Below are 55987 nucleotides of genomic sequence, written 5' to 3' on the forward strand. Positions count from 1 at the left end.
CATGGCTCTTTGCGATGCCGCCGACATCCCGGTCATCGAGGACGCGGCGCATTCGCTGGGCACCACATGGCACGGGCGCAATATCGGCACGATCGGCAAGATCGGGTGTTTCTCGTTCCAGTCCTACAAGCTGATCAATGCCGGCGAAGGCGGGATCATGGTCACGGACGATGCCGACCTCGTGGCGCGCGCCGTGATCATGTCCGGCGCCTATGAACACAGCTGGATGAAACATGACGTGCCCGCAGAGGCGATGCAGGCCTGGCAGAACAAGCTGCCGCTTTACAACCTGCGCCTGTCGAACCTGTCGGCCGCGATCATCCGGCCGCAGCTACCGGAACTGGCCCGCCGGGTCCGCGACGGGCGGCGCAACCATGACCACGTCGCCGATCGGCTCAACGCCAGCCCATGGCTGACCGTGCCCGAAAAGCTGGCCCCGGAACAGCGCGCCCCGGATTCCATCCAGTTCAACCTCGTGGGCATGACCGAAGACCAGATCGGCGCCTTTGCCAAGGCCGCCGCCGCGCGTGGCGTCAAGGTTCAGATATTCGGGCGCAGCACCGACAATGCCCGCGCCTTCTGGAACTGGCAGTTCCTTGGCCGCGACTGGGACCTGCCCCAAACCCGCGCCATGTTGATGGCCGCCTGCGACGTGCGCCTGCCCGCCCGCCTGAGCGTCGATGAATGCAGCATTGTCGCGGGGGAACTCGTGGCCGCAGCCCAGGACGCGATGACCGCGCCCGGCACCGCGGTCGCCGCGGAATAGCCTAGCCGAGCACGCGCAGCTGCCCTGCCAGCCAGGGCAGTTTCTGCGTCGCTGGGTCCACGATCATCTCGGACAGCAGCCCGCGCAGGCGGGCGGCCATGTCACCGGGCATGTCGCCAAGCACATCGCGTCGCGCCACCAGCGAAATCCGGCGGCTCAGCGGCTCGAAGGGCAACGGGTGCAGGTCTACCTCGTCGCGGAACCGCGCGGCGTGGGACCACCCCAAGGGTGTCAGGATCGACCACCCCGCCCCGGCCGCCACCATCGCCAACACCGCGTGGTAACTGTCCAATTCAAACCGGTGGTTGAGCGTCAGGTTCTGCCGCACGAGATGACTGGCGATCATCTGCCCCATATGGTGGCGGGTCGTGTACTGGACCATAGGCATCCGTCGCAATTGCCGGAGCATGTCCCCCTGCCCCAGCGCGCCCTTGGGCGCTGCGACCACGAAGGGTTCCTCGAAGAGCGGATGCACCTCCATCCACTCGGCGCCGGACCCGATATCGCTGGCGACGACAACGTCCAGGGCGCGGGCCTGAAGCAGCTCGAACAACCTGTGCGAGGCACCGGTTTCCAACAGGAATTGGCAATTCTTCAGCTCTTCGCCCATGTCCGACAGCAGGCGCGGCGTCACGTCGGCGTCGAAATCCTCGATCATGCCCAACCGCAGCCGCGTCAGGCGCGACAGGTCGGCCATGGCCAGCTCGGCGCGGGCCTGCTCGGCCTCGCTGAGGATGGCATTGGCGCGGCGCAGGAACATTTCGCCGGCCGGGGTCGGGATCACGGGCCGCGCGTTACGGTTCAGCAACGTCGTGCCGATCGCCGCCTCGAGGTTCGTCAATTGCTGCGAAACGGTCGCCGCCGAGGAGTTCAGGCGCTTTGCGGCAGCAGAGATCGACTGCTCCTCCGCCGTGGCCACGAAGACCTCGACGCCCCAAAGCGTGATCTTGCCGGATGCTGCCGCCATACCTGCCCCTTTCCCCTGCAGATTAGCCCCGCCACAACGGCAATTGAAAGCCCCGTCAAGCGCGCCTAATCTCGCGTCAATGATCCAATGGAGGTGGCCCATGCCCGACGACAACATCAATTCCTGGGAAGGCCGCGCCGATGCCCGGTCCTTCTATGGGTTCACCGACCTGCCGACGATCCACGAGCGCGGCGCAGTGATCGTCACACATGGCGAAGGACCCTATATCATCGATGTGCATGGCAACCGCTATCTCGATGCCAATTCCGGCCTGTGGAACATGGTGGCAGGGTTCGATCACCCCGGCCTGACCGAGGCCGCAAAGGCCCAATATGACCGCTTTCCCGGCTATCATGCTTTCTTCGGGCGGATGTCCGACCAGACGGTGATGCTGTCGGAAAAGCTGGTCGAGGTGTCCCCCTTCGCCGAGGGCAAGGTGTTCTACACCAATTCCGGGTCCGAGGCGAATGACACCATGGTCAAGATGCTGTGGTTCCTCTGGGCCGCCGAAGGCCAGCCGCAGCGCCGCAAGATCCTGACCCGCAAGAACGCTTATCACGGAGTCACGGCGGTGTCGGCCTCGATGACCGGCAAGCCCTACAATTCGGTCTTCGGGCTGCCGCTGGACGGGTTCCTGCACCTGACCTGCCCGCATTACTGGCGCGAGGGGCGCGATGGCGAGACCGAGGCGGAGTTCACCGCCCGGTTGGGCCGCGAACTGGAGGAGGTGATCGCCCGTGAGGGGGCCGAAACCATTGCGGGCTTCTTTGCCGAACCCGTCATGGGCGCCGGGGGGGTGATTCCGCCGTCAGAGGGCTATTTCCAGACGATTGCGCCGATCTTGAAGAAACATGGGATTCCGCTGATTTCGGACGAGGTCATCACCGGCTTTGGCCGCACCGGCGAAACATGGGGCTGTGAAACTTATGATTTCATGCCTGACGCGATCATTTCCTCCAAGAACCTGACCGCCGGGTTCTTTCCGATGGGGGCCGTGATTCTGGGGCCAGAGCTGTCGGATCGCCTGCAAGCGGCTTCGGAAGCGATCGAGGAGTTCCCGCATGGGTTCACCGCTTCGGGGCACCCGGTGGGCTGTGCCATCGCGCTCAAGGCCATCGACGTGATCATGAACGAGGGGCTGGCCGAGAATGTCCGCGCTCTCACCCCGAAATTCGAGGCCGAGCTGGCGCGGCTTGCCGAGCATCCGCATATCGGGGAATGGCGGGGCAAAGGCCTGATGGGCGCCCTGGAGGCGGTGGCCGACAAACCGACCAAAACACCCTTCGACGGGTCGCTGTCGGTCTCGGAACGCATCGCCAATGCCTGCACCGACCAAGGGTTGATCTGCCGCCCCTTGGGGCAATCCATCGTTCTGTGCCCGCCCTTCATCATGACCGAGGCCCAGATGGACGAAATGTTCGGCAAGCTGGAGGCGGCGCTGGACAAGGTTTTCGCCGAGGTCACTTAAGGCGGCGCGCTCCGCAGGCAGGTCGGAACGTGGAGAACGAGGTCGCCGTCGCCGCACGGGTCGCGCGGAAGTGCGTCACCCCGGCTTGCGCCTGATGCGCACCCGCGCCCATTGCGTGATCGTCTGCGATTCCGGACCGATCAATCTGATGGGGCTTCGTTCTACTTGCCCATCTTCGACAGCTTGTCCTGAAGCTTGGCCAGCTCGGCCTTGATCTCGTCAAGGTCTTCATCGTCATCGGCCTTGCCGGATGAAGGTTCGGGCGCGGCCCCCGGCCCGGTGGAGCCCATCACGCCGCCGGTCATGGCCTTCAGGAAGGCCTGCTGCTGTGCCTGCATGGCCTCGAAACCCGGCATTTGCGACAGCGCGCCCATTGGCCCCATGTTCTCCATCATCTTGGATTGGCTTTCGCGCAACATCTCGAAGGATTGGGCGAGGAATTGCGGGACCACAGACATGGATTGGCTCGTATAAGACCGAACCAGATCCGTCAGCACATCGACCGGCAGAACGCTTTCCCCGCGGCTTTCGTGTTCGGCGATGATCTGCAGCAGGTACTGGCGCGTCAGGTCGTCCCCGGATTTCAGATCCACGATCTGCACATCGCGCCCATCCCTGATGAACGAGGCGATGTCTTCCAGCGTCACGTAGTCGCTGGTCTCCGTGTTATACAGGCGACGACTTGCATAGCGCTTGATCAGCAACGGCTGGGATTTGTCTGCCAAGGTTTCCCCTCCTCAGGCCCTTTTTGCGGTGCAGAGAAGCGTGGATGCCTTTGCAGAAAAAAGCAAGGGCGAGCTGCATGTGCAACTCGCCCCGCGTGACGTCGGCCCTCAGGGAGGAGGAGGAGGGCCGGGCGTTTCTTATGACTTACTTCGCGGCCTTCTTGGCAGCGGCGGTCACCTCGGCGGTGGCCTTCTTGGCGGCGGCGCTCATGTCTTCGGACATGTCCTTGCCGGCGGCCATCATCAGTTCCAGGGTCTCGGTCTGGACCTTCTTGGCGATCTCGGCATAGGCGGCCATGTGCTCGGAGGCAGCTTCGGCAGAGGCCGAGGCGAAGTCGGTCATGGCTTTGGCATAGTCGGCCGGTTCGCTCTTGGCCTTGGTCATGTCGTTCATCTTGGCCAGGGTGTCCTGGGCCCACTTGGCGCTCAGGTCGGTGGACTTCTGCGCGGCGTCGATGGACACAGCCGACAGCTTCTCGGCCAGGGTGGTCTGGGTCTTGAAGGCATCTTCCATGGCCTTGGTGTCAACCGGGAAGGCACCCATCATGTCTTTCATGACAGCGGTGAAGTCTTGGGTCTTGGTAGCCATTGGTATGGTCCTTTTGGTCTGGTTCGCGGGACGATCCCGTTTCTGCAACTGCAAGAAATCTAGATGCTGCGCTGCAGCAAATCAAGGTTTTTTCTGCATTGCAGCAAAAAATTCACGAAATCTGACATAACGATTGGAAAACAATAACTTGGACTGAAATATCCCGCGAAAAAAGGACGTCATGACGTTATTTTCGGCTTGTCGGCGACGACGTAAGTGCCCGGCGCAGGCGCAATCGGCGGGTGAGTCTTCGATCCCGGTTCGCGCGCCTCGACCTTCTTGCCGGACCGCTTTCGCAGCCACTTTTCCCAATGGGGCCACCAGCTGCCGCCGTGCTGTTCCGCACGCGCCTGCCAATCCTCGGGCGACAGGGAAAGATCGTCGTTGGTCCAATAGCCATACTTGTTCTTGACCGGCGGATTGACGATGCCCGCGATGTGGCCGGACCCGGCCAGGATGAAGGTCTTGTCCTTCGAGCCCATCTTCTGAATGCCACGGTAAGAGCTTTTCCAGGCGGCAATATGATCGGTTTCGCAGGCGATGGCGCAAAGCGGCACCTGCACATTTTCAATCTTCGCCGTGTGGCCGGCCACCTCGAACCCGCCGCTGGCGAACTCGTCTCGCTGGCACAGGCCACGCAGGTATTCCACCGCCATCTTCGCAGGCAGGTTCGTGCCGTCGCCATTCCAGTAGAGCAGGTCGAAGGCCGGGGGGCTTTCCCCGAGCATGTAGGACCGGATGGCCGGTTGATAGATCAGGTCATTGGACCGCAGGAAGGAAAAGGTCCGCGCCATGTAGAAACTGTCGAGATAACCGTTTTCCGTCACTTCGGCCTCGATCCCGTCCACGAAATCGTTGTCGAGGAAGACGCCCACCTCGCCCTGGTCCGAGAAATCGGTCAGCGTGGTAAAGAAGGTGGCGGAATTGACATAGTCCAGCCCGCGATCCTTGAGAATGGAAAGCGTCAGCGAGAGCGTGGTCCCGGCGATGCAATAGCCGATGGCGTTGACCTTCTTGACGCCGCAAATCTCTCGCACGGTTTCCAGCGCGGTGATGTAGCCATCCTCGATATAATCGGCCATGCCGACATCTCGATAGGTGGCATCCGGGTTCACCCAGCTGACCACGAACAACGTGTAGCCCTGGTCCACGATCCATTTGATCAGCGAATTCTGCGACTTCAGGTCGAGGATGTAGAACTTGTTGATCCACGGCGGAAAGATAATCAGCGGTGTGCCGTGCACCTTCTCGGTGCTGGGCGCATACTGGATCAGTTCAAACAGATGATTGCGAAACACCACCTCGCCAGGGGTCGTGCCAAGGTTTTCGCCAACCTTGAACGCCTCTTTGTCCGCAAGGTTGACGATGAGTTCGCCCTCATTGGCCTCCAGGTCGTGCACCAGGTTTTCCAGCCCCTTGACCAGGCTTTCACCTTCCGTCTCGACCGCGCGCTCCAGCGCATCGGGATTGGTGGCCAGGAAATTCGTGGGCGACATCAGATCAATGATCTGCTGGCTGAAATAACGCAGGCGGTTCTGTTCACGCTCATCCAGCCCCTCGATCGACTCGACCGCCTGCGCCACCGCATCGGCATTCAACATGTATTGCTGCTTTACGAAATTGAAGTAGGGGTGCGAATCCCAGAGCGGATTCTTGAATCGCCGGTCGCTAGGGGTGTGGTCCTCGGGTGCCTTTATCTGGCCACTGGCGAGCGCCTGTTGCGCCTCGACATAGTGCTGGAGGGTCTTGCCCCAATACCCCACCTGCTGCTCGATCAGCTTGGCTGGGTTCTGCATCATCTCGGCCCAATAGGCCGTTGCCGCCTTGGCATAAAGCTCGTGACCGGGGCCTTGCAGGTCGTCGCGGACCTGCCGTTTATGGGCAAGGGCATTCACAAGGCGCTGGGTCAACTCCTCGATCCGGGCCATGTTTTCTTCCAGATTTGGAAGGGCCTCGCCCGCTGCCGTGTCGCTGTTTTCTGAATTCGACATTGCCATGCGCCCCCTCGACGCGTATTTTGCACGTGCAGCATCTGCCCCCTGGCTCCCCAAGGGTCAATGCGACCTATAGCACAATCGCAAGAAAATGCATCTTGCGCGTGACGCCGGAGACGCCCGTGAAATACATGATGACCTACGACATGATGGAAACCGCCCGCAACACCAACGAGTGGCTGGGCGCCACCGCGAGGGCCATGGCGTCCTATCCGGCCTTCTCGATGTGGCCAAATCCGGGCATGGCGATGCTGAAAGCCTGGGGCGAGGTGACCGAACGCAGCTTTGCGCGCATGGTGGCCAAGCCCGATTGGGGCATTTCCGCCGTGCCGGACATGGACGGCAAGGACCACGTGGTCTCGATCCGCAAGGTCGTCGAAAAGCCCTTCGGCGACCTGATTCATTTCCGGTGCATCGGACGCCACGAGCGCCCGCGCAAGGTGCTGTTGGTGGCGCCGATGTCCGGGCACTACGCAACCCTGCTGCGCAAGACCGTGATCTCGCTGTTGCCCGATTGCGAAGTCTATATCACCGATTGGCACAATGCCCGCGACATTCCCGTTTCGGCCGGCAAGTTCGATATCGAGGATTACACGCTCTACGTCATGGATTTCATGCGCGAGTTGGGGCCCGACACCCATGTGATCGCCGTTTGCCAGCCGGTGCCCCTGACCTTGGCCGCCACCGCCTATCTGGCCGAGCTGCACCCCGAGGCACAGCCGCGGTCGCTCACCCTGATCGGCGGTCCCGTCGACCCCGAGGCCAATCACACGGAAGTCACCGATTTCGGCCGCACCGTCACAATGGGCCAGCTGGAACAGTCGATGATCCAGCGGGTCGGCTTCAAATATGACGGAGTCGGGCGCAAGGTCTATCCGGGGCTGCTGCAACTGGCCTCTTTCATCTCTATGAATGCCGAAACCCATTCCAGGGCCTTCACCAACCAGATCATCAAGGCCGCCAAGGGCGAAGCCGGCGACCACGACAAGCATAACACCTTCTACGACGAATATCTTGCCGTCATGGACATGACCGCCGAATTCTATCTTTCGACGGTCGAGCGCATCTTCAAGGCCCGCGAGATCGCCCGAAACGACTTCGTGGTCGATGGTCACAAGGTGGATTTCGGCGCCATAACCGACGTGGCGGTCAAGATCGTCGAAGGTGAGGAAGACGACATTTCAGCCCCCGGCCAATGCCTGGCCGCTCTGGACCTGCTGACCGGCCTGCCTGACGAAAAGAAAGCCAGCCACCTGGAACCGGGCGCGGGCCATTACGGAATCTTCGCCGGCAAAAGCTGGCGAAACAACATCCGCCCGCTGGTTCTGGATTTCATCGACGCCAATTCCGGCCCGCGCGGCAAGGTCCGGCTCTCTGCCGTAACCTGACCGCGCCCTAGCGCAGGACCAACGGCTGCCTGAGCCAGGCATGCAGCGCGGAAATGGTGCCCTCGGGATCTTCCAACATCACCGAATGGCCGACGCCTTCCAGCATTTGAAAGGCCGCGTAGGGAATCAGTTCGGCCAGGAATTCCTGCCGCTTCCGCGGCACGACCTGGTCCAGTTCCCCGGCCAGAACAAGCGTCGGCTGCGTGATCCGGCGCAGGCTGGCCTGGTGGTCCCTCCGGCGCTGCATCGCGCGTTGCTGGCGCTCAAAGACATCGGCGCCCAACGCCTGCGCCATCTCGGCCAGATGCGCCAAATGGGCATTCCGCTCCGGCCCCGCCGCCACCTGACGCGGCAACACATCGCGGCTCAGCACCTCCTCGAAACGGCCCGATCGCGCGGCCACCATCAAGGGTTCACGGTCGGCGGCCTCTTGCGGCGTGTCGCTCAGCGGGTTGGTGCCGATCAGGGGCAGCCGGTTGACCCGGTCGGGCGCGCGGCGAAAGATTTCCAATGCGACGACACCGCCCATGCCATGCCCGGCCAAGGCGAATTTCGCGGGCGCACCGGACAGGATGGACGAGGCCATCTCTTCGATCCGGTCCCCGGTCCAGATCGGGGCGAACATCACGGGACGGCCATAGCTGATCACCGTGCTGACTGTCGCCCAGCCCCGCGCATCGGACAGCATATCCGGCAGAAGCACCAGTGTTTCGATCATTCCTGCCCCGAATTTCGGCTTGCCTGTGCCGCCAGAATGTTCACGCGGACCGGGCCGGTGCAAGCCCCAATCGGTCAAGCAGCGGGCAGGACCCGTGCCGCGCGGGGTCGATACAACACCCACAGCCCAATAACCGCCAGCACAAGGATGCCTGCAGGCACCAGCGTCACCGAAACATGCAGCGCACGAAGGGCGTCGGCACTTTGCTCGGCCCGGCCCTCGGTCGTCTCCTGCCAGCCAAAGGCACCTAGGATCAGGCCCAGTGCGCCCGGCGCCAGCGCATTGGCCAGCTTCTGTCCGAACAGCCAGATCGCCGAGAAACCGCCCTCGATCGCCGCCCCGGTCCGGGCGCGGGTCACGTCCATCAGGTCGGGATACATGGCCCAGGGGATCTGCTGGTAAGCGCCATTGGTCATCCCCGCCAGCACGAACACCCCCGCGATGGCTGTCACATTGACCGAGGGCAGTGCCGCGAACAGGCCGAAGAGCAGCAGGATATAGAGGCAAAGCCCCAACACCAGCGCCCCCAGCTTGCCCAGCGTCGCCGAGGCCCAGACCCAACCCGCCTGGCTGAGGATCGAGCCCAGCGTGAACGCGGCGAACAGCAATGACAGGACGGTCAGGCTCTGTGCCAACGCCGATAGCGGCGTGTCGCCGGTATCCGCAATCAGGTAGAGCGCCGCAAAGGGCAGCCCCGCGGTAATCAGGGCAATGGCCAGCGTCATCACCCCGTAAAGCGCGGCCAATACCATGAAGGGCCGGTTGCCAAGAACATGGCGCAGCATCTCGGCCGGGCTGACCAGGGATGGCGTCGGGTGACGCGGCGCCTTGCGAATCGACCAGACAGAAAACCAGATCGCCCCCAGGATCAGCGGCGAGACGACAAGCGCGGCATGGGCATGGCCACCGCTCGCCGCCAGCCCGGGCACCAGCGCGCCCCCCACGAGGATGCCGACGCTGGCAAAGCCCATGCGCCAGGCGGTCATCTGCGACCGCTCGCGCCCGTCCTCGGTAATCTCGCCGGCCAGGGCACCGTAGGGGATGGCCACCATGGTAAATCCCACCGTGGCCAAACAGAAAAAGCCCAGAACCCAGGGCAGCGCCGCCGTGCCCCGCAACTCTTCGGGCACCGCGAACAGCCCGACCATGCCGGCCACCATCACCACCGCACCTGCCATCATCCAGGGCGCACGGCGCCCGAACCGGCTGTCGGTGCGGTCCGACAGGTAGCCGATCAGCGGATCTGTGATCATGTCGAAGACCAGCACGGCGGTGGTGGCCGCCCCGGCGATCCCTGCCGGCACACCCAGATACGAAGTCAGAAAAGCCAGCACCAGCAACTGCTTGACCACCACGAAGACGACCACCCCCAGGTCAGCCAGTCCCCAACCCGCCTTCTGTCCGATCGTCAAGGCCATTGCGCCCTCCCCAACAGCTCCGACGCCATCTCAACACCACGGCTCCCCGCATCCAAAGCGAAACGTCGGGTCACAGGCCCGCTTCTTCGGGGCACAAATACCGTCGGGGGGAATTGGCCCGCAGGGCCAAGGGGGGCAGACAGCCCCCTCCCGAGGCGCAGCCGAGGCAAACCTGTGCGGCGCAGCCGCCCCGCTAGATCCGTGCCAGCACCTCTTCGACGCTTTGGGCGATCAGGGCCAGGCAATCGGGATCGGAAAACCGGTGATCGGCCCCGTCCACCAGGGTCAGGCGCATGTCCGGGCCCTCGGCATGGTCCAGCAGGCGCAGGGCCACGGACATCTCGACATCCGCATCCGCGGTGCCCTGCAGGAACCGCACCGGGAAAGGCAGCGACAGCGGCGCGCGCAGCACCAGCCGGTCGCGGCCTTCTTCGATCAGGCGGCGGGTGATGACATAGGGTTCACCATACTCCGAGGGCAGCGCGACCTGCCCGTCGCGCTCCAGTGCCGCGCGCTGATCGGCATCGAACCCTGCCCACATGCTGTCCTCGGTGAAATCCGGCGCCGCGGCGATCGTGACAAGCCCCGCGACCTGACCCGGCCGCGCACGTGCCGCCAGCAGCGAAATCCAGCCCCCCATGGACGACCCCACCAGCACGACCGGCCCGTCGATCCGGTCCAGCACGGCGCAGGTATCCTCGAACCAGTCGCCGATCGCGCCATCGGTGAAGGCACCGCCGCTGATCCCGTGCCCGGAATAGTCGAAACGCACGAAGCCCTGCCCGCGGTCCTTGGCCCATTGCTCGAGATACAGGGCCTTCGTGCCCTCCATATCGGATTTGAACCCGCCGCAGAACACCACGGTCGGGGCCACGCCCGCGATCCGGTTCCAGGCGATACGCCGTCCCTGCGGGGTTTCGAATTCATCAGCCATGTTCCACCTCGTCCAGTCCTGCCGCGATCCATGCGCCCGCAAGAGACATCACAAGAAACGCCCACAGCGCAAGGGGCACCGACATAGCGGCCAGACCCGCGCTGACCGCGCCGGCCAGCAGCAGGAAGAGGCCGACCAGGGTATTCGAGACGGCCGTGTAGGTCGCCCGGTCGTCAGGGCGGGCCATGTCCACCAGGTAGGTGGACCGGGCCATGCGCACGCCGTGATAGGCCACCATCAGCAGGAACAGCACCACCGGGATGGCCCAGCTGGTTCCCGAAAGCCCCGCGCCATCGACCGCCAGTGCCAGCCCCAGCGACGCCGCGCCGGCCAACCCGGAAAGGATCAGCACGCGCCGCGCCGACCGGTCGCTCAGCCGCCCCCAGACAAAGGAGGACAGGAAAGAAGCCACCGCCGAAGCCAGCAGCAGCGCGCCCAACTGCCGCGCCGCATTTTCGCCCGAAGCCAGCAACACCAGGTAGGGCGGGGCCAGCGCCGTGCCCACCAGCGCCGCGCGCGCGGCGATGAACCGGGCCAGCTGTGGACGGTCCTTCAGGATGGAGAGCTGTGCGATCGACTGGCGGGCGGACAGTGCCTCGCCCGGCTGCGCCTCTTCTCGCATCAGCACCATGGCGACCGCTGCGATCAGCCAGGCCGCCGCGGCCAGGGTCAGCGCCCCGATCACCAGCACCAGCCGGTCGCCGAGATCGAGGATCAGGGCCAGGGCGAACAGGATAACCCCGGTGGAGGCGGTCGAGGCCGCCGCGCCGGTGGCCGCGCCTCGCCGTGTCTTGCCGACGGTCTTGCCCAGCACGTCCTTGTAAGAGACCGAACAGACCGAGCGGCTCAGCGCCAGCAGGGCCAGCAACCCGACGACAAGCGCCCCGGCCAAAGGCCCCGTCAGCGTCAGCCCGACCGCCACCATTCCGATTGCCGCCAGCCCCTGCCCCGCCGACCCGGCCGCCCATGCCCATTTGCGGCGCGCCATGCCGTGAACCGCCCCCGAGATCACAAGCTGAGGCAGGAGCGCCCCGGCCTCGCGGACCGGCACCAGCAACCCGGTCCAGAGCGCCCCCGCGCCCAGATGCGCCAACAGCCAGCTCAGCACCAGCTTGGGATTGACCAGCCCGTCGCCCAGCTTGCTGAAGGACAGCGCCCAGACATGGCGCAGGAAGTTTCGCGGCTCGGCGGCCTGCTGCGCATCGCTCAGGTCGGGCGCACGGTCAGTGTCCTCCACCAGGGTCTCGAATAGCTCGTCACTGAGGTCGCGCATTTCGCCGTCCCTGCCTTCACATGATCCGTCACGGCCAACCTAGCGCGGCGCACCCGAACGCAAAACCTCGCCCATGCTTGACACCGCAAGGTGGCGGGGGCAGAACCTCGCCTGAACCATATACCCGCAACCGGGCGTTCCGTGGGCGCCAAACCGACGAGGAGACAAGGTCGATGGCCGATATTTCCCTGACCTTTCCCGATGGCAATGCACGTTCCTTTCCCAAGGGCGTGACCCCGGCCGACGTGGCCGCCGATATCTCGACCTCGCTGCGCAAGAAGGCCATTTCGGCCCATGTGAACGGCCAGCACTGGGATCTTCAATGGCCCATCGAAGAGGATTCTTCGATTGCGATCAACACGATGAAGGACGAAGCTCCGGCGCTGGAACTGATCCGGCACGATCTGGCCCATATCATGGCCCGCGCCGTTCAGGAGATCTGGCCGGACGTGAACGTGACCATCGGCCCGGTGATCGAGAACGGCTGGTATTATGATTTCGACCGTGCAGAGCCCTTCACCCCCGAAGACCTCGGCGCGATCGAGAAGAAGATGAAGGAAATCATCAACAAGCGTGATGATGTTACCACCGAGGTCTGGGATCGCGCCCGCGCGATCAAGCACTACGAGGACAACGGCGAGCCCTACAAGGTCGAACTGATCGACTCGATCCCCGGCGACGAGCCGCTGCGCATGTACTGGCATGGCGACTGGCAGGACCTGTGCCGCGGCCCGCACCTTCAGAATACCGGCCAGGTCCCTGGCGATTCATGGAAACTCATGTCCGTGGCCGGGGCCTATTGGCGTGGCGACAGCAGCCGCCAGATGCTGCAACGGATCTACGGCGTGGCCTTCCAGACGCGCGATCAGCTGAAGAAATATCTCAACTTCCTCGAAGAGGCCGAGAAACGCGACCACCGCAAGCTGGGCCGCGAGATGGACCTGTTCCACATGCAGGAAGAGGCCCCCGGGCAGGTGTTCTGGCACCCCAATGGCTGGACCGTCTACACGCAACTTCAGGACTACATGCGCCGCAAGCAGCGCGCCGGCGGCTACCAGGAAATCAACACGCCGCAGGTCGTGGACCGCAAGCTGTGGGAGAAATCCGGCCACTGGGACAAGTATCAGCACCACATGTTCCTGGTCGAAGTGGACGAGAGCCGCGACGGCGAAGATGACGATGCGAGCGTCAAGAACAAGGACCAGACCCGGATCAACGCGCTGAAGCCTATGAACTGCCCCTGCCACGTGCAGGTTTTCAACCAGGGTCTCAAATCCTATCGCGACCTGCCCCTGCGGCTGGCCGAATTCGGGTCCTGCGCCCGTTTCGAACCCTCGGGCGCGCTGCATGGTATCATGCGCGTGCGAGGCTTTACCCAGGACGACGCGCATATCTTCTGCACCGAGGAACAGATCCAGGAGGAATGCGCGCGGTTCATCGACTTTACCGCGGATGTCTATCGCGAACTCGGATTCGAGAATTTCGAGATCCGCTTCGCCACCCGTCCGGAAAAGCGGGTCGGCTCGGATGAAAGCTGGGACTATGTCGAGGGCGCGCTGGAAAACGCCATCAAGGCCGTTGGCCGCGATTATACGCTTGAGCCGGGCGATGGCGCCTTCTATGGACCCAAGCTGGACTTCTACCTGACCGACGCCATCGGCCGGGTCTGGCAATGCGGCACCTTCCAGGTGGACCCGAACCTGCCCGAGCGGCTGGGCGCCACCTATATCGCCGCGGATGGCGAAAAACACCGTCCCTACATGTTGCACCGCGCCTGCCTTGGCAGCTTCGAACGCTTCATCGGCATCCTGATCGAGAACTGGGAAGGCAAGCTGCCCTTCTGGCTGGCCCCGCGCCAGGTGGTCGTGGCCTCGATCACGTCCGAGGCCGATGACTACGTGCAAGAGGTCGTCGCGGCCTTGCAGGCGCAGGGCGTCCGGGCCGAGGCCGACATCCGCAACGAGAAGATCAACTACAAGGTCCGCGAACATTCCGTGGGCAAGGTGCCGGTGATCCTGGCCTGCGGCGGTCGCGAGGTCGAGGAGCGCACGGTGTCCGTGCGGCGGCTGGGCGAGAAGCAGACCACTGTAACATCGCTTGAAGACATCGTCGGAGAGCTGGCGAAATCGGCCACACCGCCCGATCTTCTGTAACAAAACACCTTCCAGCGCTGTAATCTTTGACGCCCCGCCCCGTGCGGGGCGTTTCTTTTCAGGCCCTTGGGTCTCACGCCGCGTAACGGGCCCGTGTTGCACGGCCCCGTGAATGGCACGTGTTGCCGGACCGGCCCTAGGGTTTCGGCACCGGCCGCTTCGGTCGGCATAACGATTGCATTTCCAACGAAAGGGACCGATCCCATGACCAAGACCACCTCCAAGCTGGCCCTCGCCGCCACCGTCGCCACCGCCGTTGCCGGCTTCAGCACCGCCACCCACGCCCAGGAAAACGAAAAATGCTACGGCGTTTCGCTGGCCGGTGAGAACGATTGCGCCGCCGGCCCCGGTACCACCTGCGCCGGCACGTCCACCGTCGACTACCAGGGCAATGCCTGGACGTTGGTGCCCGCCGGCACCTGCGAAACCATGGACGTTCCCGCCATGGCCGACGGCACCGAGCGCATGGGCAGCCTTGAGCCGCTGGACCGCGACCTGCCCGCATAAGCCACACGACTGGGGTCGGGCCATCGGCCCGACCCTATTCCCCACGAAGCCCCGGAAAACCCATGTTCGACGCCAGTGCCCAATCCCTGCCCAACCTGCCCGGCGTGGGCTACAAGCCCCAGCATTTCAGCGCCATCATGGCGGATGCCGACCCGGTCGGCTGGCTGGAAATCCATGCCGAGAACTACATGGGCGCGGGCGGGCGCCCCTTGGCGCAACTGCGTCACCTGTCTGAACGTTTTCCGCTTTCGGTCCATGGCGTCGGCCTCTCCATCGGCGGCGAGGGCGATTTGGACCCGGAGCATCTGGCGCGTCTGAAAAGGCTCTGCGACTGGCTGCAACCGGCCAGCTTTTCGGAACACCTGGCCTGGTCCACCCATGACAGCGCCTTTCTGAACGACCTGCTGCCACTGCCCTACACGGCCGCGACGCTGGAGCGTGTCTGCGCCCATATCGACCAGGTCCAAGACGTTCTTGGCCGCCCGATGTTGCTGGAGAACCCGTCCTCCTACCTTGCCTTTTCCCAGAGCACGTTTGAAGAGCCGGACTTCCTGCGCGAGGTCAGCCGCCGCACCGGATGCGGCCTGCTTCTGGACGTGAACAACGTCTTCGTCAGCGCCACCAATCTTGGCTATGACCCGCGCGGCTATGTCGACGCCATCCCACTGGACAAGGTCGGCGAGATCCATCTTGGCGGCCATGACGAGGATGAGGACGAAACCGGCGCGCCACTGCTGATCGACAGCCACGGGCGCGAAATCGTCGATCCGGTCTGGGCGCTGCTGGACTACACGCTGGACCTGTCCGGCCCGAAACCCCTGCTGATCGAATGGGATACGGATGTCCCCGATTGGCCCGTTCTGGCCCAAGAGGCAGAGCGCGCCCGGGCCGCCCTGCAAAAGGTGGCGGCATGACGACGCAAACCGCCTTTCGCAGCGCCCTTCTGGATCCGGGGCTGGCCACGCCCGGTGGGGTCGTGAACCCCGGCGGGGCGCCCGCCACCAAGCGCTTCGATGTCTATCGGAACAATGTTGCCGTCAGCCTGACCGAGGCGCTGCAAGCCGCCTTTCCGGTCATTCGCAAATTGGTGGGCGAGGCGTTCTTTCAGGCCATGGCCGGGGTCTACCTGCGCCAGCATCCGCCCCGCTCTCCGCTGATGATGTTCTACGGCGCGGAGATGCCAGCCTTCCTTGAGAGCTTTGGTCCGGCGCAATCCCTGCCCTACCTGCCCGATATGGCCCGGTTGGAACTGGCGATCCGGCAAGCCTATCACGCCGCCGATGCCGCGCCGCTCGACCCCGCCGCGCTGGCGGCCCTGCCGGAAGAGGCGCTGCCGCATCTGCGCTTTGCCTTTGCCCCCGCTGTGCACCTGGTGGCATCGGATCACCCGGTCCACGGCATCTGGGCCGCCAATATGGAAAGCGGTGGCACGCCCGAGCGCCGCCCCGAAACCGCCCTTGTAACGCGGCCCGACTTTGACCCGGTGGTGGATGCCCTGACCCCGGCACAGGGCCGCGTTATGGCGGGACTGCTTGCAGGGCAACCGCTGGGCACGGCCCTGCGTGCGGGCGGGTCAGATTTCGATTTCGGCCCGCTTCTGACCTGCCTTCTGCACCGCACGGCCATCACCGCACTGACGACCGAGGAGTCTCCGTCATGACCGCCCTATTCACCGCCTATGACCGTCTCGTCACCGGGTTGGAACGCGCCGCTCCGTTGTTGTTGCCCAGTCTTGCCCGGTTCGTGTTTGCCGCGACATTGCTGGTCTATTTCTGGAATTCGGCCATGACCAAACTGGGGAACGGGGTATTCCGGCCCTCTCTGGGGGCCTATGCCCAGATCTTTCCCAAGGCGATGGAGGCCGCAGGCTACGACGTCAGCCAATTGGGCCTGTTCCATTGGGCCGTGGTCATGGCCGGGACGCTGGCGGAATTCATCCTGCCGCTACTGATCGTGGTCGGGCTCTTCACGCGGCTGGCCGCACTGGGGATGATCGGCTTCGTCCTCGTGCAAAGCCTGACGGACCTTTTTGGCCATGGCGGTATCGAACACGCAGGCACCCTGGGCGCCTGGTTCGACGGCGCGCCCGATGCGCTGATCCTCGATCAGCGGGCGTTCTGGGTCTTCGTGCTGGCCTGCCTGGTGCTGCGCGGAGCCGGCCCATTGTCGCTGGATCGCGTCTTCAGAAATGCGCCTTCGGCTCGTCCGGCTTCCCAGCGGCAATAGCAAGGATGCCGCCCAGCAGCACGAAGCCGATGGGAAACATCGTGCCTGCATTGAACCCGAAGGCCGCATAGAACAGCACACCGCCCACCAGCATCAGAACGCCGCCCCACAAGGCGCGCATCTTGGCCATCGCGCCACCGGCAATGGCCAGAAGCGGGGCCAGGAAGCTGGCCGTGCGGATAAAGCCGGGGTTTTCCAGCACACCGAAAATCTCACCGATCTCGGCGTGGCGGGTGCTGACCTCGGCATAGCCGTAGCCCACCAAGCCCACGATGATGCCGATAATGCCGCCGATCAGGCCCAATACCATTGCCGCGTTACGCATGTCGCCTCCTGCTCTTGATCCTGCCTACCTAACGGTTCGCGGCGCGTTATCCAAGAAGCGCCTTCTGAACCGGTTTGGTCCAGCCCTGATGCCATTGTCCGTCGACCTCGATCACCGGCCGCTTGAGCAGGGTCGGATGCTTGGTCAGCAAATCCGCCGTGGGGCGCTGGCGCTCGGCCTCGGTCAGGCCACGCCAGGTGGTCGAACGGGTATTTACCGCCTTGTCCCCGAACGCCTCCAGTATCGCCTGCAGATCCGCCGGGTCGATCCCGTCAGCGCGCACGTCGATAACCTGCGGGTCATGCCCCGCCGCGCGCAGCGCCTTTTGCGCCTTGCGGCAGGTATCGCAGCTTTTCAGCCCAAAGAACCGCATCTTTGCCTCCTTGTTGTGCAGTTGACCGCACCGCGCCGTTCCGGCACGGGAATGTCATTTGCCTTTTGCCTGCACGATCTAGTTAGATCAATCACAAGGCTGACGGACGACCGCCATATCCTGAGCGGGGCACCGGAAGACCTGGACCCCGGGGACTGGGGCCCAGTCCCCCATTGCACAGGAGAACGGCCATGCCCAAGGGCACCGTAAAATGGTTCAACACTGCCAAAGGCTATGGGTTCATCGCGCCAGAGGATGGCGGCAAGGACGTTTTTGTCCATATTTCCAAGGTGGAGGAGGCCGGATTGACCGGCCTTGCCGATGAACAGAGCGTGGAATTCGAGCTGGTCGAAGGCCCCGATGGTCGCCAGATGGCCGGCAGTCTGAAGCTCGCCTAGTCGTTGTCCGACAGGCCTGCCCCGGCCCCCGAAAGACGCGATTCCTCGGTGGCGGGAGCGTAGGTTCTGTGCGCCAGACTTTCCAGCACAGCCCAGGAGTCGGGGCTGGGGTGGGCACGGGTGGCCGTGTGGCCCGAGCGGCAGATTTCGCCCCGCACAAGGGACACATCGAACGGCCCCTCGCAAATCAGGTCCGAGCCCGAAGTGATGAGGTTCCGACCGTCCGTCGTGGCCTCGGCATTTCCCCAGCGCAGCGTGACCGACCCGCCATTCAGGGTCTGTGCCACGAAGGGCAAGAGCAAGATGGGCCATGCAACACCTGACATCACGCCATCATCGGGGCATTGTTGCAAATCCATTATTTTACATCCGATATGAACTGAACAAGCCCCATCAAGATCGGAAATAGACAATCGGCCTGCCAACGCATCGCAACCGCGCAAGCCGCGCGCGCATAGCCAGCGGGTGGCCATCGCCACGTCTTCGGCCATGCCCCAACTAAAACCGGCACCCCGCGCCGCCTTCTTGGCCATGGCACTGACTTCGTTGAGCGAATAGGTCATGCCGGCGCCTCCGGATAAATCCAAAGGTCGCCATTCTCGGGCGCCAGATCGGCCGGGTATGGCGCCCCGGAATACATGCAGATCCGCACCCACCGGTCAGAGCGCGGATCGAACCCCGTCGCCCCGAAAAAGGACAGTTTCGCGCGCAGCATGTCGATGGGCATGACATCGGCGGAAATGGTGTTGTCGCGGATCTCGCCATAAGGAGCGACCCGGCTGATCTGGGCGCGGCGCGCCGTGTGGCGATGTTCGGGATGGGCCATCAGGAAATCCGCGATGCGGCTGTCGTCGGGCCACTCTTCCAGCGCCGCGCAGGCCAGCATCGCATCACGGGCCGGCGCCAACGGCTGTTCGTAGTCGGCAACCGGTTCCTCGAAGCGGTCCCCAAGGCGGGGTTCCAGTTTTTCTTCGGACGTGTACCAGACACGAGCACAGGCCTCGGGCGCGTTCCAATCGATTGCGCGGGCCCAGTCGAACGATACCTCGATCAGGTCGCGCAGCTTCCCAACGGTCATCGTGCCGTCGATCCGGGCCGCCTGCGGATTGGCATCGGACATGCAGCAACCCAAACCGTCAACCAGCGCGCCATAGGGTTCCAGCATCAGCGAGGCCAGCCATTCCTGCCCCTCTTCGGTCAGACGGCCTTCGGCCCAGCGCAACAAGGCATCCCATGGCCGGGGGGCGGTGAAATCCACTTCTGCCAGATGCGCCCTGAGTGCCGCGATGTCCGACCTCAGTTCGGCCAGCTTCGCGACCTGAACCGGATGTTCGGATCGCCAGCGGTCCACGCCGATGGCCGCCCGGTCCAGCAAGGACAGGAACAGCGACACCTCTTCCGGATCGGCGCGTTCAACCCCGCGCACGCGGGCCAGCGCCTCTTCACGGGCCATGATCCAGTTGTTGAACAGCACAGGATGGTTGACGATGAACGGCGCCATGCCAAGCCCAGTGGAATTGCCGATGCCAAGGCGACGGGCAATCGCCGGATCCAGCGGCACTGCCTTATCTCCGCCCTTTGAACGGGCCATGTGTTCGACGAGGTCGCGCACGAAGGCGCGGGTAAGGTAGACCGACAGCATCTCTGCCTGAAACGGGGCCTGCATCTCTTCGCGCGCGGCAATCACCTCGCGGTCGGCTGCACCCAGTTTGCCCGAACCATAGACCGCCGTGGTGCGCATCAGGTAGCCAACGGCGTCAATCTGGCCCGCGTCGGGTTGCTGCCCCGAGGCCAGCCGCGCCACGACATGTTCCCACAGCCGGACAGACCGGTTGGCCCGCGACACGGACAATTCGCTTTCGCTGACGCGGCCCGCCTCTTGCAGGGGAACGTTCTGTTCCAGCCGGTCGATATCGGCCGTGGTCGGGACCCCGTCAAAGAGGGTGAAGGTTGCATCCCAGGCCTCGGCGATGACCCGGTCCGAGCGTTTTTCGGGCGGCAGGTCATGTGCGAAGGCGACCAGCGAATAGGTGCGCTCAGGTCCCTGCGCGGTATAGACCGCGCGGCCGACGCCATTTGAGTCGATATCGAAGACCGGGCGCTCGAACGTCCACTCCTCGCGGGCCATGCGGCGTGTAAGTTGCCGCATGAAGCTGAGCCGGCATTGATGCAGGGAACCCAGCCGGGACAGGCGCATGACCTGCGCGGGATCGCGGCGCTGGATCGATGTGGACTGGTCCGTCTGTTTCATCAGGCTCTCCTCCGCCCTGACTTCACTTGACCTTGGCCGGGCGGCCCTTGGCAAGGCCGCCCGTCTCATTTAGCGCGGGTTCAGCCCTGTTCACGGCCTTTCGCGAGGGTGATACGCAGCGCATCCCAAAGGCTGGGCAACAGCACGAGGGAGACAGGCACCGCCGTCACCACGATGAAGCTCTGCAATTTCCCGATACCGCCGGAGCCTGTGTAGATCAGGATCAGCGCCATGACGCCCATGGCGATGCCCCAGAACAAGCGCACTGGCAGGGCGGGGCGATCCTCGTTCGACATGGCGACCGAGATAACATAGGTCATCGAGTCGCCCGTGGTGGCCACGAAGACGGTTGTCAGGATCAGGAACAGCACCGAGACGATGAAGCCCATGGGAAGCGATTGGGTGATCGCCAGCAGGGCGGCGGGCAGGTTGAAGCCTTCAAACGCCGTAGAGACCGTGCCGGGGTTGGTCAGTTCGGCGTTGATGCCGGTGCCGCCGACAATGGTAAACCAGAAGGCGGTGACGATGGGGGCCACGATCGACAGCATGATCACGATCGACCGGATCGAACGCCCGCGCGAAATACGCGCGATGAACATCGCCATCAGTGGTCCGTAGCCAAGGAACCAACCCCAGAAGAACACGGTCCACCAGGACAGCCAGCCCGGCTCACCGAACCAGCCGGCCTCTCCACGGAACATCGCCATGCCAAAGAAATCGCTCAGATAGGTGCCCATGCCGCCGGCAAAGCCCTTCAGGATGAACAGGGTCGGCCCGGCGATCAGCATGAAGGCCAGCAGGATGCCTGCAAGGATCACGTTGAACCGGCTGAGGATCTGGATGCCCTTGGACAGCCCCGTGGCCGCCGAGATCGTATAGATCGCCACAAGGCCAAGGATCACCACCGCCTGCGTTGCAAAGACATCGGGAATGCCGAACAGCTCCTGCAGGCCATAGCCAACTTGCAGGCCGAGGAACCCGATGGGTCCGACCGTGCCGGCAACAACGGCGATGATGCAGGAGGCATCTGCGATCAGGCCAATGGGGCCCTTGATCGCGCGATCCCCGAACAGCGGGTAAAGCAGCGTGCGCGGGGCCATGGGAAGGCCCTTTTCATAGTGGTAATGCATCAGCATCACGGTGGTCAGCGCGCCCAGGATGGCCCAGGCCAGGAAACCCCAATGCATGAAGCTCTGCGCGAGGGCCGGGTTCACATCCGCCGCCGTGGCGCCCTCGCCGCCGAAATAGGGTGGGGAGTAGAGGAAATGCGCCATCGGCTCGCCTGCGGCCCAGAAGACGCCACCGCCGGCCAACAGGGTGCACATGATCATCGCGCCCCATTGGAAGACCGGGAATTCGGGTGTCGTCAGCCCACCCATAAGCGCCTTGCCACCGGGCAGGACCACCAGAACCAACCCGATCAGGAAGGTGGCCAGCAGAAGCACTTGCCAGTAAAGCCCGAAATACTTTGCGGAAAAGGCGAAACTGGCATCGACCATGCTGGACAGCAGCTCCAGGTCGAACAGGGCGACCAGACAGAAAAGCAGGATGAAGCCGCCGGTTACAATGAACAGGGGCGTGTTGATGTGATGCAGGTCGCCTTTGGGCGTCGTATCGGTTTGGGGGATATCAGACATTCTCTCCTCCTCTGAATGTCCGGTGGGTGGGGGTGGCGTCAGCGGCCTGGAACCCCCGTAAAGTTCTCCTCGAAGAACCGGTACCAATTGCCGCCCATGAGGCCGGCAATCTCGGTGTCGGACATACCCACGGCGCGCAGGCCGCTTTCGATATTTCCGAAGTCGCGGTTGTCCCGGAACCAGTCCGGCATCGGCGGAAAGCCCGGCGCGCTGGCCGACCCTTCGCCATAGTCGATGTCCTTGGTCCAGCGGCCCACGCGCATCCATTCGACGACGCTGTCGGGCTGATCCTGGCAGAGGTCGGATCCGATCCCCAGATGGTCCACGCCGAACCTGTCGGCGGTCTCGGCGATCATCCGGCAGAAATCCTCCAGAGTGCAGGCGCCCTTGCCCTTCAGGTGATGCGGATAAAGCGAAAAGCCCAGCATGCCGCCATTTTCGGTGACCGCGCGGATGACCTCGTCGCGCTTGTTGCGCAGGGCCGGCTGCCAGGCATGCGGGTTGGCATGGGTGATGGCGATGGGCCGGTCGCTGATCTCCGCAGCCTCTATGGTCGAGCGGTCGGCGGAATGGCTCATATCCACGACCATGCCGACGCGGTTCATCTCTTTGATGACCTGACGCCCCATGCGGGTGATCCCGGGATCCTCGGCCTCGTAGCAGCCCGTCGCCAGCAGCGACTGGTTGTTGTAGCTCAGCTGCATGAAGCGGGCACCCAGATCGTGCAGCACCTCGACAAGGCCGATATCGTCCTCGATGGGGCTGGGGTTCTGGAAGCCGAAGAAGATCGCCGTGCGCCCCGTTTCCCGGGCGTGGTCGATATCGCTGGCCCAGCGCCCTTTCAGGATCAGATCGGGATAGTGTTCGAACCAGCGGTTCCACTTTTCGATGTTCAGAACCGTTTCGCGGAAATTCTCGTGATAGGCGATGGTGACGTGAACCGCGTCCACGCCCCCTTCGCGCATCTGCCGGAAGATCTTTTCCGACCAGTTGGCATATTGCAGCCCGTCGATGATCATTCCGGGGTGCCCGCCGCGGTGTATGTGGTCTTGATCGTGGTAAAGAACTCGGCCGCGGCCTGCCCCTGTTCGCGCGGCCCGTAAGAGCTGTCGCCACGCCCGCCAAAGGGCACGTGGTAATCCATGCCGCCGGTGGGCAGGTTGACGGTGACGATCCCGGTGCGGGCATTCGCCTTGAAGTGCGACGCGCGGGCCAGCGAGCGGGTGATGATCCCGGCGCTCAGGCCGAAGCGGGTGTCGTTGACGGTGGCCAGCGCCTCGTCATAGCTGCCGACCTTTATCACGTTGGTGATCGGGGCGAACAGCTCTTCGCGGCTGATCTCCATGTCATTGGTGGCATTCACGAAAATGCCCGGCGACATGTAGTAGCCTTCATGCGGCATGTTCAGACGCTCCCCGCCGCAGGCCAGCTCGGCCCCTTCTGCGCGGCCCTTCTCAACCCATTTCAGGTTCTCGGACAGCTGTTGCTGACTGACCACCGGGCCGATCTGGGTGCCCTCTTCCAGCGCGTGGCCCACCTTCATGGCGCGCGTCGCCGCGACCAGCTTCTCGACAAAGGCATCGTGGATACCTTCATGCACCACCAGGCGCGAGGAGGCGGTGCATTTCTGGCCGGTGCCGCTGAAGGCCCCGTTCAGGGTCATCGCCACGGCGATATCCAGGTCGGCATCATCCATGACGGCCAGCGCGTTCTTGGACCCCATTTCCATTTGCAGCTTGGTCATGTTGGCCAGCGCGGCAGCGGCGATGCCGCGCCCCACGGGGACCGACCCGGTGAAGGTCAGCGCGTCGATCTTTGAGGTTTCGGCCAGCGCCTGGCCGATGCCGCCACCCGACCCCATGACAAGGCTGACAAGACCCTTGGGGATATCCTGGCGCGAGATGATCTCGGCCAGTGCATGGGCAGAGCCGGGCACGTGATTGGCCGGCTTCCAGACCACGGCGTTGCCATAGGCCAGCGCCGGGGCGATCTTCCAGGCGGGGATGGCCGTGGGGAAATTCCAGGGCGAGATGACACCGACAACGCCCACCGGTTCGCGCTTGATGTCGACCTCGACACCGGGGCGCACGGATTGCGCGGTCTGGCCCAGCTGGCGCAGGATCTCGGCGGCGTAATAGGTGAAATGCTGGCCCGAACGGTAGACTTCGCCGCGGCCTTCGGCGCGGGGCTTGCCCTCTTCGCGGCTGAGCAATTCGCCCAGTTCATCGGCGCGGTCCATCAGCTCTTGCCCGATGGCCATCAGCACCGCCTGCTTGCGTTCCAGGCCGTAGGCCGCCCATTCCGCCTGTGCAACGCGGGCCTGATCCAGGGCCGCCTCCAGCTGATCCGTGCTGGCCTGGGTATAGAGGCCGATCAAGTCGCTCAGGTCCGACGGATTGCGGTTCTCGATCTCGCTATCGCCGGCCGTCCATTCGCCAGCGATCAGGTTCAGCTTGGTGTCGGTCATCGGATAGGCCCTTTTTCTTGCGCGCATGGGAGTCGGCACAACAGGCCACAGCGCAAGCTTTCAGGCAAATGCGAAAAGTTGGAATTTTATTCAGAAAGGTTGAAATTTAACCCAGCGCGTCCAATCGAGCGTCCCGGATTTCTCCGACCAGCGCACGACCCGCCGGTGTCAGCATCTGGCGCGGCTGGGCAATCATCCAGACCTCGCGCCGGACCGTTTCATCGGCCAGCGGCAGAAAGGCCAGATCGGTGAATTCCGGTAGCATGACCAGCCGGGGCAGCAACGTGACCCCCACCCCCGCCTTGACCAATCCCAGCAGTGACGCCGTGTTGCGCACATTCAGCCGGGCCGATTGCCGGATCGGGGCAAAGCCCGGATCGTCGATCTGGTCGCACAGCCCGTTTGCGATGAAGGTCTCGCCCCCAAGATCGGCCCAGCTCAACTGGTTCCAATCGCGCGCCAGCGGGTGATCGGCCCGGCACACGACGCCGAAGGGATCGGCGAACAATCGGGTGCAGTCGAACCCGGGCAGCGCCCCGGCCCCCGCCAGCCCGATATCGGCGCGTTCTGCTTTCATCTCGGCCATGACGGCGGCCGAATCCATGTCCCGGATATCGACATGGACATCCGGATAGCGCCCCAGGAAGCTTTGCAGCACCGGCGGCAACACGGTCTGGGCCAGCGATGGCGTCACCGCGACGCGGACATAGCCCATCTGCGCCCGCGACAACGCTTCGATCGTCTGCACCGTGCGGTCGAAATGCTCCAGCCCGCGCCGGGTTTCGGCCTCGACCGCCTGCCCGAGAGGGGTCAGCCGCGACTTGCGCGCCGTCTCGAAAAGCGGCGCGCCGATATGATCCTCGAACTGGCGCAGCATCATCGAAACCGCCGAAGGGGTTCGGCCCAGCGCCTCGGCCGCGTCGGCAAGCGTGCCGTGGTCCACGACCGCCTCAAAGCAGCGGAACATTTCGATCTTCAGCGCCATTTTTCAGCCCTGCTGAATTATATTGCAGATAAATCCGTCTATTCTGAAACCCAGGGTCTGTCTACTGCTGGGCCGTTCCAATTTCCACGAACAGGACCCGACATGAACGACATGACCCACCCTACCACCTTGACCCGCATCGGCGGGTCGGCCCGGTTTTCCGCAATTGCCATCCATAACGGCGTCGCCCACCTGGCCGGACAGGTCTCGCAGATAGAAGATGGCGACATTACGGAGCAATCGCGCGATGTCTTCGGCAAGGTCGATGCCCTTCTGGCCGAGGCCGGCACCCATCGCGGCAACCTGATCTCGGTCCAGATCTGGCTGGCCGATATGGATGACTATGCCGGCATGAACGCCGTCTGGGACGACTGGGTGGCGGGCATCACCCCGCCGACCCGCGTCTGCGTCGAAGCGCGGATGGCCAAGCCGCATTACCGGATCGAAGTCCTTGCACTGGCTGCGGTCGACTGACCGCTACTGGATGGCGCGGATCGCGGGATAGGCGGCGCGAAACGCCTCATGCGCGGCGGCAAAAGCCGGGTGCAAATCCATATCCGGCGCGATGACCTCGCCGGTTTCCGGCGGGGTCATCAGGGTTTCGACCGCCGCGCCATGCGCCGCCGCCTGCCCCAGTCGCGCCGCGCCCAGCGCCGCCCCGAATTCACCGCCCTTGGGCAGGTGCAGCGGCACGCCCAGCACGGTGGCCATCAGGCGCACCCAATAGGCCGAGCCGGTGCCCCCGCCGATCGCCATCAGGTGATCGAACCGCGCGCCAGTATCCTCCAGGGCAAGGAAGCTGTCGCGAAAGGCAAAGGCCACGCCCTCCAATACCGCGCGGGCCATGTCGTCGCGGGTGGTATCGGTGCCCAGCCCGGTGAAACTGCCGCGAATGGCGGCGTCGTTATGCGGTGTGCGTTCGCCCGAGAGATAGGGCAGGAACCGCACCGCGCCGGGTGGCTGCACGGTTGTGCCCAGCCCGGCGGTCAACTCGGAGGGGGTCGCGCCGGTGATCCGGGCCAGCCAGTTGAGGCTGTCCGTGGCCGACAACATCACGCCCATCTGGTACCAACGCCCGGGCACCGCGTGGCAGAACGTGTGCAGGGCGCTTGCCGGGTCGGGCCGATATCCGTCCCGCGCGGCCAGCAGAACCCCGGAGGTGCCCAACGAGACGAATCCCTGCCCCTCGTCCAGCGCGCCGATCCCGCAGGCTGCGGCGGCATTGTCGCCCGCCCCGCCCGCAACCGTAACCGGCCCGGCGACACCCCAGCGCGCGGCAAGATCGGCCCGCAGTTGTCCGGACGCCTCGGACCCTTCGACAAGCCGGGGCATCTGGGCGCGGGTCATGCCGCCCGCCTGCAAGAGCCTGTCCGACCAATCCCGCGCGCCAACGTCCAGCCACGACGTGCCGGCGCTGTCGGACATGTCCGCCACGTGGTCCCCCGTCAGGTAGAGGTTCACGTAGGCGGCGGGCAGCAGCACCCGGGCCACGCGTGCGAAATTCTCGGGCTCGTGATCGCGCATCCACATCAGTTTGGGGGCGGTAAAGCCGGGAAATACGATGTTTCCCGACAGGCCCCGCACATCGGGCGCCGCATCCAGCGCGGCGGCCTCGACATGGGACCGGGTATCGTTCCAAAGGATGCAGGGCCGGATCACCCGGTCCTCGGCATCCAGCGTGGTGGCACCGTGCATATGGCCGGCCACGCCGATCCCCTTGAGCGCCACGAATTCCGGATGCGCCGCGCGCAACTCGTCCACCGCGTCTTCCAGCGCCGCGATCCAGTCCGCTGGGTCCTGTTCGGACCAGCCCGAATGGGGATGAGACACATCGTAGTGACGCTCGGCCGATCCGATGGGGTGGCCCTCTTCGCTGACCAGAAGGGCGCGCAGGCCGGACGTGCCAAGGTCGATGCCTAGATAAGTCATCGGGATCTCCTACAGCGCCACTCGGTCGGACAGACCGGCGTAGTGATCGAGGCTCTCGGGATTGGCAAGCGACGCCTTGTTCTTGACCTCTTGGCCCAGAGCGGTGGATTTCGCCGCGCCCTCGACCCGCTTGCCGCTGATCGTATAGGGCACCGCACCGACGGTGTAAATCGCAGCGGGCACATGACGGGGGGAGCATTCGCTGCGCAGCTTGGTGCGGATCTCTTTGGCAAGCTCCGGCGTAGCCTCTTCGCCCTCCGCCATTTGCAGGCACAGCACGATTTCCTCATCCCCCGGAATGGGCCGCCCGAAGGCGAGGCAATCGGCCACCTGCGCAAACCTCTCGCAGACATTGTAGATATCCGCCGTCCCGATCCGCACCCCGCCGGGGTTGAGCGTGAAATCGGACCGGCCGTGTATGGTCAGGCTGCCGTCAAGATGCTCGGTCAGGCGGTCGCCATGGGTCCAGACCTCAGGCCGTTCCTCGAAATAGGCCTTGCGATAGCGGGCATCGCCGTCCTCGCCCCAGAAGGTCAGCGGCATCGAGGGGAAAGGTTCGGTGCAGCACAGCTCTCCGGGTCGGTCGATCACGGCGACGCCCCGGTCGTCCAGAACCTGCACCGCCATGCCCAGCGCCTTGGCCATCAAGGCCCCGCGCCGGACGGGCATCATCGGTGCCCCGGTCAGGAAACAGCCCATCAGGTCCGTGCCGCCCGAGATCGAGAAGAACCCGAAATGATCGCCAATCGCCTGATACATCCAGTCATATTGATAGGGTGCCATGGGGCTGCCCGAGGCCAGCAGCCAGCGCAGCGAGGACAAGTCGTAATGATCCCGGGGCACGAACCCCATATCGGACAGGGTCGACAGGTATTTGGGCGAAATGCCCAGATGGGTCAGCTTTTCCTCTTCCACCAATTGCCAGAGCATGGTGCCATCAAGCGCCCCATCGCGCTTGACCACCGGTGCACCGTCATAAAGAACCACCATCGCCCCGGCCGCGAGCCCCGACATCAGCCAGTGATACATCATCCACGCGGTGTTCGAATACCACAGGAACCTGTCGCCCGGACGTGTATCCACGTGCAGGACATGTTCCTTCATCATGTTCAGGACCACGCCGCCGGTCTTGTGCACGATGGCCTTGGGCTTGCCCGTCGTCCCCGAAGTATACATCACGTAGAGCGGCGCATCGAAGGGCACGTGGGTAAAGGTCAGATCGGCTGGCTGACCAAAATCCTCCCAGGCCACCGTGGGCACGCCCGCCGCGGTCGTGTTCTCGCCGACCAGAACGAGCTGTGACAGTCCGGGCATCTGGTCGGCCACCTCGCCGATCCGCTCGGAGACATCGACCGGCTTGCCGCCATAGGTGATGCGCGGCGCGGCGAACAGAACCTTGGGCTCCACCTGCCCGATCCGGTCGAGGATCGCGGCCGCCCCGAAATCCGGCGAGCACGAGGTCCAGACCCCGCCCACGGCCGCGGTGGCCAGCAGTGTCACCAACGCCTCGGTGCGGTTTGGCAGAATGGCACCGACGCGATCGCCCTGCCCCACGCCGGCGGCGCGCAACCCGTCGGCACATTTCGCCACGCGCGCACGCAGATCGTCGGCCGTGACATGGGCGCGGTGGCCGGTCTCGTCCGCCTCGATGATCACCACAGCGTCACCGGTCTGGCGCAGGAAGTTCTCGGCCAGGTTGATGCGCGCATCGGGGAAGAAACGGGCGCCGGTCATCCAGGCGTCATCATCCGGCACGAAGACCCGTTCGCCCTTGTCCCCGATCACGCGGACGAAGTCCCAGACCTTGGACCAGAAGCCGGGCAGATCGCTGACCGACCAGCGGTGCAGGCCTGCATAGTCGAGCGGATCGAACCCGGCCTCTTGCGCGAAACGGGCCAGGGCCGAGTCCTGCCAACGGTCGCGGGACGGTGTCCAGACAATCTCGGGCATCGTGGTGGTCACTCCTGTTCTAGAATACGTCGCCCTTGCGGGCTCGTTCCTGAATTTCATCTATTTCTTTTTGGGTTAGGCCGTAAACCTCGCGTGCCACATCAGGGGTGATGTAACCCAGTGCGAGGTCACGGCGCACCTTCGCGATCTCCCGATCACGGGGCGCACCGTAGCCCGCGCCACCCGGAAAGGCCATCTGGACCCGCGCGCCATGGGGCACGAATTGCCGCCCCTTGCCGCACATGGGGGTTCCGTCGTCCCGGGCGATCCGTGTGGGCGCACCATCCTGCCCGCCGCGCCGCCCGCGTGCCGGATGATCGACCCGGTCCAGCATGGCTGAAATGTCGAATTCATGGCCGTCGCGCGCACCCACGTCCATGAACTGCCCCAGCCCGCCGCGATGGCGCCCGGCGCCGCCGCTGTCGGGGCGCAACTCCTTGCGCCAGATGATCACCGGGCCGACCTGTTCGGTCGCCTCGACCGGCATGGTCATCACCCCCGAAGGAAAGGCGGTGGCATTCATCCCATCCAGGCCGGGCCGGGCGCCCGAGCCGCCGGAATTGAAGGTCAGCACCTCGGCGCGCACCGCGTCGGCGGGGGCCTCCGCATCGGTCCGCGGCCGCAGCGACAGCTGGAAATTGCACAGGCAACCCGCGCCCTCGGCCGGCACCACGCCGGGCAACAGCTTGTCGAGCGCGTCATAGACCGTGTCGGGCACCATGTGGCCGATCACGTGGCGCAGGGCAACCGGGGCGGGCCAGACGGCATTCACGATCGTCCCCTCGGGCGCGGTGATCTCGAACGGGGCAAGGCTGGCCGCATTGTTCGGAATATCCGGCGCGATGGCGCATTTGAGCGCGTAGCAGGCGTAGGCCTTGGTATAGACCAGCGGGACATTGATGCCCTTCTTGTCGACCTGGCTGGTGCCGGCCCAGTCGCTCAGGATGCGGTTCTTTTCAATGGTCAGCTTCACATGCAGGTCGATCGGGGCCGCATAGCCGTCGATCCGCATATGCCCCTCGGCCTGTCCGGGTTCCAGCGCGTTGATCCGTTCCAAAGTCGCGGCACGGGAATTGGTCAGGATGAAGTCGGAGATGCCCTGCAAATCCGTCAACCCGAACTCGCCAAGCATGTCCAGCAGGCGGCGCTGGCCGATCTCGTTGCAGGTGGCCAGCGCGTAGATGTCACCGACCAGCTGGTCGGGTTCGCGCACATTGCCGCGGATGATCTGCAACAGGGTCTGGTCCACCTCGCCGGCGCGGGCAAAGGGCATGACGGGGATATAAAGCCCCTCTTCATGCACGTCATTGGCATCGGCCCCGAACCCGCGCCCGCCGATATCGGTCACATGGGCCGTGCAGGCAAAAAAGCCGATCAGGTTCTGCCCATGAAAGGTCGGCGTGACGACGGTGATGTCATGCTTGTGTCCGGTCCCCTCCCACGGGTCATTTGTTAGGTAGACGTCGCCGGGGGCCATGTTGCCGGCCCCGATGCGGCGGATGAAATGGCCTACCGCATCGGCCATGGCATTCACATGGCCCGGCGTGCCGGTGACGGCCTGGGCCAGCATCTCTCCGCCCGCGTTGTAGACCCCGGCGGACAGGTCCCCGGCCTCGCGGACAGAGGTGGAGAAGGCGGTGCGGATCAGCGCCTGCGCCTGTTCCTCGACGACCGAGATCAGGCGCGTCCACATCACCTGGTATGCGACCTTGGATGGCTGGCTCATGACAGTGCCTCCTTTGCGATCACCTCGATCGTGCTATCGCCCAAGGCGCGGGCATGGCGGCTGGCGGGCACGACGATGGTGGTTTCCTCCTCGGTGATCAGGGCCGGGCCGGCCATGGCCGCGCCGGGGTCAAGGGCGGCCCGCGCATGAACCTTGGCGAGAAGCACCTTGCCAGCGGCCGGATCGAACAGATCCCGTTGGCCGGCACCACCCGGATCGCCCGTGTCCGCCACCGGGTCAACGGGCACGGGCGCGGCAAGCCGCGTGGCGGCGTTGACCGACCAGACGGTGATTTCCGCCCGTAGCCCGGCCACCGTGCGGCCGAACAGCTTTTCGTATTCGGCCTCGAACAGGGACAGGATGTCGGCGCCGTCGGGCGCATGGGCCTGTTCGGGGGACAGCTGAATCGGTATTTCCCAGCCCTGCCCGGCATAGCGCATATAGACCTTGTATTCGGTCCCGATCTCGGCCGCCGCGTCGCACTCGCGCACGAAACTCGTGGCTTCCTGTTCCATCTCGGAAAACAGGGCCTGCACCGCCGCAGGGTCGAATTCATCCATCGCGGTGAAGACCGAGCGCGTCGCCTCGAAGCTGAACGGCGCACGCAGGAACCCGATGGCCGAGCCGACCCCGGCCCCCTGCGGCACGAGGCAGCGTCTGATGCCCAGCCTTTCGCAAAGCCGCGCGGCATGCAGTGGCGCGGCCCCGCCAAAGGCGATCATGGTATAATCGCTCAGGTCCTCGCCGTTTTCGACCGCGTGGACACGGGCCGCATTGGCCATGTTCTCGTCCACCACCTCGGCCACGCCAAAGGCGGCTTCCTGCGCGTCCATATCGAGCGCCGCGCCGATCACATTGTCCAGAGCGGTGCGGGCCTTGTCCGGGTAAAGCGGGATCGTCCCTGCCGCGAAATTCTTAGGGTCGAGCTTGCCCAGCACGAGGTCGGCATCGGTGACAGCCGGCTTGTCGCCGCCGCGCCCGTAACAGGCGGGTCCGGGTTCCGAGCCGGCGCTTTCGGGGCCGACGCGGATTTGGTTCATCGCGTCCACATGGGCCAGCGATCCGCCGCCTGCGCCGATTTCGACCATGTCGATGACGGGGATCGAGATCGGCATGCCCGACCCCTTCTTGAAGCGATAGCTGCGCGCCACCTCGAAGACGCGCGCGGTCTTGGGTGTCTGCGCCTTGATCAGGCAGATCTTGGCGGTGGTGCCGCCCATGTCGAAGGACAGGACCTTGTCCAGCCCATGCCGCGCCGCCAGGTCCGCGGCAAAGATCGCGCCACCCGCCGGGCCGCTTTCAACGAGGCGCACGGGGAATTCCGCCGCCGCCTCCAGCGCCATGATACCGCCGCCCGAATGCATCAGGTAGACCGGGCAATCCGCACCTTCATCCGCCAGCCGGGCCTTGAGCCGATCCAGGTAGGATTTCATCAACGGCTTGATATAGGCATTGGCGATCGTCGTGTTGAAGCGTTCGTATTCGCGCATCTGCGGGCTGACCTCGCTGGACAGGGAGATCATCGCACCGGGCATCCGCTCGGCCAGAACCTCGGCGATCAGCCGTTCATGCGCGTCATTGGCATAGGCATGCAGCAAACCCACGGCGATGCTTTCATAGCCCGCCTCGGCCAGATCATCGACCAGCGCTTCGACCTCGGCGCGATCCAGCGGCACCAGAACGTCGCCCCGGGCATCCATGCGCTCTTCGACCACGTAGCGGCGATTACGCGGCAACAGCGGATCGGGCAGCACGAGGTTGAGGTCATATTGTTCGAACCGGCTTTCGGTGCGCATTTCGATCACGTCGCGAAAGCCCTTGGTGGTGATCAGCGCCGTCTTAGCCCCGCGCCGCTCGATCAGCGCGTTGGTGGCCAGCGTGGTGCCATGGATGATCTGCGCGATGCCCCCCGCGTCGATCCCCGCCTTGCCACAAACCCGATGCATGCCTTCGACGATGGCATCTTCGGGAGCGGAATAGGTTGTCAGGACCTTGGTTGAAAACCGTCCCGCTTCACTTTCCAGAACCACATCCGTGAAAGTGCCCCCGATATCGACGCCCAGCCGTGCCATTTGCATCGCCCCCTTGCTACTTCGCGGGCAGGCTAAGGCGAAACCGTAGGCAATGACCAGAGGCCGTGGGGGCATTCCCCTTGGCAGAGCGGCCGGTGTCCGCTCAGCTGTCGCGATCCATGATCCACTGCACCGCCGGGTCCGCCTGGAAACGCCATTTGCGCAGGGGGCCGGCCATGACGTTGAGGTAATACATCTCGAACCCGTAGGGCGCGCCGCAGGGATGGTGGCCGCGCGGCACCAGCACCACGTCGCCATCGCTGACCGCCATGGTCTCGTCCAGTGTGCCGTCCTCGGTATAGACCCGCTGGATGCCGAACCCCTGCGCCGGGTTCAGCCGGTGGTAATAAGTCTCTTCCAGGTAGGTGATACGCGGGAAGTCATCCTCGTCATGGCGGTGGCTCGGATAGGACGACCAATTGCCGTCGGGCGTAAAGACCTCCGTTACCAGCAGGCTGTCGCAGCAATCCTCGGCCTCCATGGCGATGTTGTTGATGAAGCGCGTGTTGTTGCCGGTGCCACGCTGGGTCAGCTCGATCCCGTCCGGGCCGATCCGGCGCGCCGCGTGGCCGCCCCGCCCCGGCGCGGAGCAGACCGCGACGGTGCAGTCGGTATCCGCCACCAGCGCCCAGTCGCTGTCATTCGGGACGTAGAGGCAATGCGGTGGGGTCTTCTCGAACACGTCCATGCGGTCGCCCAAGACGCCCCAGTCGCTGCCCGCGGCTGTCATCTGCGCCTTGCCCTCGACCATCACGAGGATCACCTCGCGGTCTCCGGTGGCCGCGCCCGCCGTCTCGCCCTTGCGCAGACGGTAAAGGTCGAACCCCACATAGCGCCACCCGGCGCTTTCCGGCGTGATCTGGTGCACCTTGCCGTGGCTGCCGAAGGGTTTGCAGAGAAGGTCGGGCATGGGGGTCTCCTGTCTGGGGGAACCCGGCCCAATGCGGGCCGGGTTCGGGTTTCGGGTCAGGCCGCCTGCCGCGCCTTCTGGTCGCTCAACGCCTGGGCGAACCGGTCGCTTGTCCAGCCCTCGTCCAGCGCCTGCCGCAGGACATCTGCCATGCTGGCCGGGGCCAGCCCGCCAATGGGCGGATCGGTGTCGAGGTTGGTGGGGAACGGGTAGCCCTCGGCGCAGGACGCGATGGCCGCGTCCAGTTCCGCGGCAGACATCGCCCCGCCCTGTTTCAGCTTCACCAGTTCGGGGAACAACGTCACGGACATGGCTTGCCGGTCCACGGCCTCCAGCGAGCGGCCCATGGAAGACGACACCTGCATCAGGTTCACCATCCGGTCGACATCCGCGCTCCGGTTTTCGCCTGCCGCATGGAACAGCGCCGGGTTGAAGAAGACCGCGTCGCCCTTTTCCAGCGGCACCTGCACATGGGCCTCTTCGAACCAGTCGCGGAAGCCCTCGTCGTGATAGGCCACGTATCCCGGACCATAGGCCTGAGAGAACGGCAACAGCTTCGTCGGGCCACTTTCCACGGGCATGTCCACATGGGCCACCGCGCCTTGCAGCGTGAGCGTCGTCGAGACCTCGTGCACGTGGGCCGGGTAGCGCATCGCCTCCTCGGCGCTCATGAAGCCGAGGTGATAGTCGCGATGCGCGGTCTGCGCCTTGCCGCCGGGCCGCACCTGGTTGACCTGAGTGGTCATCTGGTAGTTCGGGCCCAGCCAGGCTTCGGCTGCCGCCGCGATGGACGCATTTCCGAAATAGAGCGCGAAGCCTTCAGGATCCTTCAGGCAGTGCTTTTGCAGCGAGTTCCAGATCCGGTCATTGGCCCCGGCGGCGGCGAAGTGGTCGCCCTTTCCCGCCGCGCTTTCGCGCTCCTCGGCGATGATCTGGCGGAACACATCGGAGGCCCGGTCGATCGGCGCGGTATCCGCATAGGCCCGTTTCAAGGCGATGACCCCGGCAGAGAACCGGAACACATTGCCCCATTCCGTCAGCAGCGCATTTCGCCTGGCCGGATCGTCAAGGCTGGAACGCAACGCCTCCATGTCATAGACCGGCACGTTCTTCACGATCTCCGCCGCATGAGGCACCGCGTCCGCGGTGAGGTTCTGCGAGGTCAACACCTTGAATTCGTCCAGATCGCAGGACTCCCGGTCGAAATAGCCGACATACCCAAGTTCTCTGTTTACCATGACATCCTCCTACAGTTCATGGTTGCGGTGTTGACCCTGTGCGGGTCGGTGAAAGCCTAATGCGTGATCTCCAGCCCGGAGCGGGTGCAGATTTCGCGCAGGTGCTCGTATCCCAGTTTGGAATACGCGTAGGGCGGCGCCTTGGCCGGGTCCTGCTCGGCCTCGACGACGATCCATCCCTGATAGTCCATCGCCTTCAGCCGGTCGGTGATTGCCTGGAAGTCGATACAGCCCTCGGGATCACCTGGCACCGAGAAGACCCCGGCCGCAACTCCGTCAAGGAAACTGCGATCCTCGGCCCGGACCCAATCCAAAACCGGCTGGCGCACGTCCTTGACGTGAACGTGGCTAACCCGATCACCCCATTTGTCGAGCACCGCCAGCGGGTCGGCCCCGGCAAAATGCAGGTGCCCGGTATCATAGAGCAATGTCAGGTCGTCGGTGGAGCCTTCCATCAGCCAGTCGATATCCTCGGCGTCCTGCACCATGGCCCCCATGTGATGGTGATAGGCCAGCCCGCACCCCCGGTCTGCGGCCCATTTCGCCAGCTCTGAAAGCTTCGCGCCGTAGGCCATGATCTCGTCGCGGGTCAGTTTCGGGCGGCGACTGACCGGAGTGCCCTGATCGCCCTGGATCGTGTTGGAACATTCCGCATAGACCACGCAAGGCGCCCCAAGGGCGGCGAACTGGTCCACCTGTTCGCGGATCGCGGCCTGTTCGGTGGCAAGGTCATTGACCATGAGGTTGCCGGAACACCAGCCGCCACACAGCGCCACGCCGTAGCGATCCAGATAGGCGCGCAGGCCTTCTGTGTCGGCCGGCATCCGGCGGCCGCGTTCGACACCGGAATAGCCGATGCGCGCGGCGTCTTCCATCGCGCCTTCGGTGGTGTAGGCCGCTGTCAGCTCTGGCAGGTCGTCATTCTGCCAGGCGATCAAGGAAATCCCGAGCTTGACCATCAATCGGCCCTTTGCAGTTTCTTGTTGGCCTCGTAGCGGGCGCGGGCCTCATTGACCTCGGCCCGGTCCGAGACTTCGGGCGTGCCGACCTCCCACCATGTGCCGCCGGGTTCGGTGCTGGGATAGGGGTCGGTGTCGATGACGACGACATAGGGCCCTTTGATGTCGTGGCGCTTGGCCAGCGCCTCTTCCAGCTCTACTATACTGGCGACCTTGAGCGCGGTCGCGCCCATGGCCTCGGCATGTTTGGCAAAGTCGATATTGGAATTCTCGCCGCCGACAGCGTGCTCCAGCAGGCAATTGAACTCGGCCCCGCCAGTGCCCATCTGCAACCGGTTGATGCAGCCGAAGCCCCGGTTGTCGGTCACGACCACGGTAAAGTCGACGCCCATCATCGCCGCTGTCGCCATTTCCGAGTTGGCCATCATGTAGGTGCCATCGCCGGTAAAACAGATCACGTCGGCCGACGGATCGGCCATCTTGATCCCCATGGCACCGGGGATCTCGTACCCCATGCAGGAAAAGCCGTATTCCATGTGGTAGCTGCCCGGTTTGCCAGCCTTCCACAGCTTGTGCAGCTCGCCCGGCATGGTGCCGGCGGCGCACATGGCGACGGTGTTCTCACCCGCCTGCCGCTGGACGGCGCCCACGACCTGCATATCGGTCGGCAGCTGGTTGCCCTCGGGCGCATCGGTGATCGGGTCCACCTTGGCGAACCACGCATCCTTCAACCCATCCACGCCCGCAGGCGCCTTATGATCGCCAAGCGCCGCGCCCAGTTCCTCAAGCCCGACCCGCGCGTCAGCCACCAGCGGCTGCGCATTGTGCTTCATCGCGTCGTAGGCGGCCACGTTCAGGCAGGCGATGCGGCGTTCGGGATTGGCGAAAAGGCCCCAGCTGCCAGTGGTGAAGTCCTGGAACCGTGTGCCCACGCCCAGAACCAGATCGGCCTCGGCGCAGACGGTATTCGCAGGCTCGCCGCCGGTCACGCCGATGGGGCCGAGGTTCAGGAGATGGTCCCAGGGCAGCGCGGATTTGCCCGCCTGCGTCTCGGTGACGGGGATGTTGTGGGCCTCGGCAAAAGTTTTCAGTGTTTCGGTCGCGCCGGAATAATGCACGCCGCCGCCCGCGACGATCACCGGGCGCTTGGCCGCGCGGACCAGGTCCGCCATGGCCGCCAGCTCTGCCTCATCAGGGCGGATGCGGCGCGGGCGCCAGACCTTTGGTTCAAAGAAGCTGACAGGGTAATCATAGGCCTCGGCCTGCACATCCTGGCACAGCGACAGCGTCACCGGTCCGCATTCCGCCGGGTCGGTCATGGTGCGGAAGGCGCGCGGCAACGCCGTCAACAGATGTTCGGGCCGGGTGATCCGGTCGAAGTAGCGGCTGACCGTCTTGAACGTGTCATTCACGCCGGCGGTACCATCGGCCGGGTTCTCGATCTGCTGCAAGACCGGGTCGGGGCCGCGATTGGCGAACACATCGCCGGGCAGGAACAGCACCGGCAGCCGGTTCACATGGGCCAGCGCGGCGGCCGTCACCATGTTCGTCGCCCCCGGCCCGATGGACGAGGTCACCGCCATCGCCCTCTTGCGCCGCAATTGCTTGGCATAGGCAATGGCGCAATGGGCCATGGTCTGTTCGTTGTGGCCCCGGTAGGTCGGCAGCACGTCCTGCGCCGGGTAGAGCGCCTCGCCCAGCCCGGCCACGTTGCCATGGCCGAAGATCGCCCAGCACCCGGCGATGAAGGTGTCACCCTCTTCGTTCTTCTGCGCGGCGATGTATTTCACCAAAGCCTGCGCGGCCGTCAGTCGGATCGTTTTCGTCATGTCGCGGCCTCCCGTGCCGTATCCCATATCTCACAAAGACGCGCATATCGGTCGGCCATCTGCGCAACCGCGTCGGCGTCGCTCATCTCACCTTTCATCCAGGCCCGGGCCGCATCACCAAAGATCGTCCGGCCCACGGCAAAGCCCTTGACCAGCGGCTGTTTCGCGGCCAGCGCAAAGCTCTCCGCCAACTCCGCCTCGGGCGCATCCAGCCCCAGCACCACGATACCGCGCGTGCGCGGGTCGTTGCGCTCGATCGCGTCCACCGCATTCTGCCAAGCCTGTTCCGTCTTGAACGGCTCCAGCTTCCACCAGTCGGGGTAGACGCCCGCGTCATAAAACATCTGGATCAAGGTCGCTGTGGTGTCGTCATCCACCGGCCCGACCTTGGACGGGATGACCTCCAACAGAAACTCCAGCCCGTTGCGCCGGGCGGCAGTGAACAGGCGCTTGACCCGCGCCACCTGCATCTTGCGGTTTTTGCCGTCATCGTCCGGGTGGCAGAAGACCAAGAGCTTGACCACGTTTTCCCGCGCCCATTCGCGCAAGCCCCCCAGGTCCTCGCCCAGCTCCGGTTCAAATGCGATGGGCCGCGAGCCGGGCAATTCGCACGGCCGCCCGATCCAGAGACCTGACCCGCTGGCGCGATGCAACGCCGAACGCCCGATCCGGTTGTCGCACAGGATGCCATAGCCCCCCTGCCCGTTCTGGACCTTGAGCGCCGCATCAAGGCAGAGTTCCTTGAAGGCCGCGCCCTTCTCGGGCGTGTAGCCCGGCATCTCTTCCAGTTGCAGCCGGTGGTCAAAGGCAAAGGTCCGCACCGTGGACCAGTCGCCCTTGCGGTTCGTCGCCCAATGCACCTGTTCCAGTTCCGCGTCATTGCGCAGGTCCGGGCGCACGATCCCGCGCTCGAAGAAGAACTGCAGCTCCTCCCAGCTGGGATAGGCGGGCGTGCAGCCGTGGCGACTGACCGCGAAGGCCCCGCAGGCATTGGCGTATTTCAAGGCTGTGGGCCAGTCCTCGCCATCGAGCCAGCCCTTCAGCAGCCCCGAGAAGAAGCCATCGCCCGCGCCCAGCACGTTGAACACCTCGATGGGGAAGCCCGGGCCGGTCTGGCCGTCGTCCAGGCTGTTGGGAATGGCGCCTTCGAAGGCCACCGCCCCCGCCGCGCCGCGCTTGCAGACCAGCGTGGCATCACTGACCTTCCGCACCGCGCGCAAAGCTTCGATCGTGTCGGTCGAGCCACCCGCGATGTGGAACTCTTCTTCCGTCCCGACGATCAGGTCGAAGTAGTGTAGCGTCGCCATCAGCTTTTCGGTAACGGCGGCGCTTTCCACGAAGCGGCTCTCGCCGTCGCCATGGCCGGCCACGCCCCAGAGGTTCGGGCGGTAGTCGATATCCAGCGCCGTCTTCACCCCGTTCTTACGGGCCAGTTCCAGTGCCTTGATGACGGCGGCGCGGGTGCGTTCATGGCTCAGATGCGTGCCCGTGGGCACGATGGCCCGGGCCGAGGCGATATAGCCTTCGTCGATATCCTCTTCACACAGCGCCATGTCCGCGCAGTTCTCGCGGTAGAAAATCAGAGGAAACTGCTCCTCGTCGCGGATGCCAAGGATCACCAGCGCGGTCAGCCGCTCCGGGTCCGTCCTGACGCCCTGCACATCCACCCCCTCGCGCAGCAGCTGCTCGCGGATGAAGCGGCCCATATGCTCGTCGCCCACGCGGGTGATCAGGCCCGATTTCAACCCCAGCCGCGCGGTGCCGCAGGCGATGTTCGTCGGAGAGCCGCCGATATACTTGTCGAAGGATCCCATATCCTCCAACCGGCCGCCAACTTGCGTGCCGTAGAGATCAACGCCCGCGCGCCCTATGGTAATGACGTCCAGCTTGGTCATGGATCAGCCCAGCACCTCGGAGAGCTTCACCGCGCGGCCCTCTTCAACCGATTTCACAGCCGCATCGGCGAGCGCCAGCGCCATCATGCCGTCATGGCCCGTGGTTGGTGTGGCGGCCCCATCGGCCACGGCAGCAACGAACGCCGCGATTTCATTGGCATAGGCCGCCGTGTAGCGGGTCATGAAGAAATTCAGCAGCGGCGGGCGAGAGAACCCGTCGGCCCCGGCCATGTCGATATTGGCCTCATGCTGGTTGCGGGCCGCGACCATTCCCGCGGAGCCAAGCACCTCGATCCGCTGGTCGTAGCCATAGGCGGCGCGGCGGGAATTGGTGATGATCGCCTGTTTGCCGCTAGCCGTTTGCAGGATGACATTGACGCTGTCGAAATCACCCAGCTTGCCGATCTCGGGATCGGTCAGCACGGCGCCGGTCGCCACGACGCTGTCCACCTCTTCTCCAAGCAGCCAGCGGGCTACGTCGAAGTCATGGATCGTCATATCGCGGAAGATCCCGCCAGAGCGTTTGATGTAGTCGGCGGGCGGCGCACCGGGGTCGCGGCTGATAACGGTGACCATCTCCACATCGCCGACCTGGCCCGCGTCGATCGCCGATTTCACAGCCATGAAGTCAGGGTCGAACCGGCGGTTAAAGCCGACCATGAGCGTCGCGTTTTCGGACTCGACGACCTTCAGGCAGTCCCGCACGCGGGCCAGGGACAGGTCGATCGGCTTCTCGGAGAACACAGCCTTTCCGGCCTTTGCGAACTGCTCGATCAGGTCCGCATGGGTGTCCGTGGGCGTGCAGATTACCACCGCATCCACATCGTCACTGGCGGCGATTTCGTCGATGCTGCGGATGTCGCAGCCATGGGCGTCCTGCATCGCCTTTGCGGCCTCGGCAAAGGGCTCGGCCACGGCGACCAGGGTCGCGCCCGGCACGCTGGCGATGGCTGTTGCGTGGACCTGGCCGATGCGGCCCGCGCCCAGAACTGCAAATCTAACTGTCATGTCTTGTCTTTCGCTCTACGGGGACACACCCCGTTTCATTTCGAATTGGATTGCGTGCCGGAAAGCCTGTCAGGTCCGGCTTGGTCAGGGCGGGGCGGGCCATAAGGCCCGCCCCCCAGATCAGGTCACGCCTTCGACATCATATTCGGGCTGGGTCTTGGCGCCGGTGATATAGGCCACCACGTCCTGCCCGTCGGTCTCGTCGCGGTTCAGGTTGGCCACGATCCTGCCGCGGCGGAACACCACGATCCGGTCCACAAGGTCCATGACCTGCCGCATGTTGTGGCTGATCAGGATCAGGGGTTCGCCCTGCTCCTTGAGGGTGCGGATGATGTTTTCCACCTGCGCGGTTTCCTGCACCCCAAGCGCCGCCGTGGGTTCGTCCATGATGGTCAGCTTGGAATGGAAACTGGCCGTCCGGGCAATGGCGACGCATTGGCGCTGGCCGCCCGACATGTTCTGGATCGTGTTGCGGATATTGGGGATCTTCACCCCGGTTTTCTGCAACGCGTCCAGCGTATCCTGCCGCATCCCCTTGTAGTCGAGGAACCGGAAGGGCCCGAGCCAGTTCATGAAGGTCTTTTCCCGGCCCAGGAACAGGTTGTCGGGGACGTCCAGGTGATCGGCCAGTGCCAAAGTCTGGAACACCGCCTCGATCCCCGCCTTGCGGGCGTCAAGCGGGCCGTCGAAATGCACCGGGTGCCCGTCGAAGATGACCTCGCCCCGCGTGCGCTGCTCGACCCCGGTGATCTGGCGCACGAAGGTGGATTTACCGGCCCCGTTATCGCCCATGATCGCCACGTGTTCACCCTTGCGCAGGATGAAATCAGCCCCTTCCAGCGCGTGGACACCGCCGTAATGCTTGGTCAGGTCCCGGGTTTCGAGGATGATGTCGCCCATGTCGTGAAGTTCGATACCACTCATTGCTTTCTCCTCCTCGCTCAGGACCGTGACGCGGCGCGTTGTTGCCGCCACTGGTCAAGGACGACCGCCCCGATGATGATCGCGCCCATGGCCATCAACTGGAAATAGGCGTCGAGTTTCACATAGGTGAAGCCGGACTGGATGACGCCGAAGACCATGGCGCCGAGAACGGTGCCGATGATCGAGCCGCGTCCGCCGGTCAGGCTGATGCCGCCGATCACGGCCATTGCGATGGCGAAAAGTTCATAGAACAGGCCCATGCCCGATTGCGCCGTCAGGTTCTTGGAGCTCAGCACGATGGCCGCGAACGCCGCCAGCATGGAGGCGATCATGTAGACCAGAACCTTGTGGCGCTTGACGTTGATCCCCGACATGCGCGCCGCGTCCTCGTTCGAGCCGATGGCATAGGTATGCTTGCCATAGACCGTGTAGCGCAGCAGCACGTGGCAAAGGATCGCCAGCAGGATGAACCAGATCACCGGCATCATACCCGAGCCGATCCAGGCATAGGCCTCGGTCGGGAAGGAGACCGGCTGGCCACGGGTCCACCATTGGGCAATACCGCGACAGATCAGGAACATGCCCAATGTCGCGATGAAAGGGGGAATACGGGTGAAGGCGATGAAGGTGCCATTGATCGCCCCGATCATGGCGCCGAAGGCCAAGCCCACGATGATCGGCACGATGATCGGCAGGTCAAAGGCCCATGGACCGAACACCGCCTTGGGGTTCGGGTTGCCGTTGACCAGTTCGGTCTGGGCAAAGGACATGACGATCATCGCCGTTGCAGCAACCAGCGGCCCCGAGGACAGGTCGATCCCGCCCGAGATGATGACCTGCGTCACGCCAAGCGAGATGATCCCGATGATCGCCACCTGCAGGATGATGATGCGCAGGCGTGCCTCGTTGAAGATTGTGTCAAAGCGATCCTGAGTGTCGAACAGGAAGCTTTGCCCGTTCATGTAGGGCAGGATCTGCCCCAAGGCCTCGAAAATCGCGACGATCAGGATCAGCGCGATGAAAATGTTGAATTCATTAGGCCAGGCCTTCTTCGATTTGTCGTATTTCAGCCCGCCGATACCGTCCGATTGCTGCGCCATGCTTGGCTCCCCTCATGGTCTTGTCTTGCGACCCCTGCCCGCATGGCAGGACTGGGCAGGGCGCCGCTGCGCCCTGCCCTCACGCGGATGGATCAGTTGCGGTCGATGTACTCGTCCAGGTTGGCCGGAGTGACCAGCTGGAAGGGGATATAGACTTTCTGGTCCACGTCCTCACCGCGGGCCAGGGCCAGCGCTGCATCGACCGAGCCTTCACCCTGACCGAAGGCGTCCTGGAACACGGTAGCGTCGAGATCACCGGCCTGCATGGCAACCAGCGCGTCCTGGGTGGCGTCCACGCCCACCACGATCACGTCATCCATGGACATGCCATTGGCCTTCATGGCCTGGATGGCGCCGATGGCCATTTCGTCGTTGTTGGCGAAGACGATGTCGAAGGGTTCGCCCGAGGACATCCAGTTGGTCATCAGGTCCTGTGCCTCGTCGCGCGACCAGTTGGCGGTCTGACGGTCGATGATGCTGATGAAGTTGCACATGTCCATGCCGATCACGTCATCGACGTCCTTGGTGCGCTGAACGGCAGCCTGGTTGGAAAGCTGGCCCATCAGGATATAGGCGCTGGCACCACCGGCAAGGCCCTCAGCGCGGGCCATCTTGCAGGCCTCGAATGCGGCGAGCGTGCCGGACTCGATCTCATTGGAGGCCACGAAGGCCTGGTTGTCGGGCAGGTCATCGACGTTGATCGGCTGGCGGTTGACATAGACCAGGGGAATGCCTGCGGCTTCGGCGGCGGCGGTCATGGCCTGTGTGGCCGAGGTGTCCACCGCGTTGACGATGATTGCATCGACGCCAGAGGCGATGAAGTTGTTGATCTGGTCAAGCTGTTTGGCAACGTCATCGGTTGCGTCCTCGACCTGCAGTTCGACACCGTCAAGGCCGTCGGCATATTCGACCATGCCGTTGCGCATGACGGTCAGGAAGTTGTCGTCGAACCGGGCGATCGAGGCGCCGATGGTTTGCGCGAAGGTCGCAGAGCCCATGATGGTCATCATGGCGGTTGCAGCGATAAGGGTCTTTTTCATTGGTTTCCTCCCAATAGTGGTGTCCGGCACACCGTTTTTCCGCCGGAAGCCCCGTTCGGGGCGGTTCAACCTCGCCCTAGGCGGCCTTGGCCTCCAGTTGCGAAGAAATGAAATCGAAAGAGCGCCGGATCGCGGCCTCCGGATCGGTCAGCGCGTGTATCTCGGGCGAGAAGCATTCATAGGAAATCGGCCCGTCATAGCCCGCTGCCAGTAGTGCCGCGATCTGGTCGATATTGCCGAGCCGGTCGTTCTCGTCGACCAGCACGCGGTGTTCATCCTCCATCTGCTCGACTGCCAGACCGGGATCGACCACGCCGGAAATATGAACGATGCCCGTGCGGTCGGGATAGATCGGGCCGCCACCGGCGAGGCAGTGATGGAACGTGTCATGCACGAGCTTGAAGTGATCGCCGGCATCCAACGCATCGATGGTTTCCGCGAGGTCCTGCTTCGAGCGTAACGACGACCGGTTGAACCCAAGCGGCTCGACCAGGGCCACCATCCCGGTCTCTGCCAGTATCGGGCGAATTGCCTTGAGGGCGATGCGCAGGTTGGCGTGGCGTTCGCCGTTGCCCTTGCCGGTTCCGTCATTGCGCGGGATCAGGCTGATTGTCTCTGCCCCCGCGGCTTTCGCAAGAGCGATCAGGCTGGCCACCGCGGTTTCGCGTTCAGGGGTCCAATCGTTGAACGGATAGACCTGGCTCAGCCCGACGATGCGCAGCCCCTTGTCATGCGCCATCCGCCCGGCGTCACTCGCGGACATGCCATCGAATAGCGGTCTGTCGATATCATTGCGCAGTTCGACGCCCACACAATCAAGTGCCGCCGCGAGATCCAGAAAGGCCTCGAAACCCAGACCGGGCACGGTCATGTGATTGAGTGCAGATTGTATCTGCATCCTCGCTATCCTCCCCCCGCGCCACGAATGGACGCGCCTCTTTGTCGCAGAAGAGAAAGCCCGGCACGCCGATTCCGTCAACGCGGGTCAGGATCGTTTCACTCATTCATGACGTTTTTCCGCGCATGCAAAATGACGTTTTTTCGTCATTTAGGCGATTTCCGGCAGAATGATGCGTGGGTCAAGGAAATGCTGCCCGATGGTCCCGTCATCGCCCGATTGCGCCTTGACCATGAGCGCGACGACGTCGTCGCAGAGTTCCGCCAAGGGGGTCGAGATTATCATCCGCAGGTAGCCATCAAGCAACGCCGCGCGGCTCTCGGCCGTCACCTCGTTGACCACAAGCGCCACCTCGCCCGGCGCCCGGGTTTCACGAAGGGCGGCGATGGCCCCTTCCATGCCCCCACCGGCCACGTAGATCCCGCGCAGGTCGGGATGGCGGGTCAGCAGGTCCAACGTCGCCTCGTAGGTCAATTGCCGCGTTTCGAGGTTCACAAGCGTATCGAGCACCGTGAAGGCGGGGGCGTTCTCACGCGTGTAGGCGCGGAACCCCACCTCGCGCAGATCGTGCCCATGCCAACGATTACCGCCCACGAAAACTGCCAGTTTGCCCGGCACGTGTGAAGTTTGGGTGATCATCCAGGCCGCTTGACGACCCACTTTCATGTTGTTCAACCCAATGTAATTGCGCCGGATTCCCTGCGCGAAGTCATTGAGCAGCGAGAAGGTCGGCACATCCAGGCCCTTCAGCTCCTCCACCACCTGATCCAGCGCCCGGTGATTGACCGCGATGGCCGCGACCGCGTCGCACCGCCGCCCCATGCCGCGCAGAATCTCCGCGAACTCCTCAGGGGATTGCGACCCGGCAAACCGGATATCGGCCGTGCCGCGAATATCCGTGCGCGCGGCGACGGCGCGTTCGATCTCGCGGCGAAAGTTGCGATAGAATTCCTGCTTTTCCTTCAAGAGAACGAAGCCGAAGCACCTCTCGGGGACGGCCTCGACCAGCCGGTGATCGAACAGCCCACGTGCATGATAGCCGACCCGATGCGCCGCCTCGGCGATCTTGCGCAGGGTGTCCTCGCGCACCGTCATACGCCCGTTCAGAGCCCGGTCGACGGTCGAAACACTGACCCCTGCCGCTTCGGCGACATCCTTGATTGTCGGGCGACGTGCCATGGCCTCTCCTGCAAATGCGCGCTGCTCGCACATCATGAATGACGTTTGCCCTGCTTGGCAATGCCGCAAAATGCAGCATCAAGGCAGGCCATGCGTGAAACCGGTTGCATTCTGCCAAGCGCACTTGTCTTCTTGTCGTGATCCGGAACCAATCCCGAGGGCAGATGGCCGTCACGCTACAGGATGTTGCCGACCGCGCCGGCGTGTCGAAATCCGCAGTCTCGCGGACTTTTACCGCGGGCGCTTCGGTTTCTGACAGGACACGCGCCAAGGTCGAGGCCGCCGCCGCCGAGCTGGGCTATCACCCCAACGTGCTGGCCTCCAGCCTGACCACTGGACGCACCAAGCTGATCGGGCTGGTGTCGAACAATTTCACCAATCCCTATTTTCTGGAAATCTTCGACAGGTTCACGCAAGCCCTGCAACAGGCGGGACTGAGGCCATTGCTGGTGAACCTCGCCCACGAAGGCGACGCCGTCCACTCTCTGGACATGCTCAGGCAATATAGCGTGGACGGGGTCATCGTCGCCTCCTCGACGCTGCCACCGGACTTCACCGCCGCGTTCCGGGCCGCGGGCCTGCCGGTTGTCCATGCCTTCGGCTGGTCGCGCAGCGCGCCCGATACCGACCTTGTCAGCATCGACAACATCGCCGCCGGCACGCTGGCCGCGGAGACGCTGCTGGCCCGGGGCTATGGGCGCATCGGCTTTCTTGGTGGCCCGCGAGAGGCCAGCACCACGCAGGATCGGCTGACAGGCTTTCAGGCCCGTGCTGGCGCGGCCTTTGTCGGGGCCCGGTTCGCACCGGCCTATGCCTTCGATGCCGGACGCGCCACCATGCGCGGCCTGCTGCAGGATGGCCCCGGGGCCGAGGCCTGGTTCTGCGGGGACGACGTGATCGCCATCGGCGCGCTGAGTGCGCTGCGCGATGCCGGGCTGAAGGTTCCCGGCCAGGTCGGGATTCTCGGTCTCAACGACATGGAAATGGCCGGCTGGGAGAATATCGGGCTGACCACCATCCGTCAGCCCATCGCCGAGATCGTCGCCGCCTCGGTTGCGCTGATCGAGGCCAGCATAGCCGACGCGGCGCGGCGCCCGGAAACCAGGATGCTCCCGTGCTCCCTGATCGAGCGTGCAACCCTGCGGCCTCTGCCCTAGCGGAACATCGGCGGGCGCGCATCGGTCCATGCGCCCTCGGCCTTGCCGCTTTCGGCCACGGCGAACACCGCCGCCATCGACCGCACCCCGTCCTCGGCCCTGGGATAGAGATTGGCCGCCGGGTCCATCTCGCGGCCTTCTTTTTCCGCCCGAATCGCCTCGGCAAGGTCGGCATAGATATTGGCGAAGGCCAGCGGCATGCCCTCGGCATGGCCGATGGTCACGCGGCTGGTGCGGTCTGCCTCGGGCGACAGGCCAGCCTCGCCTCGCTCGATGGTCTCAACCCGTCCACCCAGCGGCATCCAGTAAAGCTGATTGGGCTGCTCCTGCGCCCAGCGCAGCCCCCCCTTTTCCCCGAAAACCTGAAGCGTCAGGCCATGCTGACGGCCCAGCGCGACCGACGAGGTCCAAAGCCGCCCCACCGCGCCACCGTCGAAGCGCAGGTTGACCATGGCGTCGTCTTCCAGCTCGCGGCTCTCGATACAGCTGACCGTATCCGCCGAAAGCCGCTCGGCCTCTTGCCCGATCACGAAGCTGGCCATGTGCAGCGCATGGATGCCGCAATCGGCGAATTGTGCCGAAACACCGGCCTGGGCCGGGTCATAGCGCCAACGGACGCGGGGGTTGTCGGCATCGCCCGCATCGGCGTGATGGCCATGGGCGAATTCCGCCTTGACCAGCCGGATCCTGCCCAGGTCACCGCGCGCCACCATGGCCCGCATGTGCCGCACCAAAGAATAGCCCGAATAGCCGTAATTCACCGCGCAGATCCGTCCGGTGGCGCGGGCGATCTTCACGATCTCTTCGCCCTCTTCGACGGTCATGGTCATGGGCTTTTCACACAGCACGTGAAACCCGGCCTCAAGATAGGCCTTGGTGATCTCGAAATGGGTCGCGTTGGGCGTGGCCACGGTGACAAGGTCGATCCGGTCGTCACGGCCCTTTTCACCGGCCAGCATCTCTTGCCAGTCGCCATAGGCCCGGTCGGCCGCGAGCCCCAGCCGCTGGCCATAGGCGCGGCCTTCCGCGGGGCGATGGTCCAGCGCCCCGGCGGTGAAGTCGAACAAGCCGTCCAGCCCGGCACCCAGACGGTGAGCCGGCCCGATCTGGCTGCCTTCGCCGCCGCCGATCATGCCCCAACGCAGTTTCGCCATGTCGTTCTCTCCTTATTCGAAGCCGATGGAACGCAGATAGGCGCGGTTGGCCTGCGCATCCTCGAGCGGGGTCACATCAAGGGTCGGGTCGATATCCTGTTCCACGGTGCACCAGCCCTCGAACCCGGACTCCAACAGCACCTGCCGCACGGCGGGGAAATCCACATCGCCCTCACCCAGCTTGCAGAAGATGCCCTGCCCGCAGGCCTTGTAGAAATCCGTGCGATTGGCGACCACATCTGCCTTAACAGCCGGATCGATATCCTTGAAATGCATGTAGGAAATCCGATCCATATGGCGCTTCATGAAGGCCACCGGGTCAAAGCCCGCATAGGAATGGTGGCCCGTGTCGAAGCAGATTTTCAACAGGCTGTCGTCGATCTCATCCAGAAGGCGCTCCAACTCGGGTTCGAAGTCGATGAAGCCCCCCGCATGGGCATGGATGCTGACCGTCAGACCATAGACCTCGGATCCCATCCGGGTGACGTATTCGATACGCTCGCGGAACGCTTTCCATTCGGCGGCGTCCATCTGTTCGGCCTCGTCCGCGCGGCCTGCCGTGGGCGCGCGGCGCGGCGAGATGCTGTCGATCAGAACGAGATGTTTGGCGCCATGACTGGCCAGCGATTTGCAGGTGCGTTCAGCACCGTCCAGCACATCGCGCCACTTGTCGGGGTCATGGAATGGCCGAAAGACCACCCCGCCGATCAGGGAAAGGTCGTGTTCGGCCAGTGCGTCGCCAAGCTGGGCCGGATCTTCGGGCATGTAGCCGACGGGGCCAAGTTCGATGCCCCGATAGCCCGCCGCCGCACAGTCACGCAACACGTCGCGCCAATCGGGATTGCGCGGATCGCCTGCAAATTCCACGCCCCAGGAACAGGGCGCATTGCCGATCTGGATGGTCATTGCCTTACCTCTGTCCATTGTCCTGTTTCTGCCGAGGCCATCACCGCCTCGACCACCTCGGCGACAGCCAGGCCGTCGCGGAAGGTTGGCCAGACCGGCTGGTCGGTGTCGATGGCCTCAAGGAAATCCTTGGCCTCGATGATGATCTGGTCCTGGTAGCCGGTACCGTGGCCCGGCCCCTGGCAGAACGGTTCGTAATCGGGATGCGCCGGACCGGTCAGGATCTTGCGGAACCCGCGGGTCGCCTCGGGCCCCTCGGCCTCGTACAGCCACAGGGCATTCTGGTCTTCCTGGTCGAACCGCAAGGCACCTTTGGTCCCGAAGACCTCGTAGGCATAGCCCATCTTGCGTCCTGTCGCGATGCGGCTGGAATAGATGTGGCCCATGGCCCCATTGGCGAACCGACACATGATCTGGGCATGGTCGTCATTGTCGACGGTGCCGCCCGGACGTTCGGCATGAACCGTTTCCAGATCCGCCGACACCTTGGCGATCGGCCCCGTAAGGGCAAGCGCCGCGTTGATCGGATGCGGGGCCAGATCGCCCATGTTGCCATTGGCCCGCCCAGAACAGCGCCAGTTGAACGGCGTCGCGGGGTCGGAGAGGAAATCCTCGCTATGCTCGCAGCGGAACCAGGTGATATCGCCCAGCGCGCCCTCGGCGATCAGCTTGCGGGCGAATTGCGTGGCCGGTGTGCGGCTATAATTGAAACCCACCATGTTCGGCAGACCCGATGCCTCGGCCGCCTGCACCATGGCGCGCGCATCCTCCATCGTATCGGCCAAGGGCTTCTCACAGAATACCGGCTTGCCAGATGCAAAGGCTGCCTCGGCGATCTCGCGATGGGTTCCCTGCGGCGATGCGATAATGACCGCCTCGACGCCTGGATCGTTCACAAGCGCCTGCCAATCCGGCGCAGCCCGCCGGAACCCGAAGGCCGCCCGGTAGCGTTCGGCGCTTTCCGCGCTGGATGCCGCGATCATCTCCAGCCGTGGCCGCAGCCTGGTGCCGAACACGGCCCCGACCGATGCCATGGCCACGGAATGGGCCTTGCCCATATAGCCGCCTCCGACGATGCCAATGCCGATCTCGGTCATCTGTCCCCTCCTGTCGCCGCCGGCCGACTCGTGTTGCAACCGGTTGCAAAATCTGTATCGTCGCGACCCAGACGCTGCAATATCAAATTGGAGGGGCGGCGCATGGCCGATCTCGACAGGCTTCGTGGCAAGGCATTCCTCGTCATTGGGCGCGCGGGCATGGATCTGTATGCCGATCCACCCGGCACCCGGCTGGAACAGGCCGGACAATTCACCGCTGCATTGGGCGGGTCGTCGGCGAATATCGCCGCGGGCCTGACGCGCCTTGGCTGCGACGCGGCCCTTGTCACGCGGGTCTCCGACGACGCGGTGGGCCGGTTCTGCCTGAACCAGCTTGACGCCTACGGCATCGACCGCCGTTTCGTGCGGGTCGAGGGCGGCGAGGCGCGCAATTCATTGGCCGTGGTCGAAACCCGGCTGGAAGATACCCAATCGGTAATCTACCGAAACGGCGCGGCCGATTTCGAGATGGTCGAGGGGGACGTGACCGCCCTGCCCTATGCGGGCTATTCGGCGCTGGTCACAACCGGCACCGTTCTGGCTGCCGAACCCTCGCGCAGCGCTTGCTTGACCGCTTTCGAGCGCGCCCGCGCCGCCGGGCTGCCGCTGTTCTTCGACGTGGATTACCGGCCCTATAGCTGGGCGTCTGCCGAAGAGGCCTCCGAGGTCTATTCCCGCGCCGCTGCAATCTGCGACATCATCATCGGCAATGACGTGGAGTTCGGCTTCATGGCCGGCGATTATGACAAAGGGCTGGACAAGGCCCGCGCGCTTGCTGCCAATGCGAACCGGATCGTGGTCTACAAGATGGGCGAAAAAGGCGCGATCACGATCTCGGGCGGAAAAGAGACCCGCACCGGCATATTTCGCTCGCAGGCACTAAAGCCCACGGGCGCCGGCGACAGTTTCATGGCCGGCTTCCTGTCCTCCCTTGCAGAGGGCCGCGACCTGCCGCAGGCGGTTGCGCGGGGATCGGCCGCCGCGGCGATTGTCGTGTCCCGCGTGGGCTGCGCCCCGGCCATGCCCACGCCCGACGAACTCGATACGTTCATGAACCAGACCGAAATGACCCCGCCCGCATAGGAGGCACAGATGCACATCCCCCCCTTCGACAACGCCAACAAACCCATCGTGGACGTGGATCATGACCTCGTCCCGTTGAACTATTTCAACATCGTCAAGCTGAAGGCCGGCGAGACGTTCGAATACAAGCTGGACGGCTACGAGACCTGCATCGTCCCGGCCACCGGCACCGTGGATGTCGAAGTGGGCGGCGAGACCTTTGCCGAGATCGGCAATCGGGGGGTCGATGTCTGGGATGGCGACCCCGAAGGCGTCTATGTGCCCACCGCCATGGGCGCCCGCATCACCGCGCGCACCGATACCGAGACCTTCGTCGCCGGGGCGAAATATGCCGAAACGCTGACACCCTTTGCCGTGCGCAGCCATGAGCTGGACCTCGTGCAATATGGATCGGACGACACCAAGACCCACCGCAAGATCAAGCATATCCTGGGCGCGGGGCACCATGACCGCGTGGGCCGGCTGCTGGTGAGCGAACTCTTCACCGTGGGCGCGGGCGGCTGGTCCGGCTTTCCCAGCCATAAGCACGACACAGACCGCCTGCCCGAAGAAACGCGCCACGACGAGACCTACAATTTCCGCTTCAAGCCCGATTACGGCTCCGGCCTGCAAATGCTGCAACGGGTCGATAACGAACCGGGCGACGCCTATCACGTGATGAACGGCTCTACCGTTTTGATCGACAAGGGCTATCACCCCTGCTGCGTCCTACCGGGTTACGAGATGTATTATTTCACCATCCTTGGTGGCCTAAGCCAGCGCAGCCTGAAGCAATATTTCCAGCCGACGCATGAAGAGCAGCTGCACACCATTCCCGGGATCATGGACATGGTGGCCAAGTTCAAATGACGCGCGCCACGCTTTCCCAGGTTCTGCAACCGGCCATGCAGGGCGGCTATGCCGTGGCAGGGGTGGTCTGCCTGGGCTGGGAGGATGCGCGGGCCTATGTTGCCGCCGCCGAGGCCGAGGGCGCTCCGATCATCCTGCAGGCCGGACCGGGCGCGCGCGCGCACATGCCCCTGCCCGTCTGGGCGACGATGTTTCATGCGCTGGCCGATGCGGCCTCGGTCCCGGTGGTGTCGCATCTCGATCACGGACGCAGCGCAGAAGACTGCAAAGAGGCCATCGCCCTGGGGTTCACCAGCGTGATGTTCGATGGCTCGCGCCTGCCGCTTGAGGAGAACATCGCCGAAACCCGCGCAATCGCCCGCATGGCCCATGCGGCGGGCGTGTCCTGCGAGGGTGAGATCGGTTTTGTCGGCTACCAGGACGGCGAGACCTCTGCCGGGACAGACCCGTCAGAGGCGGCCCGCTTCGCCGCGGAAACGGGGGTGGATGCGATGGCGATCTCGATCGGCAACGTGCATCTGCAACAGAACCAGCAAGCGCGCATCGACCGCGACCGTCTGGCCGCGATCGAGGCGGCCACGGATGTCCCGCTGGTCATCCATGGCGGATCGGGCCTGCCTCACGCCCTGCGCGCCGAGCTGGCCACAGGCAGTCACATCTGCAAGTTCAACATCGGGACGGAATTGCGGATGACCTTCGGCGCGGCGCTGCGCGAAACGCTGGCCGCCGATGCCGACCTCTTCGACCGGATCGGCATCCTGTCGACAACCGAAGCCGCCTTGTCCGACAAGGCGCGCGAAGTCATCCGCGGATTGCGGGCGGGTTAGCGCCCCAATTCCGACAGGAACGATTCGAATTCCTCGTCCGAAATCGAAACCGCGTGCTCCGGCCCGGGATAGTCACCCGATTTCACATCCGCGATGAATTCACCAAAGGCGGCGACCCGTTCGCGTTGGAGCCTTTCGAACTCGGCCGCGAAGTTGCGATAGGTCCTGGCATGACGTGGCCGCTTATTGACCCCATGGCCCAGAACGTCCTCGGCAAAGAGATATTGCGCATCCGCATGCGCACCCGCCCCCATGCCCAGAAGCAGGAGCGGCGTGTTCTCGGCGATCATCCGGGCCACGCGGTCGGGTACGACTTCCAGTTCGGCACCGAAACACCCGATCTCTTCCAGCCGCTTGACGTGGTCCCAGACCGCGCGGGCACCGGCGGCAGTCTTGCCCACCGCCCTAAAGCCGCCGGTCCACGTGCATTGGCTGGGGATCAGGCCGACATGCGCCACGACCGGTATGGCGTTGTCGCAAAGCAGTTTCTGGATATCGAGCGAGGCTGCGCAATAGACGCAATCAGCCCCGGTCTGCATCGCCGCATGCGCGGCACGCAGGTAGTCCTCCCCGGTGCAAAGCGCCCCGTATAGCAGGCCGACCTGCACGAAACAGTCACCCGCCGCCGCACGCATCGCGGGCGTCCAGAGCGGGGCGACGACGGACAGCATGTCGATCCCCGCCTCGGCCGCCGCGCGGGCCTCGTCCTCTGTCTCGACGAACAGCATGGTCAGCTTGTCGCCTGCCGTCTTGCGCGCGCGCAGGTCGGCCACGGTGGGCCGCGCGTGATACATCCCCATCCCTCAGACCTCGATCAGGACGCGGCCATTTTCGACCTTGGTGCGATAGGTGTTCAGGTTGACGCAGGCGGGCGCACGCTTGGCCTCTCCGGTGCGGTAATCGAAGGTCGCGTTGTGCTTTGGGCACTCGATTTCATATTCCATCACCAGGCCATCCTCCAGATGCACCTGTTCATGGGTGCAAAGACCGTCGGTGCAGAAGAACTCTCCGTCCGGGCTGTGGTAGATGGCGAATGTCCGGCCATCGTGATCGAACCGAACCAGGTCCTCCTCGTCGATCTCGTCGGTGGCGCAGGCGTCGATCCATTGGGTCATTGTCGTCCTCCCTTTCCTTATTGTGCAGCGGCGCCAAGCGCCTCGGCGTGGAAATCCTCGCGATAGGGCCTCGCCGTCGTGGGCAATTCGCGTTTCAGGAAATAGTCCTCATTGCGCAGTTGCCGCCGAAGCGCCGGGATCATCTCGGCCAGCGCCTCGGGAATGGAGCGGTTGGGCGCGGGCAGGTCATGCTTGATCTTCTCGTGCAGTCTGGGCAGCTGGTGATAGGGCACCATGGGGAACATGTGGTGTTCCACGTGGTAATTCATGTTCCAGTAGATGAAGCGGCTGACCGGGTTCATGTAGACCGTGCGCGAATTCAGCCGGTGGTCGATCACGTTGTCGGCCAGACCGCCATGTTGCAGCAGCCCGGTCATGATGTGGTGCCAGGCCCCGTAAAGCCGTGGCAGCCCGATCACCATAAGCGGCAGGATCGACCCCATCGCCACGGCCAGCGCGATGACCGCCGCATAGATCGCCACCCAGATCCGGGCCACGCGGATGACCCTGTGCTGTTCGGCCTCGGGGATGTAGCTGGCTTCTTCGGGGTGCAGGCGCCCCGACGCATTCAGCAGCATGCGCCCGATGGCATGCCAGACATCCACCAACCCGAACAGGTTGGCGATCAGGCGGATGAAATCCGGCGGCCGCATCACGGCGATTTCCGGGTCGCGGCCCACGATGATCGTATCAGTGTGGTGGCGGGCATGGGACCAGCGCCAGGTATGCGGGTTTCGCATCATGCAGAAGCTGGCGACATTGTAGAGCCAGTCGTTGTACCGGCGCGTCTTGAAGGCCGTGCCGTGGCTGCATTCGTGCCACCGGCTGTCCATGGCCGACCCGTAGAGAACACCATAGGCCAGCCAGAACGGCGCAGACCACCAGGACGGCCACAGGGCGATGCCGAGTCCGGCCAGCACGATCATCGCGCCGAACAGGATCACGGTGTCGCGGATCGCCGGGTCGTCGGACCGTTTCATCAGCTCTTTCATTTCCTTGCGGGAAATGTCGGTATGATACCACTCGGCCGCGGCGAGACCGGTTTCAACGGCCCGCCTGGCATCCGGCCCAAGCATGGAATAGTCGCGCAGTCCCATCTATCGTCCTCCCAAGGGTGCAGCTTGGGGTCGTGATACCCGAGGACAGGGGCAAAATGCGCGCGCCAGCCTTGCATTTACCTCAAATCACATCAAACATGCAGCTCTGAATTGATGTAATTACACCATATCACCATGTCCAAACGCCCAACGATCAAGGATCTCGCCCGCGAAGCCGGGGTCGGCGTGGCAACGGTTGACCGGGTTCTGCATGGCCGCGCCAATGTCAGCCCGGCAACGGTGCAACGCGTCGCCGAGGCCGCAGAGCGCATCGGCTATCACGCGGCTGGCTTGATCCCCGAGCATCGAACGCGGCGCGACCGACAGCTTCGCCTCGGCTTCGTGCTGCACAAGCACGGGCAGGAGTTCTATCGCAGCTTTGCCGCCGAGATCGACCGTGCGGCCAAGGCGGTGCCCGGCTACGACCTGCGCATTAAGATCGAAGCCTGCGCCTCGCAATCGCCCGAGGACTTCGCACAGGCC

Annotated in this window: 52 protein-coding genes (2 of these 52 only partly in view); 15 read left to right on the forward strand and 37 right to left on the reverse strand. The window is 64.2% G+C overall.

Features of this window, described 5'->3' with window-relative positions; genetic code table 11:
* A protein-coding gene (locus DFK10_RS09125) for a DegT/DnrJ/EryC1/StrS family aminotransferase (RefSeq protein WP_109388718.1) crosses the window boundary here: on the forward strand, positions 1-766 show its 3' portion. Its footprint begins 431 nt before the window's first position; the window shows 766 of its 1197 coding nt (coding positions 432-1197); its start codon lies beyond the left edge, outside the window; it ends in the stop codon at positions 764-766.
* 1 nt (position 767) lies between these two features.
* Here DFK10_RS09125 and DFK10_RS09130 read toward each other — a convergent pair whose 3' ends face one another.
* Positions 768-1733, reverse strand: a complete 966-nt coding sequence (locus DFK10_RS09130; protein WP_109388719.1) for a LysR family transcriptional regulator — start codon at positions 1731-1733, stop codon at positions 768-770.
* 100 nt (positions 1734-1833) lie between these two features.
* On the opposite strand from DFK10_RS09130, the gene DFK10_RS09135 reads away from it, so the two are divergent.
* On the forward strand, positions 1834-3201 hold the full coding sequence (locus DFK10_RS09135) for an aminotransferase (protein ID WP_109388720.1): 1368 nt from the start codon (positions 1834-1836) through the stop codon (positions 3199-3201).
* 161 nt (positions 3202-3362) lie between these two features.
* Here the strand turns inward: DFK10_RS09135 and phaR are convergent, their stop codons facing one another.
* The 3 genes from phaR to DFK10_RS09150 form a co-directional block, all read right to left on the reverse strand.
* On the reverse strand, positions 3363-3926 hold the full coding sequence (gene phaR / locus DFK10_RS09140) for a polyhydroxyalkanoate synthesis repressor PhaR (RefSeq protein WP_109388721.1): 564 nt from the start codon (positions 3924-3926) through the stop codon (positions 3363-3365).
* 145 nt (positions 3927-4071) lie between these two features.
* Positions 4072-4515 (reverse strand): phasin family protein, encoded by a 444-nt coding sequence (locus DFK10_RS09145; RefSeq protein ID WP_109388722.1) that lies wholly within the window; start codon positions 4513-4515, stop codon positions 4072-4074.
* A 179-nt stretch (positions 4516-4694) separates the two neighbouring features.
* Positions 4695-6506, reverse strand: coding sequence for a PHA/PHB synthase family protein (locus tag DFK10_RS09150; RefSeq protein ID WP_408005580.1), 1812 nt, complete (start codon positions 6504-6506; stop codon positions 4695-4697).
* A 125-nt stretch (positions 6507-6631) separates the two neighbouring features.
* Here DFK10_RS09150 and phaZ point away from each other — a divergent pair, with 125 nt between their 5' ends.
* Positions 6632-7897 (forward strand): polyhydroxyalkanoate depolymerase, encoded by a 1266-nt coding sequence (gene phaZ, locus DFK10_RS09155; RefSeq protein ID WP_109388782.1) that lies wholly within the window; start codon positions 6632-6634, stop codon positions 7895-7897.
* Between the two features lie 7 nt (positions 7898-7904).
* On the opposite strand, the gene DFK10_RS09160 is transcribed toward phaZ, so the two are convergent.
* From DFK10_RS09160 to DFK10_RS09175, 4 genes are all read right to left on the reverse strand, one after another.
* Entirely contained in the window at positions 7905-8615 is a 711-nt protein-coding gene (locus tag DFK10_RS09160; protein ID WP_109388724.1) for an alpha/beta fold hydrolase, read from the reverse strand.
* Between the two features lie 74 nt (positions 8616-8689).
* The gene (locus DFK10_RS09165; RefSeq protein ID WP_109388725.1) at positions 8690-10033 is read right to left on the reverse strand and encodes an MFS transporter; all 1344 of its coding nucleotides are present in this window, start codon (positions 10031-10033) and stop codon (positions 8690-8692) included.
* A 193-nt stretch (positions 10034-10226) separates the two neighbouring features.
* Complete coding sequence (locus DFK10_RS09170) at positions 10227-10967, reverse strand: alpha/beta fold hydrolase (protein WP_109388726.1); 741 nt, start codon at positions 10965-10967, stop codon at positions 10227-10229.
* Positions 10960-12240: an MFS transporter gene (locus DFK10_RS09175; protein ID WP_109388727.1), complete on the reverse strand. Its 1281-nt coding sequence runs from the start codon at positions 12238-12240 to the stop codon at positions 10960-10962. Before DFK10_RS09175 ends, DFK10_RS09170 begins: the two co-directional genes overlap by 8 nt.
* Before the next feature lie 173 nt (positions 12241-12413).
* Between DFK10_RS09175 and thrS the strand changes: the two genes are divergently transcribed.
* The 5 genes from thrS to DFK10_RS09200 all read left to right on the forward strand — a co-directional run bounded on the left by thrS (position 12414) and on the right by DFK10_RS09200 (position 17126).
* Positions 12414-14393 carry a threonine--tRNA ligase gene (gene thrS / locus DFK10_RS09180; protein WP_109388728.1) on the forward strand — a complete coding sequence of 660 codons (1980 nt, stop codon included), beginning with the start codon at positions 12414-12416 and terminating at the stop codon, positions 14391-14393.
* 204 nt (positions 14394-14597) lie between these two features.
* Entirely contained in the window at positions 14598-14900 is a 303-nt protein-coding gene (locus DFK10_RS09185) for a BufA1 family periplasmic bufferin-type metallophore (RefSeq protein ID WP_109388729.1), read from the forward strand.
* Between the two features lie 62 nt (positions 14901-14962).
* Positions 14963-15814: an MNIO family bufferin maturase gene (gene bufB, locus DFK10_RS09190; RefSeq protein WP_109388730.1), complete on the forward strand. Its 852-nt coding sequence runs from the start codon at positions 14963-14965 to the stop codon at positions 15812-15814.
* Positions 15811-16560, forward strand: coding sequence for an HvfC/BufC N-terminal domain-containing protein (locus DFK10_RS09195; RefSeq protein ID WP_109388731.1), 750 nt, complete (start codon positions 15811-15813; stop codon positions 16558-16560). Before bufB ends, DFK10_RS09195 begins: the two co-directional genes overlap by 4 nt.
* Positions 16557-17126, forward strand: coding sequence for a DoxX family protein (locus DFK10_RS09200; protein ID WP_109388732.1), 570 nt, complete (start codon positions 16557-16559; stop codon positions 17124-17126). Before DFK10_RS09195 ends, DFK10_RS09200 begins: the two co-directional genes overlap by 4 nt.
* Here DFK10_RS09200 and DFK10_RS09205 read toward each other — a convergent pair.
* Positions 17083-17451 carry a hypothetical protein gene (locus DFK10_RS09205; RefSeq protein ID WP_109388733.1) on the reverse strand — a complete coding sequence of 123 codons (369 nt, stop codon included), beginning with the start codon at positions 17449-17451 and terminating at the stop codon, positions 17083-17085. The two genes, DFK10_RS09200 and DFK10_RS09205, sit on opposite strands and share 44 nt — an antisense overlap.
* A 46-nt stretch (positions 17452-17497) precedes the next feature.
* On the reverse strand, positions 17498-17824 hold the full coding sequence (locus DFK10_RS09210; RefSeq protein WP_109388734.1) for an arsenate reductase family protein: 327 nt from the start codon (positions 17822-17824) through the stop codon (positions 17498-17500).
* Between the two features lie 191 nt (positions 17825-18015).
* Between DFK10_RS09210 and DFK10_RS09215 the strand changes: the two genes are divergently transcribed.
* Complete coding sequence (locus DFK10_RS09215) at positions 18016-18222, forward strand: cold-shock protein (RefSeq protein ID WP_109388735.1); 207 nt, start codon at positions 18016-18018, stop codon at positions 18220-18222.
* Here the strand turns inward: DFK10_RS09215 and DFK10_RS09220 are convergent.
* The 6 genes from DFK10_RS09220 to DFK10_RS09245 all read right to left on the reverse strand — a co-directional run bounded on the left by DFK10_RS09220 (position 18219) and on the right by DFK10_RS09245 (position 25562).
* Positions 18219-18785: a DUF3726 domain-containing protein gene (locus tag DFK10_RS09220; RefSeq protein WP_109388736.1), complete on the reverse strand. Its 567-nt coding sequence runs from the start codon at positions 18783-18785 to the stop codon at positions 18219-18221. The two genes, DFK10_RS09215 and DFK10_RS09220, sit on opposite strands and share 4 nt — an antisense overlap.
* Entirely contained in the window at positions 18782-20473 is a 1692-nt protein-coding gene (locus DFK10_RS09225; protein WP_109388737.1) for a hypothetical protein, read from the reverse strand. Before DFK10_RS09225 ends, DFK10_RS09220 begins: the two co-directional genes overlap by 4 nt.
* Before the next feature lie 80 nt (positions 20474-20553).
* The gene (locus DFK10_RS09230; RefSeq protein ID WP_109388738.1) at positions 20554-22110 is read right to left on the reverse strand and encodes a BCCT family transporter; all 1557 of its coding nucleotides are present in this window, start codon (positions 22108-22110) and stop codon (positions 20554-20556) included.
* A gap of 38 nt (positions 22111-22148) precedes the next feature.
* On the reverse strand, positions 22149-23129 hold the full coding sequence (locus tag DFK10_RS09235) for a membrane dipeptidase (protein ID WP_109388739.1): 981 nt from the start codon (positions 23127-23129) through the stop codon (positions 22149-22151).
* On the reverse strand, positions 23126-24577 hold the full coding sequence (locus tag DFK10_RS09240; protein WP_109388740.1) for an aldehyde dehydrogenase family protein: 1452 nt from the start codon (positions 24575-24577) through the stop codon (positions 23126-23128). Before DFK10_RS09240 ends, DFK10_RS09235 begins: the two co-directional genes overlap by 4 nt.
* Positions 24578-24683: 106 nt before the next feature.
* Complete coding sequence (locus DFK10_RS09245; protein ID WP_109388741.1) at positions 24684-25562, reverse strand: LysR family transcriptional regulator; 879 nt, start codon at positions 25560-25562, stop codon at positions 24684-24686.
* A gap of 102 nt (positions 25563-25664) precedes the next feature.
* Here DFK10_RS09245 and DFK10_RS09250 point away from each other — a divergent pair, with 102 nt between their 5' ends.
* Positions 25665-26036 (forward strand): RidA family protein, encoded by a 372-nt coding sequence (locus DFK10_RS09250; RefSeq protein ID WP_235866804.1) that lies wholly within the window; start codon positions 25665-25667, stop codon positions 26034-26036.
* Between the two features lie 3 nt (positions 26037-26039).
* Here the strand turns inward: DFK10_RS09250 and xylB are convergent, their stop codons facing one another.
* The 15 genes from xylB to DFK10_RS09325 form a co-directional block, all read right to left on the reverse strand.
* Positions 26040-27491, reverse strand: coding sequence for a xylulokinase (gene xylB / locus DFK10_RS09255; RefSeq protein WP_109388742.1), 1452 nt, complete (start codon positions 27489-27491; stop codon positions 26040-26042).
* A 9-nt stretch (positions 27492-27500) separates the two neighbouring features.
* Positions 27501-29441, reverse strand: coding sequence for an acetoacetate--CoA ligase (locus DFK10_RS09260; RefSeq protein WP_109388743.1), 1941 nt, complete (start codon positions 29439-29441; stop codon positions 27501-27503).
* Between the two features lie 19 nt (positions 29442-29460).
* Positions 29461-31167 carry a hydantoinase B/oxoprolinase family protein gene (locus tag DFK10_RS09265; protein ID WP_109388744.1) on the reverse strand — a complete coding sequence of 569 codons (1707 nt, stop codon included), beginning with the start codon at positions 31165-31167 and terminating at the stop codon, positions 29461-29463.
* Positions 31164-33239, reverse strand: a complete 2076-nt coding sequence (locus DFK10_RS09270; protein ID WP_408005581.1) for a hydantoinase/oxoprolinase family protein — start codon at positions 33237-33239, stop codon at positions 31164-31166. Before DFK10_RS09270 ends, DFK10_RS09265 begins: the two co-directional genes overlap by 4 nt.
* Before the next feature lie 103 nt (positions 33240-33342).
* Positions 33343-34149, reverse strand: a complete 807-nt coding sequence (iolB, locus tag DFK10_RS09275) for a 5-deoxy-glucuronate isomerase (protein WP_109388746.1) — start codon at positions 34147-34149, stop codon at positions 33343-33345.
* 56 nt (positions 34150-34205) lie between these two features.
* Complete coding sequence (locus tag DFK10_RS09280; RefSeq protein WP_109388747.1) at positions 34206-35387, reverse strand: phytanoyl-CoA dioxygenase family protein; 1182 nt, start codon at positions 35385-35387, stop codon at positions 34206-34208.
* Positions 35388-35443: 56 nt separating this feature from the next.
* Positions 35444-36349 carry a myo-inosose-2 dehydratase gene (iolE, locus tag DFK10_RS09285; protein ID WP_109388748.1) on the reverse strand — a complete coding sequence of 302 codons (906 nt, stop codon included), beginning with the start codon at positions 36347-36349 and terminating at the stop codon, positions 35444-35446.
* Positions 36346-38175, reverse strand: coding sequence for a 3D-(3,5/4)-trihydroxycyclohexane-1,2-dione acylhydrolase (decyclizing) (gene iolD / locus DFK10_RS09290; RefSeq protein ID WP_109388784.1), 1830 nt, complete (start codon positions 38173-38175; stop codon positions 36346-36348). Before iolD ends, iolE begins: the two co-directional genes overlap by 4 nt.
* Positions 38172-40070: a bifunctional 5-dehydro-2-deoxygluconokinase/5-dehydro-2-deoxyphosphogluconate aldolase gene (locus tag DFK10_RS09295; protein WP_109388749.1), complete on the reverse strand. Its 1899-nt coding sequence runs from the start codon at positions 40068-40070 to the stop codon at positions 38172-38174. The genes iolD and DFK10_RS09295 overlap by 4 nt, the downstream gene beginning before the upstream one ends.
* Before the next feature lie 3 nt (positions 40071-40073).
* Positions 40074-41078 carry an inositol 2-dehydrogenase gene (iolG, locus tag DFK10_RS09300; RefSeq protein ID WP_109388750.1) on the reverse strand — a complete coding sequence of 335 codons (1005 nt, stop codon included), beginning with the start codon at positions 41076-41078 and terminating at the stop codon, positions 40074-40076.
* A gap of 120 nt (positions 41079-41198) precedes the next feature.
* The gene (locus tag DFK10_RS09305) at positions 41199-41978 is read right to left on the reverse strand and encodes an ATP-binding cassette domain-containing protein (protein ID WP_109388785.1); all 780 of its coding nucleotides are present in this window, start codon (positions 41976-41978) and stop codon (positions 41199-41201) included.
* Between the two features lie 41 nt (positions 41979-42019).
* Positions 42020-43102, reverse strand: coding sequence for an ABC transporter permease (locus DFK10_RS09310; protein ID WP_109388751.1), 1083 nt, complete (start codon positions 43100-43102; stop codon positions 42020-42022).
* Positions 43103-43194: 92 nt separating this feature from the next.
* Complete coding sequence (locus tag DFK10_RS09315) at positions 43195-44142, reverse strand: substrate-binding domain-containing protein (RefSeq protein ID WP_109388752.1); 948 nt, start codon at positions 44140-44142, stop codon at positions 43195-43197.
* A 76-nt stretch (positions 44143-44218) separates the two neighbouring features.
* On the reverse strand, positions 44219-45040 hold the full coding sequence (locus DFK10_RS09320) for a TIM barrel protein (RefSeq protein ID WP_235866806.1): 822 nt from the start codon (positions 45038-45040) through the stop codon (positions 44219-44221).
* A 150-nt stretch (positions 45041-45190) separates the two neighbouring features.
* On the reverse strand, positions 45191-46219 hold the full coding sequence (locus tag DFK10_RS09325) for a LacI family DNA-binding transcriptional regulator (protein WP_109388753.1): 1029 nt from the start codon (positions 46217-46219) through the stop codon (positions 45191-45193).
* A gap of 164 nt (positions 46220-46383) precedes the next feature.
* On the opposite strand from DFK10_RS09325, the gene DFK10_RS09330 reads away from it, so the two are divergent.
* Positions 46384-47376, forward strand: a complete 993-nt coding sequence (locus tag DFK10_RS09330; protein ID WP_109388754.1) for a LacI family DNA-binding transcriptional regulator — start codon at positions 46384-46386, stop codon at positions 47374-47376.
* Here the strand turns inward: DFK10_RS09330 and DFK10_RS09335 are convergent.
* The 3 genes from DFK10_RS09335 to DFK10_RS09345 are packed head-to-tail and all read right to left on the reverse strand — an operon-like array spanning position 47373 to position 50533.
* Complete coding sequence (locus DFK10_RS09335; RefSeq protein WP_109388755.1) at positions 47373-48530, reverse strand: Gfo/Idh/MocA family protein; 1158 nt, start codon at positions 48528-48530, stop codon at positions 47373-47375. The genes DFK10_RS09330 and DFK10_RS09335 overlap by 4 nt on opposite strands.
* A gap of 12 nt (positions 48531-48542) precedes the next feature.
* Entirely contained in the window at positions 48543-49436 is an 894-nt protein-coding gene (locus DFK10_RS09340) for a sugar phosphate isomerase/epimerase family protein (protein ID WP_109388756.1), read from the reverse strand.
* Entirely contained in the window at positions 49433-50533 is a 1101-nt protein-coding gene (locus DFK10_RS09345; protein WP_109388757.1) for a Gfo/Idh/MocA family protein, read from the reverse strand. Before DFK10_RS09345 ends, DFK10_RS09340 begins: the two co-directional genes overlap by 4 nt.
* A 102-nt stretch (positions 50534-50635) precedes the next feature.
* Here DFK10_RS09345 and iolC point away from each other — a divergent pair, with 102 nt between their 5' ends.
* The 3 genes from iolC to DFK10_RS09360 are packed head-to-tail and all read left to right on the forward strand — an operon-like array spanning position 50636 to position 53292.
* A complete protein-coding gene (iolC, locus tag DFK10_RS09350; protein ID WP_109388758.1) occupies positions 50636-51616 on the forward strand; it encodes a 5-dehydro-2-deoxygluconokinase in 981 nt (326 codons plus the stop codon).
* A 9-nt stretch (positions 51617-51625) separates the two neighbouring features.
* Positions 51626-52465 carry a 5-deoxy-glucuronate isomerase gene (locus DFK10_RS09355; RefSeq protein ID WP_109388759.1) on the forward strand — a complete coding sequence of 280 codons (840 nt, stop codon included), beginning with the start codon at positions 51626-51628 and terminating at the stop codon, positions 52463-52465.
* Positions 52462-53292: a class II fructose-bisphosphate aldolase gene (locus DFK10_RS09360; RefSeq protein WP_109388760.1), complete on the forward strand. Its 831-nt coding sequence runs from the start codon at positions 52462-52464 to the stop codon at positions 53290-53292. The genes DFK10_RS09355 and DFK10_RS09360 overlap by 4 nt, the downstream gene beginning before the upstream one ends.
* On the opposite strand, the gene DFK10_RS09365 is transcribed toward DFK10_RS09360, so the two are convergent.
* The 3 genes from DFK10_RS09365 to DFK10_RS09375 are packed head-to-tail and all read right to left on the reverse strand — an operon-like array spanning position 53289 to position 55504.
* Positions 53289-54092, reverse strand: coding sequence for a 3-methyl-2-oxobutanoate hydroxymethyltransferase (locus DFK10_RS09365; protein ID WP_109388761.1), 804 nt, complete (start codon positions 54090-54092; stop codon positions 53289-53291). The genes DFK10_RS09360 and DFK10_RS09365 overlap by 4 nt on opposite strands.
* Positions 54093-54095: 3 nt before the next feature.
* Positions 54096-54407, reverse strand: a complete 312-nt coding sequence (locus DFK10_RS09370; RefSeq protein WP_109388762.1) for a MocE family 2Fe-2S type ferredoxin — start codon at positions 54405-54407, stop codon at positions 54096-54098.
* A gap of 17 nt (positions 54408-54424) precedes the next feature.
* Positions 54425-55504, reverse strand: a complete 1080-nt coding sequence (locus tag DFK10_RS09375; protein ID WP_109388763.1) for a fatty acid desaturase family protein — start codon at positions 55502-55504, stop codon at positions 54425-54427.
* Positions 55505-55639: 135 nt separating this feature from the next.
* Between DFK10_RS09375 and DFK10_RS09380 the strand changes: the two genes are divergently transcribed.
* Positions 55640-55987 carry the 5' end (the start) of a LacI family DNA-binding transcriptional regulator gene (locus DFK10_RS09380; protein ID WP_109388764.1) on the forward strand. Its footprint extends 684 nt past the window's final position, so 348 of the gene's 1032 nt are visible here — the first part of the coding sequence; the start codon lies at positions 55640-55642; its stop codon lies off the right edge, out of view.

The sequence above is a fragment of the Salibaculum griseiflavum genome, assembly GCF_003129565.1.
GTDB lineage: Bacteria > Pseudomonadota > Alphaproteobacteria > Rhodobacterales > Rhodobacteraceae > Salibaculum > Salibaculum griseiflavum.

What these genes read in the sequence shown, in the direction of transcription:
- DFK10_RS09130 (WP_109388719.1), bottom strand. Translation starts at nt 1,733, where the DNA reads ATGGCGGCAGCATCCGGCAAGATCACGCTTTGGGGCGTCGAGGTCTTC.
- DFK10_RS09135 (WP_109388720.1), top strand. Translation starts at nt 1,834, where the DNA reads ATGCCCGACGACAACATCAATTCCTGGGAAGGCCGCGCCGATGCCCGG.
- DFK10_RS09145 (WP_109388722.1), bottom strand. Translation starts at nt 4,515, where the DNA reads ATGGCTACCAAGACCCAAGACTTCACCGCTGTCATGAAAGACATGATG.
- DFK10_RS09150 (WP_408005580.1), bottom strand. Translation starts at nt 6,506, where the DNA reads ATGTCGAATTCAGAAAACAGCGACACGGCAGCGGGCGAGGCCCTTCCA.
- DFK10_RS09160 (WP_109388724.1), bottom strand. Translation starts at nt 8,615, where the DNA reads ATGATCGAAACACTGGTGCTTCTGCCGGATATGCTGTCCGATGCGCGG.
- DFK10_RS09165 (WP_109388725.1), bottom strand. Translation starts at nt 10,033, where the DNA reads ATGGCCTTGACGATCGGACAGAAGGCGGGTTGGGGACTGGCTGACCTG.
- DFK10_RS09170 (WP_109388726.1), bottom strand. Translation starts at nt 10,967, where the DNA reads ATGGCTGATGAATTCGAAACCCCGCAGGGACGGCGTATCGCCTGGAAC.
- DFK10_RS09175 (WP_109388727.1), bottom strand. Translation starts at nt 12,240, where the DNA reads ATGCGCGACCTCAGTGACGAGCTATTCGAGACCCTGGTGGAGGACACT.
- thrS (WP_109388728.1), top strand. Translation starts at nt 12,414, where the DNA reads ATGGCCGATATTTCCCTGACCTTTCCCGATGGCAATGCACGTTCCTTT.
- DFK10_RS09185 (WP_109388729.1), top strand. Translation starts at nt 14,598, where the DNA reads ATGACCAAGACCACCTCCAAGCTGGCCCTCGCCGCCACCGTCGCCACC.
- bufB (WP_109388730.1), top strand. Translation starts at nt 14,963, where the DNA reads ATGTTCGACGCCAGTGCCCAATCCCTGCCCAACCTGCCCGGCGTGGGC.
- DFK10_RS09195 (WP_109388731.1), top strand. Translation starts at nt 15,811, where the DNA reads ATGACGACGCAAACCGCCTTTCGCAGCGCCCTTCTGGATCCGGGGCTG.
- DFK10_RS09200 (WP_109388732.1), top strand. Translation starts at nt 16,557, where the DNA reads ATGACCGCCCTATTCACCGCCTATGACCGTCTCGTCACCGGGTTGGAA.
- DFK10_RS09205 (WP_109388733.1), bottom strand. Translation starts at nt 17,451, where the DNA reads ATGCGTAACGCGGCAATGGTATTGGGCCTGATCGGCGGCATTATCGGC.
- DFK10_RS09210 (WP_109388734.1), bottom strand. Translation starts at nt 17,824, where the DNA reads ATGCGGTTCTTTGGGCTGAAAAGCTGCGATACCTGCCGCAAGGCGCAA.
- DFK10_RS09215 (WP_109388735.1), top strand. Translation starts at nt 18,016, where the DNA reads ATGCCCAAGGGCACCGTAAAATGGTTCAACACTGCCAAAGGCTATGGG.
- DFK10_RS09220 (WP_109388736.1), bottom strand. Translation starts at nt 18,785, where the DNA reads ATGACCTATTCGCTCAACGAAGTCAGTGCCATGGCCAAGAAGGCGGCG.
- DFK10_RS09225 (WP_109388737.1), bottom strand. Translation starts at nt 20,473, where the DNA reads ATGAAACAGACGGACCAGTCCACATCGATCCAGCGCCGCGATCCCGCG.
- DFK10_RS09230 (WP_109388738.1), bottom strand. Translation starts at nt 22,110, where the DNA reads ATGTCTGATATCCCCCAAACCGATACGACGCCCAAAGGCGACCTGCAT.
- DFK10_RS09235 (WP_109388739.1), bottom strand. Translation starts at nt 23,129, where the DNA reads ATGATCATCGACGGGCTGCAATATGCCAACTGGTCGGAAAAGATCTTC.
- DFK10_RS09240 (WP_109388740.1), bottom strand. Translation starts at nt 24,577, where the DNA reads ATGACCGACACCAAGCTGAACCTGATCGCTGGCGAATGGACGGCCGGC.
- DFK10_RS09245 (WP_109388741.1), bottom strand. Translation starts at nt 25,562, where the DNA reads ATGGCGCTGAAGATCGAAATGTTCCGCTGCTTTGAGGCGGTCGTGGAC.
- DFK10_RS09250 (WP_235866804.1), top strand. Translation starts at nt 25,665, where the DNA reads ATGAACGACATGACCCACCCTACCACCTTGACCCGCATCGGCGGGTCG.
- xylB (WP_109388742.1), bottom strand. Translation starts at nt 27,491, where the DNA reads ATGACTTATCTAGGCATCGACCTTGGCACGTCCGGCCTGCGCGCCCTT.
- DFK10_RS09260 (WP_109388743.1), bottom strand. Translation starts at nt 29,441, where the DNA reads ATGCCCGAGATTGTCTGGACACCGTCCCGCGACCGTTGGCAGGACTCG.
- DFK10_RS09265 (WP_109388744.1), bottom strand. Translation starts at nt 31,167, where the DNA reads ATGAGCCAGCCATCCAAGGTCGCATACCAGGTGATGTGGACGCGCCTG.
- DFK10_RS09270 (WP_408005581.1), bottom strand. Translation starts at nt 33,239, where the DNA reads ATGGCACGGCTGGGCGTCGATATCGGGGGCACTTTCACGGATGTGGTT.
- iolB (WP_109388746.1), bottom strand. Translation starts at nt 34,149, where the DNA reads ATGCCCGACCTTCTCTGCAAACCCTTCGGCAGCCACGGCAAGGTGCAC.
- DFK10_RS09280 (WP_109388747.1), bottom strand. Translation starts at nt 35,387, where the DNA reads ATGGTAAACAGAGAACTTGGGTATGTCGGCTATTTCGACCGGGAGTCC.
- iolD (WP_109388784.1), bottom strand. Translation starts at nt 38,175, where the DNA reads ATGACGAAAACGATCCGACTGACGGCCGCGCAGGCTTTGGTGAAATAC.
- DFK10_RS09295 (WP_109388749.1), bottom strand. Translation starts at nt 40,070, where the DNA reads ATGACCAAGCTGGACGTCATTACCATAGGGCGCGCGGGCGTTGATCTC.
- iolG (WP_109388750.1), bottom strand. Translation starts at nt 41,078, where the DNA reads ATGACAGTTAGATTTGCAGTTCTGGGCGCGGGCCGCATCGGCCAGGTC.
- DFK10_RS09305 (WP_109388785.1), bottom strand. Translation starts at nt 41,978, where the DNA reads ATGGGCGACATCATCCTCGAAACCCGGGACCTGACCAAGCATTACGGC.
- DFK10_RS09310 (WP_109388751.1), bottom strand. Translation starts at nt 43,102, where the DNA reads ATGGCGCAGCAATCGGACGGTATCGGCGGGCTGAAATACGACAAATCG.
- DFK10_RS09315 (WP_109388752.1), bottom strand. Translation starts at nt 44,142, where the DNA reads ATGAAAAAGACCCTTATCGCTGCAACCGCCATGATGACCATCATGGGC.
- DFK10_RS09320 (WP_235866806.1), bottom strand. Translation starts at nt 45,040, where the DNA reads ATGCAGATACAATCTGCACTCAATCACATGACCGTGCCCGGTCTGGGT.
- DFK10_RS09325 (WP_109388753.1), bottom strand. Translation starts at nt 46,219, where the DNA reads ATGGCACGTCGCCCGACAATCAAGGATGTCGCCGAAGCGGCAGGGGTC.
- DFK10_RS09330 (WP_109388754.1), top strand. Translation starts at nt 46,384, where the DNA reads ATGGCCGTCACGCTACAGGATGTTGCCGACCGCGCCGGCGTGTCGAAA.
- DFK10_RS09335 (WP_109388755.1), bottom strand. Translation starts at nt 48,530, where the DNA reads ATGGCGAAACTGCGTTGGGGCATGATCGGCGGCGGCGAAGGCAGCCAG.
- DFK10_RS09340 (WP_109388756.1), bottom strand. Translation starts at nt 49,436, where the DNA reads ATGACCATCCAGATCGGCAATGCGCCCTGTTCCTGGGGCGTGGAATTT.
- DFK10_RS09345 (WP_109388757.1), bottom strand. Translation starts at nt 50,533, where the DNA reads ATGACCGAGATCGGCATTGGCATCGTCGGAGGCGGCTATATGGGCAAG.
- iolC (WP_109388758.1), top strand. Translation starts at nt 50,636, where the DNA reads ATGGCCGATCTCGACAGGCTTCGTGGCAAGGCATTCCTCGTCATTGGG.
- DFK10_RS09355 (WP_109388759.1), top strand. Translation starts at nt 51,626, where the DNA reads ATGCACATCCCCCCCTTCGACAACGCCAACAAACCCATCGTGGACGTG.
- DFK10_RS09360 (WP_109388760.1), top strand. Translation starts at nt 52,462, where the DNA reads ATGACGCGCGCCACGCTTTCCCAGGTTCTGCAACCGGCCATGCAGGGC.
- DFK10_RS09365 (WP_109388761.1), bottom strand. Translation starts at nt 54,092, where the DNA reads ATGGGGATGTATCACGCGCGGCCCACCGTGGCCGACCTGCGCGCGCGC.
- DFK10_RS09370 (WP_109388762.1), bottom strand. Translation starts at nt 54,407, where the DNA reads ATGACCCAATGGATCGACGCCTGCGCCACCGACGAGATCGACGAGGAG.
- DFK10_RS09375 (WP_109388763.1), bottom strand. Translation starts at nt 55,504, where the DNA reads ATGGGACTGCGCGACTATTCCATGCTTGGGCCGGATGCCAGGCGGGCC.